At 41.5% G+C, this 56793-nt stretch carries 62 protein-coding genes (1 of these 62 cut by a window edge); 23 read left to right on the top strand and 39 right to left on the bottom strand.

The genetic code is table 11. The features are described from left to right. Nucleotides 1-559: the 3' portion of an ATP-dependent 6-phosphofructokinase gene (locus H6G86_RS00860; protein ID WP_190932698.1), read on the top strand. Its footprint begins 524 nt before the window's first position; 559 of the gene's 1083 nt are visible here — the last part of the coding sequence; its start codon lies off the left edge, out of view; its stop codon occupies nt 557-559. A 174-nt stretch (nt 560-733) separates the two neighbouring features. On the opposite strand, the gene H6G86_RS00855 is transcribed toward H6G86_RS00860, so the two are convergent. From H6G86_RS00855 to H6G86_RS00825, 7 genes are all read right to left on the bottom strand, one after another. After that, nucleotides 734-1861 carry a succinylglutamate desuccinylase/aspartoacylase family protein gene (locus tag H6G86_RS00855; protein WP_190932697.1) on the bottom strand — a complete coding sequence of 376 codons (1128 nt, stop codon included), beginning with the start codon at nt 1859-1861 and terminating at the stop codon, nt 734-736. A 280-nt stretch (nt 1862-2141) separates the two neighbouring features. Beyond that, nucleotides 2142-2780, bottom strand: coding sequence for a histidine phosphatase family protein (locus tag H6G86_RS00850; protein WP_190932696.1), 639 nt, complete (start codon nt 2778-2780; stop codon nt 2142-2144). Nucleotides 2781-3065: 285 nt separating this feature from the next. Next, nucleotides 3066-3380, bottom strand: coding sequence for a PEP-CTERM sorting domain-containing protein (locus H6G86_RS00845; protein ID WP_190932695.1), 315 nt, complete (start codon nt 3378-3380; stop codon nt 3066-3068). 42 nt (nt 3381-3422) lie between these two features. Next, the gene (locus H6G86_RS00840) at nt 3423-3944 is read right to left on the bottom strand and encodes a hypothetical protein (protein WP_190932694.1); all 522 of its coding nucleotides are present in this window, start codon (nt 3942-3944) and stop codon (nt 3423-3425) included. Between the two features lie 110 nt (nt 3945-4054). Beyond that, entirely contained in the window at nt 4055-4495 is a 441-nt protein-coding gene (locus H6G86_RS00835; RefSeq protein WP_190932693.1) for a hypothetical protein, read from the bottom strand. A gap of 332 nt (nt 4496-4827) precedes the next feature. Next, nucleotides 4828-5010 (bottom strand): CsbD family protein, encoded by a 183-nt coding sequence (locus tag H6G86_RS00830; protein ID WP_069070399.1) that lies wholly within the window; start codon nt 5008-5010, stop codon nt 4828-4830. A 349-nt stretch (nt 5011-5359) separates the two neighbouring features. After that, the gene (locus H6G86_RS00825; RefSeq protein ID WP_190932692.1) at nt 5360-5824 is read right to left on the bottom strand and encodes a hypothetical protein; all 465 of its coding nucleotides are present in this window, start codon (nt 5822-5824) and stop codon (nt 5360-5362) included. 254 nt (nt 5825-6078) lie between these two features. Between H6G86_RS00825 and uvrB the strand changes: the two genes are divergently transcribed. After that, a complete protein-coding gene (uvrB, locus tag H6G86_RS00820) occupies nt 6079-8076 on the top strand; it encodes an excinuclease ABC subunit UvrB (protein WP_190932691.1) in 1998 nt (665 codons plus the stop codon). Nucleotides 8077-8115: 39 nt separating this feature from the next. Here uvrB and H6G86_RS00815 read toward each other — a convergent pair whose 3' ends face one another. Beyond that, nucleotides 8116-8268: a hypothetical protein gene (locus H6G86_RS00815; RefSeq protein ID WP_190932690.1), complete on the bottom strand. Its 153-nt coding sequence runs from the start codon at nt 8266-8268 to the stop codon at nt 8116-8118. A 159-nt stretch (nt 8269-8427) separates the two neighbouring features. Between H6G86_RS00815 and H6G86_RS00810 the strand changes: the two genes are divergently transcribed. The 5 genes from H6G86_RS00810 (at nt 8428) to H6G86_RS00790 (ending at nt 11410) form a co-directional block, all read left to right on the top strand. Then, nucleotides 8428-8685, top strand: a complete 258-nt coding sequence (locus H6G86_RS00810; RefSeq protein WP_190932689.1) for a ParE family toxin-like protein — start codon at nt 8428-8430, stop codon at nt 8683-8685. Nucleotides 8686-8782: 97 nt separating this feature from the next. Next, entirely contained in the window at nt 8783-9343 is a 561-nt protein-coding gene (locus tag H6G86_RS00805) for a Uma2 family endonuclease (protein ID WP_190932688.1), read from the top strand. Between the two features lie 278 nt (nt 9344-9621). Continuing rightward, entirely contained in the window at nt 9622-9948 is a 327-nt protein-coding gene (locus tag H6G86_RS00800) for a DUF1330 domain-containing protein (protein ID WP_190932687.1), read from the top strand. Nucleotides 9949-10117: 169 nt separating this feature from the next. Then, nucleotides 10118-11191, top strand: a complete 1074-nt coding sequence (locus H6G86_RS00795; RefSeq protein ID WP_190932686.1) for a WD40 repeat domain-containing protein — start codon at nt 10118-10120, stop codon at nt 11189-11191. A gap of 72 nt (nt 11192-11263) precedes the next feature. Then, nucleotides 11264-11410 carry a hypothetical protein gene (locus H6G86_RS00790; protein ID WP_206758419.1) on the top strand — a complete coding sequence of 49 codons (147 nt, stop codon included), beginning with the start codon at nt 11264-11266 and terminating at the stop codon, nt 11408-11410. A gap of 76 nt (nt 11411-11486) precedes the next feature. Here the strand turns inward: H6G86_RS00790 and H6G86_RS00785 are convergent, their stop codons facing one another. Further along, nucleotides 11487-12101 (bottom strand): tetratricopeptide repeat protein, encoded by a 615-nt coding sequence (locus tag H6G86_RS00785; protein ID WP_190932684.1) that lies wholly within the window; start codon nt 12099-12101, stop codon nt 11487-11489. A gap of 157 nt (nt 12102-12258) precedes the next feature. Here H6G86_RS00785 and H6G86_RS00780 point away from each other — a divergent pair, with 157 nt between their 5' ends. The 3 genes from H6G86_RS00780 (at nt 12259) to H6G86_RS00770 (ending at nt 14380) form a co-directional block, all read left to right on the top strand. Then, nucleotides 12259-12738 carry an MEKHLA domain-containing protein gene (locus tag H6G86_RS00780; protein ID WP_190932683.1) on the top strand — a complete coding sequence of 160 codons (480 nt, stop codon included), beginning with the start codon at nt 12259-12261 and terminating at the stop codon, nt 12736-12738. A gap of 132 nt (nt 12739-12870) precedes the next feature. Continuing rightward, nucleotides 12871-13590, top strand: a complete 720-nt coding sequence (locus tag H6G86_RS00775; RefSeq protein ID WP_190932682.1) for a rhomboid family intramembrane serine protease — start codon at nt 12871-12873, stop codon at nt 13588-13590. Nucleotides 13591-13708: 118 nt separating this feature from the next. Beyond that, complete coding sequence (locus H6G86_RS00770; protein ID WP_190932904.1) at nt 13709-14380, top strand: rhomboid family intramembrane serine protease; 672 nt, start codon at nt 13709-13711, stop codon at nt 14378-14380. A gap of 172 nt (nt 14381-14552) precedes the next feature. On the opposite strand, the gene H6G86_RS00765 is transcribed toward H6G86_RS00770, so the two are convergent. The 5 genes from H6G86_RS00765 to H6G86_RS00745 form a co-directional block, all read right to left on the bottom strand. Then, nucleotides 14553-16727: a GumC family protein gene (locus tag H6G86_RS00765; RefSeq protein WP_190932681.1), complete on the bottom strand. Its 2175-nt coding sequence runs from the start codon at nt 16725-16727 to the stop codon at nt 14553-14555. Between the two features lie 211 nt (nt 16728-16938). Beyond that, entirely contained in the window at nt 16939-18303 is a 1365-nt protein-coding gene (locus H6G86_RS00760; RefSeq protein ID WP_179071858.1) for a polysaccharide biosynthesis/export family protein, read from the bottom strand. A 360-nt stretch (nt 18304-18663) separates the two neighbouring features. After that, complete coding sequence (locus H6G86_RS00755) at nt 18664-19389, bottom strand: cyanoexosortase B system-associated protein (RefSeq protein WP_190932680.1); 726 nt, start codon at nt 19387-19389, stop codon at nt 18664-18666. Between the two features lie 190 nt (nt 19390-19579). Further along, nucleotides 19580-20473: a cyanoexosortase B gene (gene crtB, locus H6G86_RS00750; protein WP_190932679.1), complete on the bottom strand. Its 894-nt coding sequence runs from the start codon at nt 20471-20473 to the stop codon at nt 19580-19582. A gap of 91 nt (nt 20474-20564) precedes the next feature. After that, nucleotides 20565-21749, bottom strand: coding sequence for an aminotransferase class I/II-fold pyridoxal phosphate-dependent enzyme (locus H6G86_RS00745; protein WP_520449527.1), 1185 nt, complete (start codon nt 21747-21749; stop codon nt 20565-20567). A 561-nt stretch (nt 21750-22310) separates the two neighbouring features. Here H6G86_RS00745 and H6G86_RS00740 point away from each other — a divergent pair. After that, nucleotides 22311-23864, top strand: a complete 1554-nt coding sequence (locus H6G86_RS00740) for a GAF domain-containing sensor histidine kinase (RefSeq protein ID WP_190932903.1) — start codon at nt 22311-22313, stop codon at nt 23862-23864. A 195-nt stretch (nt 23865-24059) separates the two neighbouring features. Further along, a complete protein-coding gene (locus tag H6G86_RS00735) occupies nt 24060-25478 on the top strand; it encodes an IctB family putative bicarbonate transporter (protein ID WP_190932677.1) in 1419 nt (472 codons plus the stop codon). Between the two features lie 63 nt (nt 25479-25541). Here the strand turns inward: H6G86_RS00735 and H6G86_RS00730 are convergent, their stop codons facing one another. Both H6G86_RS00730 and smpB read right to left on the bottom strand, forming a co-directional pair. Continuing rightward, nucleotides 25542-25820 carry a WGxxGxxG family protein gene (locus tag H6G86_RS00730; protein WP_190932676.1) on the bottom strand — a complete coding sequence of 93 codons (279 nt, stop codon included), beginning with the start codon at nt 25818-25820 and terminating at the stop codon, nt 25542-25544. 182 nt (nt 25821-26002) lie between these two features. After that, on the bottom strand, nt 26003-26470 hold the full coding sequence (smpB, locus tag H6G86_RS00725) for an SsrA-binding protein SmpB (RefSeq protein WP_012407256.1): 468 nt from the start codon (nt 26468-26470) through the stop codon (nt 26003-26005). A 691-nt stretch (nt 26471-27161) separates the two neighbouring features. On the opposite strand from smpB, the gene H6G86_RS00720 reads away from it, so the two are divergent. Continuing rightward, nucleotides 27162-27845, top strand: coding sequence for a response regulator transcription factor (locus H6G86_RS00720; RefSeq protein WP_190932675.1), 684 nt, complete (start codon nt 27162-27164; stop codon nt 27843-27845). A 26-nt stretch (nt 27846-27871) separates the two neighbouring features. Here H6G86_RS00720 and H6G86_RS00715 read toward each other — a convergent pair whose 3' ends face one another. From H6G86_RS00715 to murC, 4 genes are all read right to left on the bottom strand, one after another. After that, entirely contained in the window at nt 27872-28351 is a 480-nt protein-coding gene (locus H6G86_RS00715) for a low molecular weight protein-tyrosine-phosphatase (RefSeq protein WP_190932902.1), read from the bottom strand. A gap of 175 nt (nt 28352-28526) precedes the next feature. Then, nucleotides 28527-28874, bottom strand: a complete 348-nt coding sequence (locus tag H6G86_RS00710; protein WP_012407253.1) for a YbaB/EbfC family nucleoid-associated protein — start codon at nt 28872-28874, stop codon at nt 28527-28529. Between the two features lie 179 nt (nt 28875-29053). Beyond that, nucleotides 29054-30052: a UDP-N-acetylmuramate dehydrogenase gene (murB, locus tag H6G86_RS00705; RefSeq protein ID WP_114083710.1), complete on the bottom strand. Its 999-nt coding sequence runs from the start codon at nt 30050-30052 to the stop codon at nt 29054-29056. A gap of 124 nt (nt 30053-30176) precedes the next feature. Beyond that, nucleotides 30177-31622 (bottom strand): UDP-N-acetylmuramate--L-alanine ligase, encoded by a 1446-nt coding sequence (gene murC, locus H6G86_RS00700; RefSeq protein WP_190932674.1) that lies wholly within the window; start codon nt 31620-31622, stop codon nt 30177-30179. Nucleotides 31623-32025: 403 nt separating this feature from the next. Between murC and nadD the strand changes: the two genes are divergently transcribed. Both nadD and H6G86_RS00690 read left to right on the top strand, forming a co-directional pair. Beyond that, nucleotides 32026-32652, top strand: a complete 627-nt coding sequence (gene nadD, locus H6G86_RS00695) for a nicotinate (nicotinamide) nucleotide adenylyltransferase (protein WP_190932673.1) — start codon at nt 32026-32028, stop codon at nt 32650-32652. A gap of 116 nt (nt 32653-32768) precedes the next feature. After that, nucleotides 32769-33782: a type I glyceraldehyde-3-phosphate dehydrogenase gene (locus H6G86_RS00690; RefSeq protein WP_163926992.1), complete on the top strand. Its 1014-nt coding sequence runs from the start codon at nt 32769-32771 to the stop codon at nt 33780-33782. A gap of 39 nt (nt 33783-33821) precedes the next feature. Here the strand turns inward: H6G86_RS00690 and thiL are convergent, their stop codons facing one another. Further along, on the bottom strand, nt 33822-34844 hold the full coding sequence (thiL, locus tag H6G86_RS00685; RefSeq protein WP_190932672.1) for a thiamine-phosphate kinase: 1023 nt from the start codon (nt 34842-34844) through the stop codon (nt 33822-33824). Between the two features lie 90 nt (nt 34845-34934). Here thiL and H6G86_RS00680 point away from each other — a divergent pair, with 90 nt between their 5' ends. Continuing rightward, nucleotides 34935-35516, top strand: coding sequence for a Uma2 family endonuclease (locus H6G86_RS00680; protein ID WP_190932671.1), 582 nt, complete (start codon nt 34935-34937; stop codon nt 35514-35516). Nucleotides 35517-35583: 67 nt separating this feature from the next. On the opposite strand, the gene H6G86_RS00675 is transcribed toward H6G86_RS00680, so the two are convergent. Beyond that, nucleotides 35584-36690 carry a peptidylprolyl isomerase gene (locus tag H6G86_RS00675; RefSeq protein ID WP_163926989.1) on the bottom strand — a complete coding sequence of 369 codons (1107 nt, stop codon included), beginning with the start codon at nt 36688-36690 and terminating at the stop codon, nt 35584-35586. Nucleotides 36691-36933: 243 nt separating this feature from the next. On the opposite strand from H6G86_RS00675, the gene efp reads away from it, so the two are divergent. The 3 genes from efp (at nt 36934) to H6G86_RS00660 (ending at nt 38580) form a co-directional block, all read left to right on the top strand. Beyond that, nucleotides 36934-37491: an elongation factor P gene (gene efp, locus H6G86_RS00670; RefSeq protein WP_114083704.1), complete on the top strand. Its 558-nt coding sequence runs from the start codon at nt 36934-36936 to the stop codon at nt 37489-37491. Nucleotides 37492-37599: 108 nt separating this feature from the next. Then, nucleotides 37600-38157: an acetyl-CoA carboxylase biotin carboxyl carrier protein gene (gene accB / locus H6G86_RS00665; protein ID WP_114083703.1), complete on the top strand. Its 558-nt coding sequence runs from the start codon at nt 37600-37602 to the stop codon at nt 38155-38157. Nucleotides 38158-38232: 75 nt separating this feature from the next. Then, a complete protein-coding gene (locus H6G86_RS00660; RefSeq protein ID WP_012407243.1) occupies nt 38233-38580 on the top strand; it encodes an ArsR/SmtB family transcription factor in 348 nt (115 codons plus the stop codon). An 85-nt stretch (nt 38581-38665) separates the two neighbouring features. On the opposite strand, the gene H6G86_RS00655 is transcribed toward H6G86_RS00660, so the two are convergent. Continuing rightward, nucleotides 38666-39277 carry a GerMN domain-containing protein gene (locus H6G86_RS00655; RefSeq protein ID WP_190932670.1) on the bottom strand — a complete coding sequence of 204 codons (612 nt, stop codon included), beginning with the start codon at nt 39275-39277 and terminating at the stop codon, nt 38666-38668. A 355-nt stretch (nt 39278-39632) separates the two neighbouring features. Further along, nucleotides 39633-41447: a proline--tRNA ligase gene (locus H6G86_RS00650; protein ID WP_190932669.1), complete on the bottom strand. Its 1815-nt coding sequence runs from the start codon at nt 41445-41447 to the stop codon at nt 39633-39635. 150 nt (nt 41448-41597) lie between these two features. Here H6G86_RS00650 and H6G86_RS00645 point away from each other — a divergent pair, with 150 nt between their 5' ends. From H6G86_RS00645 to H6G86_RS00635, 3 genes are read left to right on the top strand one after another with little or no spacing between them, the layout of a single operon-like run. Beyond that, nucleotides 41598-42980, top strand: coding sequence for a lysophospholipid acyltransferase family protein (locus H6G86_RS00645; RefSeq protein WP_190932668.1), 1383 nt, complete (start codon nt 41598-41600; stop codon nt 42978-42980). Between the two features lie 22 nt (nt 42981-43002). Then, nucleotides 43003-43251 carry a FitA-like ribbon-helix-helix domain-containing protein gene (locus H6G86_RS00640; protein ID WP_190932667.1) on the top strand — a complete coding sequence of 83 codons (249 nt, stop codon included), beginning with the start codon at nt 43003-43005 and terminating at the stop codon, nt 43249-43251. Further along, complete coding sequence (locus H6G86_RS00635) at nt 43248-43676, top strand: type II toxin-antitoxin system VapC family toxin (protein WP_190932666.1); 429 nt, start codon at nt 43248-43250, stop codon at nt 43674-43676. The genes H6G86_RS00640 and H6G86_RS00635 overlap by 4 nt, the downstream gene beginning before the upstream one ends. Before the next feature lie 54 nt (nt 43677-43730). Here H6G86_RS00635 and H6G86_RS00630 read toward each other — a convergent pair whose 3' ends face one another. The 4 genes from H6G86_RS00630 to H6G86_RS00615 all read right to left on the bottom strand — a co-directional run bounded on the left by H6G86_RS00630 (nt 43731) and on the right by H6G86_RS00615 (nt 46311). After that, nucleotides 43731-44306 (bottom strand): Uma2 family endonuclease, encoded by a 576-nt coding sequence (locus H6G86_RS00630; protein WP_190932665.1) that lies wholly within the window; start codon nt 44304-44306, stop codon nt 43731-43733. 51 nt (nt 44307-44357) lie between these two features. Beyond that, complete coding sequence (locus H6G86_RS00625) at nt 44358-44597, bottom strand: hypothetical protein (protein ID WP_190932664.1); 240 nt, start codon at nt 44595-44597, stop codon at nt 44358-44360. A 12-nt stretch (nt 44598-44609) separates the two neighbouring features. Further along, the gene (locus H6G86_RS00620; RefSeq protein ID WP_190932663.1) at nt 44610-45515 is read right to left on the bottom strand and encodes a PD-(D/E)XK nuclease family protein; all 906 of its coding nucleotides are present in this window, start codon (nt 45513-45515) and stop codon (nt 44610-44612) included. A 253-nt stretch (nt 45516-45768) separates the two neighbouring features. Next, nucleotides 45769-46311, bottom strand: coding sequence for a (2Fe-2S) ferredoxin domain-containing protein (locus tag H6G86_RS00615; RefSeq protein WP_190932662.1), 543 nt, complete (start codon nt 46309-46311; stop codon nt 45769-45771). On the opposite strand from H6G86_RS00615, the gene H6G86_RS00610 reads away from it, so the two are divergent. Then, the gene (locus tag H6G86_RS00610; protein ID WP_190932918.1) at nt 46310-46480 is read left to right on the top strand and encodes a hypothetical protein; all 171 of its coding nucleotides are present in this window, start codon (nt 46310-46312) and stop codon (nt 46478-46480) included. The genes H6G86_RS00615 and H6G86_RS00610 overlap by 2 nt on opposite strands. Here H6G86_RS00610 and nifT read toward each other — a convergent pair. The 11 genes from nifT to H6G86_RS00555 form a co-directional block, all read right to left on the bottom strand. Next, nucleotides 46464-46667, bottom strand: coding sequence for a putative nitrogen fixation protein NifT (gene nifT, locus H6G86_RS00605; protein WP_114083693.1), 204 nt, complete (start codon nt 46665-46667; stop codon nt 46464-46466). The genes H6G86_RS00610 and nifT overlap by 17 nt on opposite strands. Beyond that, nucleotides 46642-46929 carry a nitrogen fixation protein NifZ gene (locus H6G86_RS00600; RefSeq protein ID WP_069070441.1) on the bottom strand — a complete coding sequence of 96 codons (288 nt, stop codon included), beginning with the start codon at nt 46927-46929 and terminating at the stop codon, nt 46642-46644. Before H6G86_RS00600 ends, nifT begins: the two co-directional genes overlap by 26 nt. Then, on the bottom strand, nt 46916-48049 hold the full coding sequence (gene nifV, locus H6G86_RS00595) for a homocitrate synthase (RefSeq protein WP_114083692.1): 1134 nt from the start codon (nt 48047-48049) through the stop codon (nt 46916-46918). The genes H6G86_RS00600 and nifV overlap by 14 nt, the downstream gene beginning before the upstream one ends. A 371-nt stretch (nt 48050-48420) precedes the next feature. Then, nucleotides 48421-48618, bottom strand: a complete 198-nt coding sequence (locus H6G86_RS00590) for a DUF2949 domain-containing protein (protein WP_041565135.1) — start codon at nt 48616-48618, stop codon at nt 48421-48423. A gap of 285 nt (nt 48619-48903) precedes the next feature. After that, nucleotides 48904-49134 carry an Asr1405/Asl0597 family protein gene (locus H6G86_RS00585; protein WP_190932661.1) on the bottom strand — a complete coding sequence of 77 codons (231 nt, stop codon included), beginning with the start codon at nt 49132-49134 and terminating at the stop codon, nt 48904-48906. 73 nt (nt 49135-49207) lie between these two features. Further along, nucleotides 49208-49948, bottom strand: coding sequence for a serine O-acetyltransferase (gene cysE / locus H6G86_RS00580; RefSeq protein WP_190932660.1), 741 nt, complete (start codon nt 49946-49948; stop codon nt 49208-49210). A gap of 569 nt (nt 49949-50517) precedes the next feature. Beyond that, entirely contained in the window at nt 50518-51033 is a 516-nt protein-coding gene (locus tag H6G86_RS00575; RefSeq protein ID WP_190932659.1) for a hypothetical protein, read from the bottom strand. A gap of 326 nt (nt 51034-51359) precedes the next feature. Then, complete coding sequence (locus tag H6G86_RS00570; protein WP_190932658.1) at nt 51360-51836, bottom strand: hypothetical protein; 477 nt, start codon at nt 51834-51836, stop codon at nt 51360-51362. 90 nt (nt 51837-51926) lie between these two features. Then, complete coding sequence (locus H6G86_RS00565; RefSeq protein WP_190932657.1) at nt 51927-52367, bottom strand: HNH endonuclease; 441 nt, start codon at nt 52365-52367, stop codon at nt 51927-51929. Between the two features lie 9 nt (nt 52368-52376). Beyond that, on the bottom strand, nt 52377-52631 hold the full coding sequence (locus H6G86_RS00560) for a hypothetical protein (RefSeq protein ID WP_190932656.1): 255 nt from the start codon (nt 52629-52631) through the stop codon (nt 52377-52379). 138 nt (nt 52632-52769) lie between these two features. Then, the gene (locus H6G86_RS00555) at nt 52770-56501 is read right to left on the bottom strand and encodes a HEAT repeat domain-containing protein (protein ID WP_190932655.1); all 3732 of its coding nucleotides are present in this window, start codon (nt 56499-56501) and stop codon (nt 52770-52772) included. Nucleotides 56502-56793: the final 292 nt, after the last annotated feature.

The raw sequence follows: 56793 nt of genomic DNA, 5'->3' as shown, positions 1-56793 counted from the left end.
TAGCCGAGTCATGATTTTGGAAGTGATGGGGCGTGATGCCGGACACATAGCAATAGCTGCGGGAATTGCGGGGGGAGCAAATGTAATTTTGATTCCCGAAATTCCTTACACAGTTGAGCATATTTGCCACAAAATCAAAGAACGCCAAGAGAAAGGCAAAAACTATTGTTTGATAATTGTTTCCGAAGCGGTTCGTACCCACGATGGGGAAAATGTGACGATTACAAATCGCTTAGGTCAATCTCGATACGGTGGAATTGGTGAATATTTGGCAGATAAAATTATTGAACACATCGGTGTAGAAACACGAGTTACAGTTTTAGGACACATTCAACGGGGTGGAACTGCTTCACCACTAGATAGATTAGTTGCAACAGCCTTTGGCGTAGCGGCAGTTAATCTCATTGCAGAGGGTAAATATGATCGCATGGTGACATGGCAAAATCGCCAAGTATTAAGTGTACCAATTACAGAAGCGATCGCTCAATATAGCGCCGTCGATCCCAATGGTACTTTAGTTAAAACCGCTCGTGGTATGGGTATTTATTTAGGAGACTAAACTCAATACTCTTCGGTTAAGGCAAGAGACGCGATGAATCGCCGTCTCTACAATAATTAGTCTTTTTGTAGAGACGGTGATTTATCACGTCTTTGTGATGATTTAGGGAAAGAAATTTTCATGTTTAGTATGTGATGAAAATTACATGAATATCTATGCCCAATGCCCCATGTCCTAACTAATAATCCCCAATACAAACTCGCCTTCATTTACAGCTTGATTAGTTGCGACATCATAAACTAATCCGTCATGTTGAGCGCAGACATCAATGATAGTAGGTAGTTGACCTTCTTTATTAAAACTAAGAATTTGATACAGCTTTTCTCCAGTTTTGACTTTGCTACCTAATGCTATTCTCGATTGAATCATACCACCTGCGATCGCATAATATTTTTCCCGGTTGCTGCTAGATGCAAAAGTCATCTCATGGGTTTTTATATCATCTGATAAATCAGGAATTTGCAGTACACCTTTTTGAGCTAAATAGTTTTTTACACCTCGTATACCTTTGGATACTGAATCAGGATTCATTTGCATTCCTGAGCCTAATTCCAGTGTCCAAGCTTCCACATCAAACTTGATTTCTCTACCAAACTCTTTAAAACAAGCTTCCAGCGCTAACCAAGGTTTGATAAAAGCTTCATCAAAAGCGTCACCATCATATTTATTAAGTAAGATTCCGAAATCGAGTAGAAAGTATTTTGCACTGTCTTCTCGATTTTGGAAGTAATAAATATAGTCTAATGCTTGATTTGTAGAAATGTGTAAATCAATTAAGTAGTCTGCATCTAAACTCAGGTTTTGTAGCTTGTAGGCAAAAAGCTCAGTGTAGGGAACACCATTAGAAGAATTAATTTTTTCTAAAATTTTCGCAAAGTTTTGCTTAATTATAGTTAGATAATTTTGTCGGACGACCTCTAGATCACTATGAAGTTGAGATTTAGTAAAAGCTACTAAATCATCAGCTTCTTTCTCGTAATCCCAAAATATCCGATTCCAGTCTTTGGCTTCATAAATGCAGTATCGCCCAGGAGAGAAATGATGAGCGCGTTCATTTGTCCCCATTGGATTACATACGGGAACCAGCCAAATTTCTCCAGTTAAATCTGTATCATTTATTGTTAATAAAAACTCAATTAGCTGGTGAATAACAGCATTCCCAGCAATTTCTGCACCGTGCAGATTAGATTGAATGTATACCTTTTTACCAGGTTTAGCACCGATGAATTTATATAGTTGTAAGTAGAGGCGATCGCCCGAAGCCATTTGACGTAATACAATGCTTTCAATAACTGGCAGCATGAAACAACTCGGTGATGATTTGAGTAAATTATTGTTGTATCTGTACTGAATTAAAATAGGTCTTACGCAAATTATCTCTCAAACTATGATTTCTCCGTGCCCTCTGTGCCTCTGTGGTAGCCTGCGGCAAGCTACTTCTCTACGAGACGCTCCGCGAACGTGTCTACGTTATTCAGTTCGTGCGTAAGTCCGATAAAACTCTAACCCAATAGTGAGGCAGAGTAAGTTAAAAATAATATTATTGTACAGACGCGATTAATCGCCTCTCTCCTAACTCCTCTCATGAACCCGGTAAATTACGCAATTGCTCATCTAAATGACTATGGTCTGCCAAAACCTTTAAAAGCGGCCCATGTGAGCTAAATTCTACAATACTGACCGAAGCAACAGGGCATCCCAAACGAAAACGGAAGCGTCCCACATCAATCCCCAGTAAACTACACAGAAGAATTCTGATAGTTGCTTTGTGTGAAACAACTAAAACATTGCCACTACTGTAATTTTGTTTAATTTCTTCAATTACCTGCAAGGCGCGAGAAGCAATTGTAACCGCCATTTCTCCACCAGTTGGAGCATTCCAAGCGGGATCTGCTGACCAGCGAATATAATCATCGTGATATTCACGACTAATTACTTCTGGCGTTTTTCCCTCCCACTTACCATAGTTTATTTCCTTTAAACCATCTCTGAGTTGTGGTTCTATATTTATTGCTTCACATAAGGGTTTTGCTGTCAATACAGTTCGTTGCATTGGACTACAAAATATTGCTGTCCAATTCATAGAACTATATGCGTCAGCAAAAGCCTTTGCCATCTCCAGACCTTCAGGAGTAAGTTCTGAGTTTATTGAACCGCAAAAGGAATTATTGCGGCTGCATTCTGTTTGTCCGTGACGGAGAAAATAAAGAGTTAGGCTCATCGTATAGTCTCATCGATTGTAAATTTAAGAGCGCTAACAATCAGATGTAGCTGAAGATAGTTAATGCCTGTGGTATATTACTACAATTTTTTGAGATTTGAAATAGTTTTCAGGACAGAGTTGCAGCAGCTACACCCGTCTTAGAGATTGCTAAATCCATTAAACATAATGATAAAAATGGGGTTAAAATTTCATAACTCCACACTTAATACACTCTTTTTATCTGAATGCAATTATCTATTGGTTGAGTTTGTTAGCCTAAACTTTGCTAGTGGCTTTTTGGTGCTACTTTTGTTTTCGGCTCAAAGCTATACCAAAACTGGTGACTGTCAATAAACCCAAGATAGTTGTAGGTTCGGGAACGGTCTTAGAATTATAGGTGAAGTTATCTAAAACAATTTGTGTGCCACTACCTTCATATCCTGCATCAATGCCACCAGAGGAGGTAAATTTTAAACTGTCAATGTCAAGGAAGTCAAAGTTAAACTGGGTAGGGGATGTAGTATCTACAGTTACTGTCGTTGCATACTTAGTTATTCCATCTAAAAAGCCCTCTACTAGTTTTTTTGTTGAGAAGAGGCAAAAAATAAAGGTGAGCATAGCTCACCTGACTTTGTTACATATACACTCAAAATTCAGAAGTTACTTGCGACTACCCAACCACTTAGCCGCTGCAATGCCAAGAATACCTGCTACTACAGGATTACTGAGAAACTTGATAATCCCTGGTTGCTCTGCCAGCACTTCGCGGAAAATATCGGGGTGGTTATGATATGCGAAAGACGAGAGTTTGCTAACATCATCAGCAGTCATGCGGCTGGCCTGGTGTGTAGAAAGCCCCAACTGTTGCTCTAGATGCTTCTCGTCAAGCTTTCTTTCCTTCAAGTGTTTGAAAAAGGCTCTTGCTACATCATCCCGTTCATTGGGTTTAATTTGTGCGATCGCACTCTGTAATTCTGGCTCCATTTGGCTGGTTGGAATCCGATCTGGATGTAAAGACTTAGCAAATAAATGCCGACGTTGATCTGGTGTTGTCCGTTGAGCAAAATCATCAAAGTTTTGATATTCTGCCGTTGACTCGGCTCTAGTATCATCGAGAGATTCAACATCACCCTGAGCCAAATCTTTCATTATTTGACGCTTGTATTCTTCACTAGTTGCCACTTTACTTATCTCCTTTCTTCCATCAAATTCTTTTGATGGCTGTATTTCCAAGCCATAACTCTAATTAAATTACTCAAACTTTCTTCAAGTTTTTATTGCAAATACAGCAATTATGTATACTTAACTTGATTAGTTTGAGTGTCATATTCAGTAGTCAAAATCAATTTCTTATCAGGCGCATAAACCAAAACCTTTAAGTCTTGATTGGGAAAGTTCTTATGAAAACCTTGAACTAAGGATTTTGCTAATGGTCGCACTTCGTTCGTACGAACTTTAGGGGAAATAACAACACCTAGTTTATTGTTATCACGAACAAAAGCGTCCTGAACTAATCCTTGAGACGTTTGCACAACCCAGTTACCAAAGGTTTGTCCGCCTGGGGTATTGCCTCGCTCTAACTCTGCATAAGTTACGTCTCGGCCAATTGCTGACGGAGTTGTTGTGCGGTCAAGTTGTGATACACTAGCACCACCACAGGCGGTAGTTATCAACAGTACTCCGATTAAAAAGAAAGTCGCCAATATTTTGCGACTTTGCTGAAACAGAATCATCTTTTTACCTCCTGAAAAAAAACTTTAAACAACAGATAGAATAAGTTGTACGTTCAAACTAATTGCTTACATTTAGCTGACATTTATAAAATTAGAATTTATAGAGGTTATTCCTCTGAATTAATAAAATTACTTTGTAATGCAGAGGAGTAATAAATTACCCCTCTGCAAAATTTATGCAAATCAAGCTAGTCCTTTATCTTTCCATGCTTGCTAAGATGAAAAGAAAGGTACATAGTATTGAATGAATCTTGAACACTTCACTTTTTCTTGCAAAAATGGAATCCACCCCATCGATATCCCTAGAGTTTCTGCAAAAAAATTATGAATTGTTAGTCAATATTTTTCTTCACATTATCTTTTACGTCTTCAATCCCGTGACGGACTTCGCTTTCAGCTTGTTTTGCTTTACCTTTGGCTTTATCTTCTGGATCTCCAGTGATATTTCCTAATGCTTCTTGCGCCTTACCTTCAACATTTTTAGCAGCAGCTTTAGCGCGATCTTCAATACTCATTTTGTACTCCTGATTTTGTAAAAAATTTTTTTCAAAGCTATAACTAACTTTGAAATCTTTTGTGATTACTTTTACACAGTAGCTTAAAGTTTTTGCTAAAGCCTTCCACCACAAGACATATTAAAAAAATCGTAATTCCTAATGCTTATTTCGTAATTAAGAAAGGTAGTCGTAGTAAGCATTCTAGCCATTGACTGAATGTAAATTAAAGCAATAACAGTTTAGTTACCTATGCTAAAAGACATAGAACAAGGGCGAATATCGTAACTTTTGCTTTTGACTATTTAAATAAAAAACCCAGATTCGTATAGAAACTGGGTTAATAAAGTTATGGGGATATTTCTTTTGTCTAATCTAGAAAACCCATCAGGCTTTCAGAATTGTCAATCTCATTTGATGCTATTGGACGATTACCAAAGGTGGAATAGCTTTCATCAATTACCAATAAACTTGAGCCAATTGGACGAATCCCAGAGAGATTGATACTTTCAACAACTTGGAATGTATTAGCGCCAATTGGACGAATACCCATTGAGTTGTAGGTTTCAACTACTTCTAATGTACTGGTGCTAATAGGACGCACCCCAGCAATTGAAAGTTTTTCAGCAACTTCTAAGTCGCTAGGGCCTATGGGACGAATTCCAGAAATTGCAAGTGTTCCAGAAGCTCCCACTGGCAGTTCATTAACTTCCTCGACTTTATCTGCATTCAAGCTCTGGTCTGGTTGATTTTCAACTTCCTCTGTTGTTTCCCCTGGAGACTTAGCATTGTTTTGCCGAGAACTGATTGCTTTGCCAGCGTTGCTAATAGCCATAAACGAAGACCTCTGGTTTGTTAATTGAATTTTACAATAATTAAGGAAAGATGAAATTTTTTCCCATATACTTTAGAGTTTAACCTTAAAAAACCTCACATAGATATAAGAATCTTTAAAACTGATACATAAGTAAATTTTAATTAATAAGTTTTGTAAAAAAATATTACCATTTATTTTAGTATGATAAGCCAGCTACAATGGATACAGGGCGAAATCGTCACCATGAGATAGGGTATTTTCAGCAAAACTGTATGACAGAATTTTGTCTTCAAGCTCCCTTTAGTCCCACAGGCGATCAACCACAAGCGATCGCACAACTTACTGCTAGTATCCAATCAGGTAATCGCTACCAAACTTTACTAGGAGCCACTGGAACTGGTAAGACATTTTCGGTAGCAGCAGTTATTGAGAAAATTGGCAAGCCAACCTTAGTTTTGGCGCATAACAAAACCCTGGCTGCACAGCTTTGTAACGAGTTGCGGGATTTCTTCCCCAACAACGCAGTCGAGTACTTTGTCAGCTACTACGATTATTATCAGCCAGAAGCGTATATTCCCGTTACCGACACTTATATTGAAAAAACGGCAGCGATTAATGATGAAATAGATATGTTGCGGCATTCAGCGACGCGATCGCTGTTTGAACGTCGTGATGTCATTGTCGTTGCTTCTATCAGCTGCATCTACGGTTTAGGAATGCCAGCAGAATATCTCAAAGCTGCCATCCCTCTCCAAATAGGTATGGAAGTAAATCAGCGCCAAATTTTACGGGATTTGGCAAATGTTCAATATAGCCGCAACGACATAGAAATGGGCCGGGGAAAATTTCGTGTCCGTGGTGATGTCTTAGAAATTGGCCCAGCTTATGAAGACCGAATTATTCGCGTCGAATTTTTTGGTGATGAAATAGACGCGATTCGCTATATTGACCCGGTGACAGGTGAAATTCTCAAAAGTTTGGAAGCGGTGAATATCTACCCAGCACGTCACTTTGTCACCCCAGAAGAACGGTTAGAAGTAGCTTGTCATGATATTGCAGCAGAATTAAAACAGCAAAAACTAGACTTAGAACAAGCTGGCAAATTATTAGAAGCACAACGCATAGATCAACGTACACGCTATGACCTAGAAATGCTGGGCGAAGTTGGTTATTGCAACGGCGTTGAGAACTATTCCCGTCACTTAGCAGGAAGACAAGCTGGAGATCCACCAGAATGTTTAATTGATTATTTTCCCAAAGATTGGCTATTAATTATCGATGAATCTCACGTTACAGTGCCCCAAATTCGCGGTATGTATAACGGCGATCAAGCGAGAAAAAAAGTTTTAATCGAACATGGATTTCGGCTTCCTAGTGCTGCTGATAACCGTCCTTTGAAAGCAGAAGAATTCTGGCAAAAAGTAAATCAGTGTATTTTTGTTTCAGCAACTCCCGGAACTTGGGAAATAGAAGTTTCTGAAGACCATGTAGTTGAGCAAGTAATTCGACCAACTGGAGTGGTTGATCCAGAAATTTATGTGCGTCCTACAGAAGGACAAATTGATGATTTGTTAGGCGAAATTAAAGATAGAGCTGACCGCCATGAACGAGTGTTAATTACCACATTAACCAAGCGGATGGCGGAAGATTTAACCGAATATTTGCAAGACCGCAGTATAAGGGTAAGGTATTTACATTCTGAGATTACTTCTATTGAGCGCATTGAGATTTTGCAAAACTTGCGCGAGGGGAAATTTGATGTATTAGTTGGTGTGAATTTGCTGCGGGAAGGCTTGGATTTACCCGAAGTTTCCTTAGTAGCAATTATGGATGCAGATAAAGAAGGTTTCTTACGAACCGAGCGTTCCTTAATTCAAACTATTGGTAGAGCCGCGCGTCACGTCCAGGGACAGGCGATTTTGTATGCTGATAATATGACAGGTAGCATGATTAAAGCTATTGATGAAACAGATAGACGGCGTGGTATTCAAACGGCACATAATCGACTGCATGGAATTACACCACAACCAATTGTCAAAAAATCAAGTAATGCGATTTTGGCTTTTTTGGATGTATCTCGGCGGTTAAATGCAACTGACTTAAAAGTTGTAGATGAACATATAGATGAACTGCCATTAGAACAGATTCCAGGGTTGATTACTCTGTTAGAAGCACAGATGAAAGAGGCGGCAAAAAAACTGGAATTTGAAGAGGCAGGTAAATTGCGCGATCGCATTAAACATCTGCGGGATAAAATGCTAGGACGTTAACGTGAATTTTATACTTATGAATATTCACCTTATTAGCGTTTAACTTCCTAGCAAGAAGCGATAATGGATAACATGCCATTTACGTTTTAAGAGTGTGGTAGCCATGACTGAGTTACTTGAGCGTGCGATCGCGCAACTAAAAACTCTACCTGTTGCTGAACAGGATGCGTAGGCGTAGCCCGCCGCAGGCATCGCTACTCGTCTCCTTGCTGAGATAGAGGATGAGCAAAGATGGAAGACTCAGTTTGAATCTACAACAGATGCTCAGTGGGATCGTCTAGCTGATATGGTAAGGCAGGAAATTACTGCTGGCGACATCACTCCTCTAGCTGACGTTTTTCCTTCTGAGCAATGAAGTCAAGTGTTACGAAGGTATTTCGCAAGAAACTTGATGAGCTTCCTGCATCAGTTCAAGAACAAGCGGCTCTTTGGCGTTCAGATCCTTATCACAATAGTCTTCAGTTCAAACGAGTTAGCCAGCGCCAACCAATATATTCGGCTCGTGTTAGTTTAGACTACCGCGTTCTTGGCTTGTTGCAGGATGATCACATTTTCTGGTTCTGGATTGGCGCACATGCAGAGTATGACGAGTTGCTTCAGAGGTTGTAGCGCCAGCAGCCTAACCTTTAGCGCGTAGGCGTAGCCCGTCGTAGACATCGCATTAAACATCTACGGGATAAAATGTTAGGACGTTAACGTAAATCTTATGCTTACCAATATTCGCCTAATTAGTGTTCGAGAATATCACCAAATGGCGGAAATGGGTATTTTTCATCCTGAAGAACGCTTAGAATTAATCGCGGGACAAATCATCAGAATGTCAGCAAAAGGAACTGCTCACGAATCAGCGATTACCCGCACAGAAAGGTTATTACGTCAACGTTTGGGTGACAAAGTTTTATTAAGAATTCAGTCACCAGTGCAACTTGATGATTATTCGGAACCAGAACCAGATATTTCAGTGGTGAAGGTGAATCCATTAGATTATGAGGATCACCATCCCAATGCTTCCGAAGTATTTTTACTGATTGAAATAGCTGATTCCAGTCTCAAATATGATCGAGAAGTAAAAGCGAACGAATACTCTAAGTCAGGTATTATTGAGTACTGGATTTTAGATGTCAATGGACGCAAGTTGTATATGTATCGTCTTCCCAGTCCAGACGGATACCACAGTGAGAGCATACTTGCAGAGGATGTGACAATTTCACCTTTAGCTTTTGGTGATTGTGCGATCGCTATTCGGGAATTATTGCGAAAAATCTAGGAAGCGATCGCCAGAAAGCATCTGCGGGATAAAATGCTAGGACGTTAACGTGAATCTCATCCTGACTAAATATTAACCTAAATTGAAATAGCTGATTCCAGTCTCAAGTATGATCGAGAAGTAAAAGCGATGGCTTCTCTACGAGAGGCTTGTCTGCGACACGCTCCGCGAACGCCAACGCCAAGGGCGAACGCATACTCTAAATACTTTTGTTGCTAGAGTTCTTTTCTTGAATTCTCAGCAAATATAGTTATCTAACTAACTAAAGGAGAACCATCATGGCTGTATATTTAATTGCAGACGTTAAAGTTACCGATGATGCCTGGATTTCGGACTACGCAACAAATGTCCACGATATCGTACATAAACATGGAGGGAAATACCTTTCCCGCAGTGGCAATATTACGACTATTGAAGGCGAGGAATTAGGAACAACATTGCTTGCTTTGCTGGAATTCCCTTCTATGGAAGCAGTGCAAGCGTTTGTTAACGATCCAACCTATGCAAAATATCGTCAAGCTCGCCAGGCTGGTAGTATCAGCAGGTTGCATATAATCGACGACACCGATGCTGCCGGAACCATACCGTATTTACCAAAAGGTTAATATCGTCGATTGCCCGATTTGATCCAAAATATACATCTAGATAAATATACATTATGTTTACTTTGGATCGCCTTTTAGATACTCATATATCTGGCTACGCTATCCTAAATAAACTTTATTTATTTGCTATGAAAAGCTTAGAGATTACTTAGTTTGTAGTATTTGCAAGATGATTTCTGAAAAACCTACAGATAACAATGACAGTATCAGAGAAAACGACTTAATTTCTTCTTATAGTTCAGCACGAGAGGGATTAGAAGGGATTAGATATCGTTTGCGCGGTGGTTCTACAAAACAAAAAATCGATGCTCTTTTAGAAGCATTTCAATATGGGCATAAAGGAATTGATTTAGTAATCCAGGCATTGGGAGATGGCATCAGAGAAGTGCGGGAATCAGCTTTGCTCTTATTGTCCTACAGCAGTGAAGTTACTGCTGAACAAGCCTTTTTGAATTATCTGCCCTTTGCAAAAATGCAATGCCTGCATACCTTGACAGAATTTAATCTCGATTGCTACAACCCTGAACAACATCATCCATATTATTTTGCGATCGCAGACTACAATAACACCCTTATTTGCTATTGGGATCTGTCTTATAAGCAATCTTTTGTTAATATTTGGGATTTGGAAACAGGTGAAAGCAAGAAAGGCTTTGATCTGGCAATGGCTCACGAATTTGGTTTAGGCAAAAGCGGCAAAGTATGTATCATTAGCTTTCAGCACTTTCTCTGGCCATTAGATACAGAAACACAAGAGCCAATTGGCACTTATCCCGATTACCTTATGAATACTGTTCAAACCGCTCCCCATTGCTTGGCTGTCTGCTCAACTAGGCAGCCATTGCTTGCCACTGGCTATACTGTGGGTAAAACAGGAGAGCTAGAGATTTGGGATTATGAAACCTATACTCGTCGCTTCCATCATCGATTTCAGGATTGGGCTTTAGTACCTCTTGGAAATTTGCCTTTGGGTAACTATATATCACCCCTTCTCTTCACTCCTGATGGAAAACTATTGGTTGCATATTTCAAGCAGAGATTACAGAATAAGCTATACCTCTGGAATACCGAAACAGGAGAACTTATTCAAACATTGGATAATCTACCTACTATGACAGTGAATGGACTTGCAAATCGCTTTGATGGGCAAATTTTGGCTTGCGGAATCCGGGAAAAGAATGTGTGTGTGTGGGAATTGATGAGCGATCGCATTCTCTATACAACTTTGGATGTTGCTCCCTGACTTATGAGTTCAGATGGTAAAGTCTTAATCTACTGTACAGACAATTACGAAATAGTTGTTTGGGATTTAGCGATGAACAGAAAATTATGTACATTGCAAGGACATATATCGCCAATTGCTTATGTTGCCATGAGTAGCGATCGTAACTTCATTGCTAGTTATAGCATTGATAGAACAATTAAAATTTGGGGAGTACCAGATTCCCTTAAATACCAATAGCAACCTGTAAATAACGTCCGAAGTGAGAACATATTCTTTGCAAATAACTAGTAGCTTATCTAATAAAAACCTTAGCTCATCCTCGCAACTTCTTATGTACCTGTGCTAAATACCACATATAATCATCAATCTTGTAATTATCAGCAGCTTTAACTATATATTCCTGAGCTAAACCAATATTATTCTCGACTTCGTAATATAATCCCAAGTAAAGATGACTGTAAAAATTTCCCTTTATCCCTTCTGATTGACCAACAGTTAAAACATCATCTGGTGTACAATCTCCCGCATATAAATCATATACGCACTGCATGATGGGTCGAGGGTCATTTTTCACAGTTAGTAAAGATTTACGTGCCTCTTTAACACCTAACGAACGAGCTATGCAGAGATATCGCCATACTGTTTCTTCTACATCTTGAGCATTCACAGTCAAATCTATTTCAAATTGTTCAGCACCCTCAGCAAATCTTTCTGCATAATAATAGGATAAACCACGTTGCCAGAGGTAGGGTTTAATACGGGTATCAAGTTCCTCTGCTATATCAAAATCTTGAATAGATTCATCAATTTTCGCCAGTTGAAAGTTAACCATACCCCGGCGAATGTAAGCGTTAGGATTTTCTGGCTGATTACGAATGGTTTCGTTCCAGCGCTGGAGTTGATTTTCCAGAGAATTTGAAAAAAACATGAGTTGCCAAGCCTATATAGAGAATTAACTTACATATTTTCAGCTTCAAGGAGAGTATGTCAATCTTCCAAATATTACGCGTTGCTGATTTCCTGAAGCGTTAACTTTAAAAAAACTGTTTCATGTCATAATTTTGATACCATGTATTAATTTTCTCATGACCAGCATTATCGAATTTCCCTGGCAGCAAGAGGCAATTATTCACCATAGTCAGTGCCTAATGAAGAGTTTTCATCATTGGACGGGAAATTTTTTGTTGGATGTAAATGGTGTACCCCAGGAAATAGCACAACTATTATTTGAAGCACCTTTTGTATTAGTTTCTCACGGCACTGAGTCAGACCCAATTTTCAACTATGGTAATCGCAAAGCCTTGGAACTATGGGAGCTTTCTTGGGAAGAATTTACCAGAATGCCTTCCCGCCAATCGGCTGAAGAGGTAGTACAGGAAGAACGTGATCGCTTATTATCAGAAGCAGCAACTAAAGGCTTCATCAAGAATTATTCCAGTACCCGTACTTCTAGCAGTGGTAAACGTTTTTACATAGAAGATACTATCCTATGGAACGTTTTAGATGAACACAATCAGCAGTGTGGTCAAGCTGCTTTCTTCTCTAACTGGAAATTTATCGTATGAAGCCTACTGCTTCAGGGTAACTCCTACTATAAATCTCAAATATCGAAGCGATATCCATCCACGAGGTAGAAGAAACTACTTACAAAATTCCGTATTGTAGGGTTTGTATCTTAAAATCAGGAAAAAACGCTCGTGGTTCCAATTAGCGATAATAATCCCACAAAAATTACACCTTATGTAACTTATGGGTTGATTGCTGCCAACGTCCTCGCTTTTCTTTATGAAGCAAGTCTTCCCCCGCAAGCATTAAATGGCTTTTTACACCTTGCAGCTGTAGTTCCACGAGAACTCAGTCTCAGTTTTGGTGGTATCTCTGTACATCAACCAGTACCAGAATGGGCAACTTTGATTACCTCGCAATTCTTGCATGGTGGTTTCTTGCACTTAGCAGGTAATATGCTGTTTCTTTGGATTTTTGGTAACAATGTTGAAGATAAATTAGGTCATGCCAAATATTTACTATTTTATTTATCTTGCGGTGTTTTGGCAGCATTAACACAGTGGTTCTTCGCTCAAGATTCTAGCATTCCATCTTTGGGTGCGAGTGGTGCGATCGCAGGTATTCTAGGAGCATACATTCTCCGCTTTCCCAATGCTGAAGTTCTCGGCATAGTACCTTTAGGAATTTTCTTCCCAACTTTCCGTGTCCCGGCATATTTCTTTTTGGGATTCTGGTTTCTCGAACAAGCTTTCTACGGGCTTGCTAGTCTAGAAACACGTACTAACATCGGTATGGAAGGCGGCGGTATTGCGTACTGGGCCCATGCAGGTGGCTTTATCTTTGGGGCAATTCTCGGCCCTCTGTTGGGTTTGTTTAACGATAAATCACAAGAAGAATCTTGGTATAAATGATTTGTTATTGGAACTATCAATCAGACTGATTGATTTAATAGGTGACATTGCCTAAGCTTCGCAACTATTAGCCTTACAAGCTATATTGCAATTAGCCAATAATTTAGGAAAAACACCTGTGTTTCCCCTCTACGACGAAAATCCGACGCGAATCACCCCGTATTTCACCTACGGGTTAATTGGCATGAATATTGTAGTTTTTCTCCACGAGGTGAGCCTGTCAAATGCACAATTGAGTCAGTTTTTAAGTCAATATGCGGTAGTACCTCAAGAGTTAACCACCAATTTGAGTGGAGAGTGGATAACATTATTTACGTCACAATTCTTACACGGTGGTTGGTGGCACTTAATTTCAAATATGTTGTTCCTCTGGGTTTTTGGCAACAATATTGAAGATCGATTAGGTCATGCCAAATATCTAATTTTTTATTTGGCGTGTGGTGCTTTAGCTGCCTTATGCCAATGGTTTATTGGTATGAATTCTGAGATTCCTTCCTTGGGGGCAAGTGGTGCAATTTCTGGGGTTTTGGGTGCGTACATCATCCGCTTTCCCCACGCTAAAGTCATGACCTTAGTTTTTTTGGGGATTTTCATCACCACAATCAGAATTCCAGCACTAGTGATAATTGGACTTTTCTTTGTGCAGAATGTTATATCTGGTCTTGCTACCTTACAAACAGCCGCTCACATGACTGTACAAACCGGTGGAGTTGCTTACTGGGCGCATATCGGGGGTTTTGTTTTTGGGGTAATTCTCGCTCCCGTGTTTGGGTTGTTTAGGCAAGACTAAATACAGCATTTTCTGTCTAAATTCATAGCGAAAAAATTGCTAGCTATCAAACCTCTGCGTTAACCTTTGCTTACTTACCCAGTGAGAATGCGTACCACTTCGTGGAAGCAAGCTACGCGTAGCGTCTCGTAGAGAAGCGCCCATACAACATTGAAATTTCCCTATTGGGATATTAGTTTTTGCTAGCAGCTGCTGAAACTTCTTCTGATTCTTCTACCTCAGATGTAAATGTTGATGATTGTGCAACTTCTTCAGGTAGAGAAACAATGATATCAGCACCATTAATAATTGCTCCTAACAACCCCAGTTCCGCTTCTACCAATTGATCAACAGCTTCACCTAACATATTCTCTTGTGTGTAGTGTGGCCGTGTCACTAATACGATCCCATCACTGTAAGGTTGGATTAACAGAGGATCGTTGGATATACTAAGTGGGCTAGTATCTAAAATAACTAAATCAAAGCGTTCGCGGACATCCTCAATCAGCCGCCGCATTTCACTAGATTCCAGAATAGCAGCAGATTGGCGCACAGGGCCAGGACTTGGAAGAATGTATAAATTTTCTACATCAGGAACTAAACGGATACATTCACTTAAGTTAGCGTAATAACGAAGGGGTTCAATTGTAGCATCGGGATCAGGAATTACTTTCAGGGATGTTGAGCGAGAAGGCGATCGCAAATCTGTTTCGATAATCAAGGTTCTTTTACCAGCACGGGCAGAAGCTATACCCAAGTTATAAGCACTTGCAGTCTTACCCTCTAAGCTACTGGTGCTAGTAATCAACACCACTTTTAAGTTTTTACCACCTATCCGGCGCAGATTACTGCGGAATTTCTCATAAAATTCTAAATAAGGAGAATCAGCAGAAATGACCACCGGTACTGCCTCTTTATCCAAATCATCCACTGGCATTAAAGGCAATTCTCCCAACACTGCCACTTCCCGTTGCTTGAGGCTCTCACGAATATCCTCTCTGGTTTTGAAAGTCCCTTCCAGCGCTCCCAACAAAAATATTACCCCACCACCAATCACCACACCTAAGAAACCGCCCACAGCAAGGGTAATAGGTACACTCTTCGGGGGTTTGATGTCGGCAGCAGCCGTAGGCCGTCTGGCAATGCTGAGGCTGCTAGTAGTTTCTGCCTCTGCGGTTTTAGCATCGGTTAGCTTCACCTGCATTTGGTCGTAGATGGATTTTTTGAGGGCAACCTCCTGTTCTAAACGCGATCGCTCTAATTGCTTATTGGGTATCAGAGAATACTCTTGCCGTAGTCGCGCTTCTTGTTGGATCTCTTGAACTAATTGTTGTTGCAGCGTCTCCCGTTGGGTTTGCAAAGACACCATTTGGTTTGCCAATTGCTGGCGGGCTGGATCTAAGCTGCTTTGGGTGCGAATACCTGCAACGCTACCCTGAAGCGGAGCCGCCGTCCCATCACCACCTAATACCTCAGATGCACGTTGTTGCAGCAATTCTTCAGCAGCTTGTTTCTGACGCATTAGCTGAACCATCGTTGGGTGTTCTGGTCGCAAATCCTTTTTGAGTACGGCGATTTGCGACTCACTTTGATAAATTTGCGCTCGTAAGTTCCCAATAATTGGATCGGCACTCAAAGCAGAAGAAACATAAGCCTGTCCGACTGTTAAGCCTAACTTATTTTGTAAACTGCGAATTTGACCATCAACCCCAGAAATAGTTAATTGCATCTGCCGTTGGAGATTTTGGCTAGCAGTAACAGCGCTTAACAAGCTGCCATTCTCGGCTGCTAATATTGCCGTTCGTTCGATGCGATCATACTGTTCTAACTTCTTTTCAGCAACTTGCAACTCTCGTTTAGCTTGTGGTACGCGATCGTTAATCTTTTCAATAATTGCTTGTAATCGCCCAGTATTGATATCACTGCTCAACTTGATCATTGCTTGCATCAATTCCGCCAAGACCTGTATACCTCGTTTGGGATCGGTATCTACATATTTCAATTCCAAAATACTAGATTCCAATTCTCCAGTCCTGGGGTTTTTTTTAGGAACAGAAAGGACGACACTGTTACCCAGCTTTGCCGGTTTGACACCGACTTTTTCTGCCACTGCTGCAATTATCTGGTTAGAGAGTAAAACTTCCTGATTCAGTTCCTTTCCTTGCTGTTGGATTTCAGTACCAGTTGCAGAGAAAGAAACTGGTGGACCACTATAGGTAAGTGCGGCAGATGCTATATAGCTAGTAGGTGGCTCTGGTTGCATAGCTACCAAAGTCGACCCTACTATAACTAGACCAAAACTAGCTAGTCCAATCCACTTGTACTTATCAAAAGCAATAAGATAGCGCTTAACAATTGGTGGGGTCATGGTCGCTTCGCTCCAATTCAAAATTCAAAATTTAAAATTTAGGAAGCACCAAACTAAAGATAGTGGTTTTGATAAAAGAACGCTATCAACTTCATACTATATATTGGTTGATATGTTTAATATTTTTACATTCACGAATTCAAAGACCAGTTGGAGATGTGGCTTCCTACACTCCCAACTATTTCCAGATTGTATCCTTCTTTTAGAGTTACTAATTTGACCCGCCACCGAAGTTGTCAAAAAACCGGAGAAAGGATTGAACGTTGAAGAAAGGTTGGGTAATGGTAGTTAGGAAATTAGTAATTCTACCTATGAGGTTACGACCAACAACAATAACATCATTATCTTGAAGCGCCACATTTTGAGACGCATCGCCTCCTAGAGCTTTTTTAGCATCAAGTTTCTGGGTAACAGCTTTACCTTGTTCAGGATCAAAGCGAACCAGAGCGATATCTCGGAGATTAGCAGTATCAAGATTTACTCCTCCCAAAGCATCTACAAACGTACTGCCATTAGGCAGTGCTTGAATAGAGAGACCTCCCGCAGCGTAGTTTAAAACCCGGACTCTAATCTGTGGTGTGGCTAAGGATGAACGTGCTACTAAATTGCGGTCATAACCGTCATCATTACCAACTTCACGACGGGGGATGAGTATCGCATCTCCGTCTTGTAAGCGTAAATTAGGGATTGAACCGCCATTTTGCAGTGCTGCATATAAGTCAATAGTTTGTGAAATCACAGAACCATCAATTAACTTGCGGCGTACTTGTATTTGTCGCAGGTCTGCATTTAACGTTGAACCCCCAGATATTAGCAAGGCATCAGCAACGCGGGGTGTTGCTGAATTAATCGGATAAATTCCTGGTCTGAATATTTCTCCGCTAACGGTAACTTGAACTGGTCGCGCCCCTGCCAAAGATACTACTATGATTGGATCTGGGAAAAAGCGACTTAAACCCAAGCGAATTTTTTCTTGAGCTTCTTCTAAAGTTAAACCTTGTAATGACACCGTTCCCACTTGCGGTACTACGATGGTGCCTTCGGGACTAATTACAGCTTGAAAACTTAAGTCTTGACGCTGCGCTGCTAAGGCTAAAACTATTACTGGATCGACAACATAACGATTTAAACCCAAGCGAATTTTTTCTTGAGCTTCTTCTAAAGTTAAACCTTGTAAAGAAACTGTTCCCAGTAGTGGGACTACAATGTTACCTTCTGGGTTGATTAAAGCTTGAAAACTCAAATCTGGAAAGCGCTGAACCGAAACGCTAATTCCATCTCCTATGCCTAAGCGGTATGGGCCAGGAGGACGCTGAAGTACAACGCCAATTATATCTCCTGGCCCCAAGAGGTAGCGGCTGAGTTGGCTGGAAGTTTCGTCATTTGCACCTGTAGGTATAACCTCAGTTTCAGTACCTGGCACAGGCGATGGGGGTTGCCTTGGTGATTGTCCTTGAGATGGAAAAGGTTGGGCAACAACAAGTTGGATAGGTGTTATTAAAAAAACTCCTACTTGAAGACTAACAAAACAAAGGGCGCTGAATGCACGCATATAAGAAGTGGGATCTATGAACATCGGTGCAGAAAAAATGATATGAAAATTATTCGCGCCGAGTCGTTATTTTACTCTATAAATGTCCCCAATGTCTCTGGAGTCTGCAAGTATTTACCAAGAAAAAGAGAAGAACTTTACTAAATTTAAATACTAACTTCATATTATTAACATCTTTTATCTAAGTTTTAGGCTGAATGCAATTTATAAAGACAAGTAGGTTGGCGCAATTAAAGCTAACTAGCAAGGGCTGTCATTTGTCCTTTGTCATTGGTCATTAATAAGGACTTTAAGACTATTTACGTTTCATAACATAATTTGGTTTATTTCTACCAACTTACTTACTTCTGATGAATCTCTGCACAAAGGCATTCATCAGATACTTTACAAAGGGCCTGCCATCAATGTACTTTGCACTGTTTCCCCCATAGACTTGGCTAAAGACCAAGATGTTTCTACCTGCCCTAAAGGTTCCATCGGGATCAGAATGCTCACGCTTACCCAGGGAATACGTTGCTTGCGCCACTGGGCTAATTGATCCGCCAAGAACCAATGGAAAGGTGATGAATTTCCGCCGTCTGGCATGGCGTACCATTGCAAGACAGCGAAGGTTTGCTGTGGTGTGGCGGCACGAAAGAACCTAGCTTCTACTTTAGTTTCAACAACATTAGAAGCCAACTTTTCAGACTGTTTCACAGTAAATTCGGCAGAACGAGATTGCGCTATATCCCACTTTCCCCAGCGCGATCTTCCCCAGCCGTTAACATCTGTCCACTCTACCTCTGGTTGATCCATAGGCCCATTTTGCGGTAGCAAAAGCAGGATTGCCTGGGATTGCGAACCTTCTTTTTTCATTACCTGCAAAGACCATTTATGTTCACCAATTTGCTGTTCTGATTGTTCAATAGTTTGCCAACCAGGAAGGGCTAACCCAGTGTTGCGGATCTGTTTTAACTCGTGGAGATTAGTAACAGGTAGCGGCTGTTTCCATTGCCAATGTCCTGTTAGATATCCGGGAATCCCTCCTATTGCTAGCAGTAGTAGCAATAACAAAAGTGCTGCTACCTGATTGAACTGGTTTTCTTTGAAAAACTTGGAGAATGAAATCATCAGTAAAATTTGTGATACTTAGGCAAAATTTTACTTTATAAAATCACACCGTGAGTTCAGTAATATTTATGAGTAGATTAAGAGGGAGGAGAGCAGGGAGCAGGGGACAAGGGGTGAGAACTTGAAACAAGTCTTTCCCCTTGTCACCAATTCTCCTTGTCCCCAAGTCCTCTTCCCAATGCCCATAGTTCTAACTTTCTGCTTCTTGCTCAGTTTCTAGAGATGTTGAGAAATAGCGATTAATCCAATTGAGTAGGGGTACTAATGACACCAGCATACAAGCAGAGTATAAGTCACCACCCCAACCTTCATGTAGCCATTTAAAAGCTGCTTCTTGACCTGTGCCGTGAAAGAAAGTCAGTAAAGTGTTACGAATGATATTGGCAGTAGTACTAACGATCGCAGCAAGAGATAAAAACGATATGGTTGTGCGCCGTGAAGATAAACCATCTGTCCAATAAAGCAGCATCAAGCCAACGTAGAGAGTCGTGAACAACATTTTCAACCCTGCACAGTAGGGGGCAACTTCTACAATACGTCCTCCCACGTAGAGATTGATTTCATTTACTGTTACGTCCATACCAAATTGATTCAATATGAAACCTGCCGTACCAGCGATGAAGCTTTGCAGAGGCAAGGTATAGGGCGCAATGAGATAGGGTGCTGCTGTCGGGGTGGCTAAAAATACCAGTAGCAGGGGGAATCCTTGCGATCGCAAACCTGCTATCCCTTTAAACCACAAACATAATCCTGCCAGGATAACGGGCAAGGAAAGGTTAACCCACTCTGTAACACCACTAAGATAAAACACTGCCCCTAGTAACAATAAAACAGCACTAAAAGGATGTGTGGTATCTGGTAAACGTTTCCACTTTTTTCGGTTTATCCAGGCCAGATAAGCCGCAAATGGTAAACCAATAATTCCGTGGCTAAAATATTCGTGTTCTGTACTGATATTTTTGTTCAGCCAACCATCCAACCAGTGTAGCAATATAGGCGCATAAAGCAGCAGTAAAACGCCTATAATCGCTAGATTCAATAAGTCTGAGGCGTTTCTTTTTTTAATCTGTTGCTGGAGTGCCATGATTTTTATTGGTCATTGGTCATTTGCAAAAAACAACTGACAAAGAACAAATGTCTAATTGTTGGATGCACATATTAAGTATGAATTAACTTTAGGCTACCACCCTGTCAAGGTCAGCATTGGAGGTTTCATCTACCTGAGAAGTTGTTGAGACTGCATGAGCGATCGCAGCTACAACTTCTTTAACTTGGCTACTGCTCAAACCAGGATACATCGGTAATGATAATATTTGCTGTGACAGTTTTTCTGCTTGGGGAAAATCTCCCGGCTGATAGCCTAAATTGCTGAATGCTGGCTGGAGATGACAAGGAATTGGGTAGTGAATGCCAGTTTGAATTCCCACGTCCGTGAGTTTTTCTTGGAGTTGCTGGCGTTCTATTGGGCAAGAATCATCAACTTTAATGACATAAAGATGATAAACGTGTCCTGTATCACTTTGGTTTTCCATAGGAATAATGCCAGTAGTTGCCAAAGGTGCTAGTTCAAGATCATACTGCTGGGCAATAGTCAAGCGATCGCGATTCCACTGTGGCAAATATGGTAATTTTTGGTGCAAAATAGCTGCTTGTAAAGTATCCAAGCGGCTATTTGTACCGGGTTCAGTATGAAAATACTTTTGCGATGCACCATAATTTCGCAAACGCCCCATCTTCTGGGCGACATCTGAATCTCGTGTCAGCAGCATTCCCCCATCCCCAAATGCTCCCAAATTTTTGCTGGGATAGAAACTAAAAGCTGCTGCTATGCCTACTGAACCAGCGTGATATCCATCTCTTTGGGCAAGGTGTGCTTGGGCGGCATCTTCAAAAATTAGTAGTTTGTAGGTATCAGCAAATTTGATGAGTTCACGTGGCGATACCATTTGTCCATAGAGATGTACAGGAATAATTGCTTTAGTCTGAGGCGTAACTGCCTTTGCTGCGGCCTCTAAATCAATTAAAGCTGTTTGGCGATCGCAATCTACCAGAATTGGCTTCGCGCCAGCGCGGATAACTCCAATCAAGGTTGCGATAAAAGTGTTGGCTGGTAAAATTACCTCATCGCCAGCACCAATATTACAAGCTTGCAATCCGAGAGCGATCGCATCTGTTCCTGATGCAACACCAACACCATAAGCTGCCCCCGATACTGCCGCAAATGCTGCTTCAAAATCTGAGAGTGCTTGCCCTAAAATAAAATCTCCCTGTTCCAATACAGATTGGATTGCATATTGCAATTGCATTTGAATTGGTTCATGTTGCAATTTCAGGTCTACAAAAGGAACTCTAACAGCCATTTTATTCATTAGTAGTTGTCCTCAAAAAATATTTCCTCAAATGGAAAAAATAAAAAAGCCCACACAATTTTCAGCATGAAATTGTAATAGGTTCAATCTATTCGATCGAGACTTATATAAACTATCTAGAATTGTCAGCCATAAGTGCTAGCTGTTATAAGTAATAATTGCTATAAAAGTTACTCAAATATAATTCTTGTAAGTTAATTTACTTAGATTTTGCCAGTAAGAATTTTTCCTTCTGTACATAAATAATGACAGCTCCTTTGTATTGTATCCTTAGGGTTAGCTTACCCTGGTTGAATCCAAATCTAACGCAATCTGACTGTAAAATCCCAAGCAATAAAGACTACACCAGTACTAAATAAAGAATATCTAGCACCAGTAATTAGTAACTTGTGCATACCGCATCGCCGAGTTAATGGAAGGGAGAAAAAAATTTTGCCCTAAATTTGTTTGTCAGAGGCAAAATTAGGGAATGCTTAAAAATAGCAATTGATAACCTAGAAATAGGACTTGGATCAATTACACGATAGAGAAATTATTAAGGTAGCAGTGGCAATGATAGAGCCTGAAAACAAATTATTTGCCCTAAAGGATGGTTGGGATTCTCATGAATCAAGAGAACAGCAACGCCTAAAAGCTTTGTCGGATTTAGGTTTGCGGCAACCAGAAACGATTCCGGTTTTTGAAGAAGCCACACAGACTGCTGCCCACTTTTTGGAAGCACCAATTTCCATATTGGGATTTGTGGATCAAGAACGTCACTGGTTTAAGTCAGCAGTGGGCTTATCTAGGCTAGGGCTAATGAATCATTTGGCACAAAGCCGCCAACTGTCACGCAGGGAATCGTTCTGCACTCAGGTTGTAGAGAGTCTTCAAATATTTGTAATTAATGATACACATAAACTTACAGACCCAGTACTTGTTAGCAGCAAGCTGGTACAAGATTATGGTATTCGTGCTTACTTAGGAGCGCCACTCATTGATGCTGAGGGACATTGTTTAGGTGCGTTGGCAGTGATGGATTTAGTGCCACGCAATTTTACAACCCGAGACATTGAGTTTTTACAAATCATAGCTCGTTGGAGCATGAGTGAATTTGAGCGTAACCGACTTTTGCAAGGCAAACTCGAATCAACCACTCTTAAGACCGCTCCTATATTTTCACTTAATGACGAACGTAACACTGAAATTAAAATCACCCCACCCACTCAAGATAACGACTCTGTTTCTACCAAGCAACTGAAATTGGAACTTTTGGGTCAGTTAACTCAGGAGTTACGCACGCCTTTAACATCTGTACTTGGTATGGCTAGTGTTTTAGGACGTGAAATTTATGGGCCTTTGACGACTAAGCAAAGAGAATATTTAGAAATTATCCAACATAGTGGTCGGTACTTACTTTCTCTAGTAAACGAAATTACCGAACTAGGAGCTATGGATGACAACTCAACTGTACTGAATTTAGCTCCTGTGGATATTGAAATGCTATGTCAACAAGCTATCAATACCCTTGAAGAAGTGGCTAATCGCCGCGAGCAAGACATTCGCCTCTCTATAGAACCGGGACGTAATCGCATTTGGCCTTTAGATAAAGACAAGGTGCGGCAAATGTTATATCACCTGGTTTTCAGTGTGATTCAACTTTCGGCTACAGGTAGCATTGTTCGCATCCATGTTTCTTACAAGGAAGATACGCTCAACATTACTATTTGGGTTTCTCATCCCTGGTTAGGGGATGGCATTACTGAGGTTGACCCCTACTTCCGTCTCAATTCTTTGTCGTTGCTAGAGTTAACCGGTGAAGTCGCAACTTACAATACTCATATAGAAGGACAACAGCAACTAGAGACTTCATCAGTAGCAGTGGACAATTCAAAAAGCCTGAGTGATTCCCACTCCAATTTTCTTGCTGCGAGTTCCGGTCTAAATTTAGCTAAATTACATGGAAGCCTTTCTCGTGAAAGCTTGGGTCTATTGCTAAGTTGTCAACTGGCAGAGTTGCACGCTGGACAAATTTTGATTCAAGGTTCACCAGAATCAGGATATCGTTATGTGCTTTCTTTGCCACTGCAACTGGCAACTCCCTCGCAAGCAATTAGTGATGTGTAATCACAGCCGATAGAGAACAGATTCGAGGTGATAGGGAATAGGGAAAGACAAATTCATACTTTGTTATGTAGTAAGTACATGAATTAAAAGCGTCATTACTAATTTACAAATTACGTTATTACCTTTTTATAGCCATAGGCATTATGATCAAATCCAAGTTCTGCGTCGGCAGGCTAATTGATCGCAATGTTTTTTATGAATTTAGTCTGGCAACTATTTACTTTATCATCTTTACCGCTCAAAGAATATCTTGCTACCAGTTACGTACACCGTTCTCTGGTGGGACTGTTAAGGTCTTGGCGGCAAACCAGCGTCTTGATTCAGTGGGGAGATGCAATCGCAGCTGTATTACTCAGCTCAATATATGCCCTTGCACCTTTTGCTTCGAGTACGTTGGTAGGTTTGTTATTGGTGGCTTGTGTGGGATTTTGGCTGTTGTTGACTTTATCTGATGAAGTCACACCAGCAAATGTCTCGTCAGTCACTCCCATTCACCTACTCGTATTGCTCTACTGGGGAGTTGCCGTAATCGCAACAGCATTATCACCAGTCAAAAAAGCGGCACTTAACGACTTGGGAACGTTGACCTTGTATTTGCTACTATTTGCCCTTTGTGCCAGGGTATTAAGGTCGCCTCGCCTCCGGTCTTGGATTCTCACCCTTTATCTGCACGTATCCTTAATTGTCAGTGTCTATGGATTGCGGCAATGGTTTTTTGGAGCCACAGCACTGGCAACTTGGGTTGATCCTGAATCTCCTCTATCTAAGACTACAAGGGTCTACAGTTATTTAGGAAATCCCAACTTATTGGCTGGATACCTCTTACCAGCAGTAATTTTTAGCTTGGTGGCAATTTTTGCATGGCAAAGCTGGCTCAAAAAAGCTTTAGCATTAACAATGTTGATTGTCAATACTGCCTGCCTGATCCTGACTTTTAGTCGTGGCGGTTGGATTGGACTAGTGGTGGCAGTTTTGGCTGTGATGGCATTGCTAGTTTTTTGGAAGAGTGTGGAAATGCCTCCTTTTTGGCGTACTTGGTCGCTGCCCATTGTCTTAGGAGGTTTAATTGGGATATTACTCTTAGCAGTGATATTTGTAGAGCCAGTTCGCCTGCGGGTGTTCAGCATTTTTGCTGACCGTAAAGATAGCAGTAATAATTTTCGTAGAAATGTGTGGGATGCTGTCTTTGAGATGATTCGCGATCGCCCAATTTTCGGCATTGGCCCAGGTCACAACTCTTTTAATAAAGTTTATCCGCTCTACCAACACCCTCGTTACACTGCTTTGAGTGCTTATTCGATTTTGTTTGAAGTGACTGTAGAAACTGGGTTTGTTGGTTTAGCCTGCTTTCTCTGGCTAATAATCGTTACATTTAATACGGCGCTTTTGCAAGTGCGACGATTGCGACGATTGAGAAGTGTAGAGGGATTTTGGTTAATTGGAGCGATCGCTATTTTGTTGGGTATGCTAGCTCACGGTACTGTAGATACTGTCTGGTATCGTCCTGAAGTCAATACCCTCTGGTGGCTCATCGTTGCTTTAATTGCCAGTTACTGGACACCTTTAACTCAAAACCAAACAAATTTATCTAACCCAGAACCAGCAGTAAACTAAAACGAGCAAATTGTCAGTTGTTTTTCTACTGAACAACTGACAAATGAATAAATTTTGAATTGTCTAGTCTCTGTAAGTAGTGGCACCTGGGGCATTAGGGTCGCGATAAGCAGTCTGTTCGTTATCACGCTTTTTACCAGCCAAACCAGCTAGACCGAATAAACCAAGTAATCCTAGCCAACCCCAATCAAAATCGTTGCGATCGTAAGTGGTCGTTCTGGGAGCAGTATTGGCTCCGGGATCAGTTGTCGTCTGAGCTTGTGCGGATAGAGTCAAGGGTAAAATTCCCATACTCAAGGTGAGAATGCCTGCGCCAACAGCTGTAATGAAATTACTTTTCATAAGTTGTGACAATTCCTTATGCCATCCGAAGTTACTCACCACTGTATCGATTCCCAAACTTAATAAAATCAATCTGTGGCTATAAACTAGGGCTTTTTATAAGTCACGCTGTGGACATACAACATGGTTTTCACAGCAATCTGTTTCTCACTCTGGTGTGGTAGTTTGAACCACAATGACCCCTAATAGCTTTTCATTGCGCGTTGAATGTCACGCTGATCTTGCCGTCGTTTCAGGTCTTCTCGCTTATCGTGGAGCTTTTTACCTTTGCCAAGGGCTATACTCACTTTTACCCAGCCCCGTTTGAGATACATTTTCAAAGGGATTAAAGTTAGACCCTGCTGTTCTACTTTGCCAATTAGCTTGCGGAGTTCTTGACGATGCAACAGCAGCTTTCGTGTCCGCCGTGGTTCATGATTAAAATATTGTCCACTGGCGTTGTAGGGTGAGATATGAATATTGATCAACCATGCTTCGCCATTGCGAAGCAAAGCATAGCCATCTTGGAGATTTACTTTACCCGCACGAATTGACTTAACCTCGGTTCCTGTCAACTCAATTCCGGCTTCGTAAGTTTCCAGAATTTCATACAAATAACGGGCTTGACGGTTGTCAGCAATAACTTTGTAACCTTCGTTCTTGTCGCTCATTGATAATTTTGTGCGTTTTAAATGTACCTAAAAAAATATTTGGATTGCCTGGCGAGTTATAGGGTATTCATTATAACCGCTATAAATATTGAACTGTATATCACTAATTTAGCTTTTCTAAGTTCACAATTAAGAGTTTTCAGGTAACTTTAAGTTACCTGATATTGATTACATCTGAGGTTTATCCAGAACTTGGGGATTACACCTCAAGTTTCACCAAGCTCGATTTTGTGCAGTTTCACAAAGACTTATAAGTAAATCGGCGTAAATAATTAAAGTTTGTAGTATGGCTTGTTGGGTATCTTGCTACAAGACGCTACTCCAAAAGAGGGCTGAAGCCTTCTCTACAAACTTATTTCAATCATGCTTAATCAACTTATATTTTGGTAAATTACTGATAAAATTAATAATAATTTATACTATAATGGAAATTTGCTCTGCCTTATTAATGAGTTGTTACAAATTAAAAAGCTCTCTATGCTTCCCGATCTGAGGGAGTTAAAGGTGAGTTGCACTTCGTTAAGCTTACAAGAGATTTAAGATTTTCTTTATAAATCAGCCCTGAAGGCAGTCATTACCTGGTAATCCTGTCATAGTATGAAACATAAGAACACTATTCTTGCCAGTGTTCACCTATGAAGCGCGTAGAAGCAAATTTCTGAGTAAAAAAAATGCTAGGGGTGTATTGTCCATGCCCTTGACGATCCTTGTAGTGGATGATGATTTGGGCACTCGTCTGTCTGTTAGCGACTATCTTGAACTGTCTGGCTACTGTGTGATCACGGCTAATGACGGTCAAGAGGCTTTGTTTATGGTGGATGAGTATAATCCTGATTTGATTGTCACGGATATCATCATGCCACAGATGAATGGCTACGAACTGGTGCGTAGGGTGCGTCAACAACCAATGTTTCGCTTATTACCTGTAATCTTATTAACAGCCCGAACTAAGACCCAGGAAAGAATTCTGGGCTATCAGTCAGGGTGCGATTTATACTTACCCAAACCATTTGAATTGGAAGAGTTAGCAGCAGCAATCCGCAATCTTTTGGAGCGATCGCAAATTATTCAATCGGAGTATCGCTTTTCTCATAAAGAAAGTTTGGGCATTTCCGGCTCTACAAAACCGGGGGATGCCCATAATTCTGTGTCTACTAAAATTCAGACATCCCACTTAGACTCATCGCTAACTCATAGAGAACAAGAAGTCTTAGAGTTATTGACTCATGGTTTGTCTAATGCCGATATGGGTCATCAGCTACACCTGAGTCCTCGCACAGTGGAAAAGTACGTTAGCAGTTTATTGAGAAAAACTTCAACCAGCAACCGAGCAGAATTAGTGCGTTTTGCTATGAAGCATGGTTTAGTCGAATAAAAAAGTGAGGAGTTAGGAATTAAAACTCAGAACTCTTCACTTTTAACTTTTGTGAGCAGACCTTCACAAGCATCAATCAGTAAATCAATAACCTGATTAAATCCGTCTTGACCACCGTAGTAAGGATCTGGAACTTCCTTTAAGGTGTGTCGAGAGCAAAACTCACACATCAAACGCACTTTATGCTGATATTGCTCAGTGCGATCGAGAGTGAGGATATTCTCATAATTTTCTTGATCCATCGCCAAAATTAAATCAAAGTATTGAAAGTCTGACTTTTGAAACTGGCGTGCTTGACCACGTAGTTTAATTCCCAACTTTGTAGCAGCCGCAGCACTCATGCGTCTGTCAGGTGGGCTACCCACGTGATAACTAGATGTACCAGCTGAATCACAGATGATGGCATCGCTCAAGCCTGCCTGCTCAATTAGATGATTCATTATGTTTTCTGCCGATGGCGATCGGCAGATGTTACCTAAGCAGACAAATAGCAACTTGTAAGGCATAGATATTTTTTGTCCTCTGTCAATAGTCATTTGTCCTTTGTCTTTTGACTAATGACCCTTCGGGTGACGCTCCTGCGTCGCTAACACCAGTTGCTCATGGGGGAAACCCCTTTGGCGCTAGCCTCTTCCTTTGGGAGAAGACCGCACTGGCTCACCAATGACTAATGACCAATGACTAAAATCCAGGTAACTCCAACCCACTGGTTAATTCTTCCATGCGTTCCCGCATTGTTGCTGTGGACTTGTTGTAGGCTTCTTTCATTGCCACCGTCACGAGATCGGAAAGTACTTCTGCACCTTCTGCAAGAGCATCTGGAGAAATTTCTACCCTCTTGGGTTCTTGGTTCCCACTGACAATCACCTTCACCAGACCACCGCCAGATTCTCCTAGAATCTCCATTTGCTCCAATTCTTCTTGGAGTCGCTTTGCACCTTCTTGAACTTGCTGTGCTTTCTTAAAAGCATCGGCTAGTTCCTTCATTTTTCCTAAGCCAAAGCCAAATCCCTGTCCTTTTCCTGTCATAATTATTTGTACGCTTGTGCGTTGAATAACAAATCAAATTCAATTATAGATGCGGTAAGTAATTTGCCTCTTTTTTTACCAATAATTAATGCATCTGGGAATTGGGCACTGGGCATTAGTTATGACACATCTTTACTGATATGCCTAGTTCCCAATCCCCATCCCCGGAATTGAAAGTTTCAGCAAGCACCTTGAAACTCTCCGAGCATTTTGACTTCTGGCTCTAAATTAATAGACCAACGTTCTTGCACCTGATGTTGGATGTGGCGAATGAGACAGAAGATGTCACTAGCTTTGGCTCCACCACGGTTAACGATGAAATTAGCATGGAGTAGTGCTACTTGCGCTCCACCAATTTGGTAGCCTTTGAGGCCAGTTTGTTCAATTAACCAGCCAGCACTGTAAGGTTTGGGATTGCGAAACACACTCCCACAACTGGGGAAGTTGTATGGTTGGGTGCTTAAGCGATGCTTTTTGTGTTCTTTGGTGATTGCTACAACTTTTGCTGGATCTGCACCTGGCGCGAGTTGTAAGGTGGCTTGGGTGACTATGCGATCGCCACCTTGCAATAAGGAAGTCCGATAGCTATAACCTAACTGTTCCGGGGTAAGAGTTTCCAGCGTCCCATTGGGTGAAAGTACCTCGGCACTAACTAACATATCTGCGATACAGCTATTATGTGCCCCTGCATTCATCACCACAGCACCTCCGGCTGTTCCAGGGATGCCAACAGCCCACTCCAATCCTTGCCATCCTAATTCTGCTGCGGCCCATGCCAAACTGGGAATTGATTCTCCAGCAGCAACGGTTAATTGACCAGTTTGGGGGTCAAAGTTGCTGAAGCGGAGGTGACGAGTCGCGATGACTAAGCCTGATATACCGCCATCGCTCACCAGGAGGTTAGAACCGGCTCCCAGTGTTGTCACCTTTAAATCACGTTCTTTTGCGTATTTAAGACTGGCTTGCAGTGCTTCTAAGTTTCGGGGGGCAACATACAAATCAGCTGCTCCTCCAACCCTATAGGAAGTAAAGGCTGACAAGCAAGCCTGGGGCTTGATTGCACAATCAGTATTTGGTAAGTAAATTACTTCACTATCCACCGAATTAGTTGTTTGATGTTTCTTTGTATTCAAAGCAGAAACTGTGCAGACGTTTCCAGCTGCCTGGGAAATGGTCATTTTTACTTTATATTGGTAAAATTTTTACATTAATTTACCGCAAAGATACGGTAATAGAGTTCATAGATGGAACCGTTGCTAGACGGGCGCTTTGCTCAGAAACGAAACTTTGCAAAGTCTCCACTTAAGATGTGGCTTTAGCAGGTTCGCAAAGTGCAGTAATTACTTCAGGAATCACCTGATTCAAGTTCCCAGCTCCTAAAAACAGCGCCAAGTCTCCTGGGCGTAATGTTTTTAACAAGTACTCACGCACTGAGGGTAAAGTTGGTTGATAAACTACCTGCGAATGCTGTTTAGCAATTTCCGCTGCTAGCTGTTCACCAGTAATTTGCCCTAAGTTGGGTTCGCCTGCACTGTAAATATCAGTCAGCACAACCAAATCAGCATGGGTAAAGGACTCGGCAAATTCTTCTAAAAAGGTCAGTGTTCGGCTATAGCGATGGGGTTGGAAGATAGCAACCACTCTTTGTCCTGGTCTTGCCTGTAAACGTGCGGCGGCGAGAGTAACGCGAATCTCGCTAGGATGATGAGCATAGTCATCAATGAAGGTAATACCATCAACTTCACCCCGCAGCTCAAAGCGTCGTCTTGCTCCTTCGAAGGTTGCAATACCTTTGGCAATCGCTCCAAATTCTAAGCCCAAGGCGCGACCAACAGCTACTGCTGCTAGAGCATTGCTGAGATTGTGCCGACTGAGCAGCCGCAACTTCAACACGCCCAAGGCTTTGCCTTTTTCCCAAACTAGAGCCGTGGTGCCATCAGCACGATAATCAATATTAGTAACGGTGTAGTCAGCGTTGGTATCTGAGTGTAAGCTGTAGCTGATTGTGGGTTGTAAGCGATCGCGCACTGTCGCACAGTCAATACTACCTATTAAAGTTTTACAACCCTTAGCAAATGTCTGGAAGATGTCAATTACTTCTTCTAATGTATCATAATGGTCAGGATGATCAAGTTCAATATTGGTGATGATGCCAATTTCTGGAGCGTGTTTTACCAAAGAACCATCAGATTCGTCTGCTTCGGCTACCAAATATTGGCTTTGTCCCAATCGAGCATTACCAGACCATGCATTGACTTCGCCACCTACTAAAATCGTTGGGTCTAGGCCAGCTTCTAGAAGCATATAACCAATCATGCTACTGGTTGTAGTTTTGCCGTGTGTTCCTGCCACTGCAATACTGTAGTAATCGGAAATTAAGGCGGCTAGTACATCTGAACGATGCAAAACTGGACAACCTAATTCCAACGCTGCTTTGTATTCTAAATTATTAGTGTTAATTGCTGTTGAACAAATGACTTGAGGTAATTTTGACTTAGTATCAACAGGTAATTGTTCTTGTGAATTTAATACTTGAGGACGAAAGAATTCGAGATTACTTGCCTCTTGTCTACCAAAAATATGGGCACCGATAGATTCCAATTTGTGCGTCATGTGGTTGGGACGAAGATCCGAACCTGATACTGGAAATTGACGCTTGGCGAGAACGTATGCCAGAGCAGACATACCTATGCCGCCGATGCCAATAAAATGAAATGGTCTACCACTAAAATCTACAGAATTAGTCATTTATTGCTCCTCTTACACCACACCACACCATAATCACAAATGACACGCGTATCATAACAGGAATTTGATTTTTACCGTAACTACTCCTATATCGTATTTATGTTTAATGCCCAGATGTTGTTTCTGGTCTGGTTTTGCGTGTTCAGAATGATTTTACCTTGGTTGGAGGTTTTTACTATTTCTGAACTGTTGTTAAGATTATTCTGAAAATTTTGGCTACATCGGGAAAGAAATTCTTGTAATGTCAAATACATATTTTTGTCTACCTTACTGGAATTGGCTACATAATACATTGTTTAGTGAAAGTGATTTGAAATTGCATCAAGTTTAGCCGTGAATTGACTACAATAGTACATTGGTAATGAAACTATTTTTCAATTGCATAAAACCCAGGCATAACTGGATGCAGCAACTAGCAATTTTTGGTGGCACATTTGATCCAATTCACTGGGGACACCTGCTCGTAGCCGAGACAGCAATGCAAGAAGTATCTCTTGAAAAGGTAATTTGGGTGCCATCCCTAAATCCTCCTCATAAAGAAGCAGCTTTGTTTGAGCATCGCGTGGAAATGCTGCAATTAGCCATAAAAGATAACCCAGCGTTTACTGTCTCCCTAGTGGAGGCAAATCGCTCTGGGACTTCATACGCCATTAACACTCTGATTGACTTATCTGCTTGTTACCCAAATACTCACTGGTACTGGATTGTGGGCTTGGATACTTTCCAAACCTTACCTCGTTGGTACCGTGGACACGAACTAGCACAAATGTGTGATTGGTTAATCGCACCCCGACTGCTAGGTGGTGAGACTATAACTCAAAGCAAATTAATCTGCAAGCAAGTGGAGCAACAACTAAGGGAGCAGTCACATACCATTTACTGGCAACTCCTGAATATACCTTTAGTAGGAGTTTCGTCAAGTCTAATTCGCAAATTGTGTCGCGAACGCCAGTCAATTCGTTATTTAGTCCCGGAAGCGGTCAGATCATATATCACTAACAACAGTTTGTACTCGAACAAATCTGAATAAATTATGTGTTTTTTTATTGATCTAGCACTTTATCGTTATAAGTGCCCCCCCCCTTTGCGATATGATTGGGGTCAACGATATCAACATATAAGCATAAATACAGAGGGCAAGACACTGTGATTAGAGTTGCAATCAACGGTTTCGGGCGGATTGGACGTAACTTTGCGCGTTGCTGGGTGGGTAGAGAGAATAGCAAAATTGATCTTGTCGCTATTAATGACACGTCAGACCCTAGAACCAATGCTCACCTGCTGAAGTATGACTCGATGCTAGGTAAGATCAAAGGTGCTGAGATTAGTGCCGATGATAACTCTATCATCGTTAACGGTAAGACCATTAAGTGCGTATCCGATCGCAACCCAGAAAAGTTGCCCTGGAGAGATTGGGGAATTGACCTAATTATCGAAGCAACAGGCGTATTTACTAGCAAAGAAGGAGCGCTAAAGCATGTGAATGCTGGAGCCAAGAAAGTTCTGATTACCGCTCCTGGTAAAAACGAGGATGGCACTTTTGTGGTTGGTGTGAATCATCATGATTATGACCACAACATACACAACATTATCAGTAACGCTAGTTGTACTACCAACTGTTTGGCACCAATTGCCAAGGTGTTGAACGATAAGTTCGGCATCATCAAAGGTACGATGACCACCACCCACAGCTATACAGGCGACCAGCGTTTGCTAGACGCTTCTCACCGGGATTTGCGACGGGCGAGGGCCGCAGCGATAAACATTGTACCCACCTCCACTGGTGCAGCAAAAGCAGTGGCGCTGGTTATCCCAGACCTGAAAGGCAAGCTAAATGGCGTTGCCTTGCGCGTACCAACCCCGAACGTCTCAATGGTAGATTTCGTAGTTCAGGTTGAGAAGCGTACTATTACTGAAGAAGTTAACCAAGCTCTCAAAGATGCTGCTGAAGGCCCACTTAAAGGCATTTTGGACTATAGCGAACTAGAACTGGTATCTTCCGATTATCAAGGTAGTGATGCTTCTTCGATTGTTGATTCTAGCTTGACTTTGGTTATGGGCAATGACTTAGTAAAAGTTATGGCGTGGTATGACAACGAGTGGGGTTACAGCCAACGAGTTTTGGATTTGGCAGAATTGGTCGCTGAGAAGTGGCAATAATTTGTCATTGGTCATTAGTTTTTCACAAATGACAAAGGACTATTGACTAAAATGCTGAAATCCCTGGCTAAGGCTCAGAACTTGGTCAGGGAATTTTTTTTGTTCGTCGTGCAATAGTACTGTTGATCCGGGTGTAATCTTGCCTACGATCGCAGCACCTTGACCAAGATGTTGTACTAAGGCTAATGCTGACTCTTGTGGCAAGCAAAGCACTAATTCAAAGTCTTCGCCACCGTATAGAGCATAAGCTAGCGCTTGCTCTTCTGTTAGCCAATGGTCAAAAGCTGCTGGCATGGAAATTTGTCTATGTTCTAGGACAGCGCCAACACCACTGGCGCGACAGATTTGGATAATTGCATCTGCCAAACCATCGCTGCTATCCATACCAGTTATGGGCATGGGGCATTGGGATGCTAAAATTTTCCAAAGGATTGGTAAGACATCTAATCGTGGTTGTGGACGTTGATGTGCGTGGATTAGAGCCGTGCGTTCTACATCTTTGAGGTTTTGTCCTAATTCGGGGTGTAAGAGCAGTTCTAAGCCAGCGTGGGAGGCTCCATGAACCCCTGTAACAACGATCGCATCTCCCACTACAGCAGCAGAACGACGGATAATTTGATTAGGGTTAACTTGACCAAAAGCGGTAATTGCCAAAGTCGTCACAGGCGATCGCACTACATCACCGCCAACAATTGGGGTATTGTATTTTTGCAAGCATTCTGTCATTCCTTGGTACAGTCGTTCTACCCAACTCACCCTAAGTTCACCGGGGAGTCCCAACCCAACGGTAATTCCCAATGGAGAAGCACCCATTGCTGCTAAATCTGATAAATTGGCAGCAGCAGCCCGCCAACCAGCATCTTCAGAGGAAGTGGTGAGGTTGCTAAAATGTACGCCATCAACCAGTACATCTGTAGTCACTACCAAAGATTTGCCTGGTGCAGTTTCAAGTACTGCGGCATCATCACCGATAATTTCTGGAGGACAGAAGCGCTGTAATCTTTCTAAAAGACCTTGTTCGCCAATATCTTTGACTTGTTGAGAAGATAAATCACTGTTCACAATCGGTTTTCCGTGTTGCAAAATTACTAAAGAAAACTGATGATTTGCTTTACTGTTTAATATAAAAATATCGTCTAGGGGTCACTTGGGATGGTAACAACACCAGTAACCAGCATCACGTTTGAGGAGTACTTAACTTATGATGATGGCAACGGTTTTCATTACGAATTGGTGGATGGCAAGCTAGGGCTAATGAACCCACCTACTATTGAACATTTCCTGATTGCCAAATTTATTGAGCAATTACTAGATGCAGAAATCAAACGTTGTAGCTCACCTTGGCTGTGTTTTCGAGAAAGTGGAGTGAGAACGGGGAGAAATAAATCTAGGTTGACTGATTTGTGTGTGGTGACGCTTGAGCAAGCCAGGGAATTGTTGAATGCCTCAGCAGTATTTCAGTCAGCGCCGTTACTAATTGTCGAGGTGGTCAGTCCAGAGTCAGTGAAACGGGATTATCGTCATAAGCGTTCTGAATATGCGGCTTTAGAGGTTCCTGAATATTGGATTGTAGACCCACTGGAAGTCAAAGTTTCAGTGTTACTACTGGAAGATGGATTTTACGAAGAAACAGTTTTTACTGGTACTCAGGAAATTGTATCACGGACTTTTCCAGAATTAGCAATTACAGTTGATCAAGTATTCACCGCCGGGAATCTAAATCAGGGGAGTTAGGAGAGACGCGATTAATCGCGTCTGTACAGGAGTTAGGAATTATTACCCCCTGTTCCCTACTTCCTTCTTATGCTGCTTGCGGTTCAACCAGATTTTCTATTCCTTGAACGACTTTTGCCGATTCAATTTTGTCACCCGCCTTCAGTTTATCCAAAACTTCTTTGCCTTCGGTGAGATAGCCAAAAACGGCATAACGACCATCTAATAGGTTGCGTCCGGCAGGGGTAAGTTCTGGTTCAAACAAAAAGAAGAAAAATTGTGATGAACCACCATTTACTTCACTTTCAGGGCGAGCCATCACCACTGCACCAAAAGCAGAAAAAGGTAGAACTGGCATATCAACATAACGACCAGCTTCTTCTAACGTAATACCATAAGTAGGTGCTTTATCACCCTGAACTAAAACTTCTAAGGGAATAGCGCGATATTCGCCCGTCTTGGGATCAATGAAACCTACATCTTTACCTGCGGGATCTCCAGTTTGCAGAAAGTAAGATTCTTCAGAACGGGTAAATTCTAAGCCATTGTAAAAACCCCTCTGCACTAAATCTACAAAATTACCAGCAGTAATAGGGGCGCTATAACCATCTACCACAACGGTCAAATCGCCTTTGTTAGTTTTAAATTCTACAGTAGCGCGACCTTTAAGTTGTGGCAGATTACTGTATTGGGCAGGCACTTCAAAGGGGAATTCTTTCACCATTGACTCTTCTATCTGAGTCACAAGATTTAGAAGTTTGCCTCTCTCTTGCAGAATTTGTTCTTTATCTTTGTTCTTCGCCAATTCTTCTAATTTACCCACCCCAGATTTCAACTCGGTAATCCAAGCTTCTGCTTGGGGTTGGCGTTCTGTGGGAACGCTTGTTAAGATTTGGGAGGGTTTATCGAGAATTCGGGATGCTTTGCTGATGTCTTTGGAAATAGCACCCCATCGCCGATTAGCCCGCAGTTGGGCAGAGATGTCCTCTAAACTGGCTTGTAGTTGCCGTACAGGTTTGTTATCTATCGGGAGTGCATACCGCAACAAAGCCTTGCCGTCGGTGATTGCGTTGCCGGCTGGCAGCGCGGCGCTACTGGAGGGAGTCCACCCAGCTGTAGTTATGCCTAAAAATATTGTTACCAGCAGTATTGCCATTAGGCTGTTCTTCAGCCAGGATTTTAATAAGTTAAGCATGGGATAACTCAAATGCAGCATTAAATTGTTGACTGGACGTAACCCATCAATAATCTTCCCACGTTAAGGGCGGAGGATAAATGACAAATACTTCGACAACTCTTGGAGACGCTATGCGTTAAGCGAAGCTTTTGCTTTAGCGATACGCTTAGTACAAATGACAAATGATAAATGACAAATGCCCAATGACGACTCTAGAAGGGTACAATAAATGCCGATTGTCTTCCAAAATTTGAAAGTTTCATGATCTCCAGTAACGACTTTCGACCCGGTGTTTCGATTGTATTAGATGGGTCTGTATGGCGAGTGCTTGAATTCCTGCACGTTAAGCCAGGCAAAGGTTCCGCCTTTGTCCGAACTAAGTTAAAAAATGTCCAAAGTGGGAGCGTGATGGAAAAAACGTTCCGAGCTGGGGAAACTGTGCCCCAAGCTACTCTAGAAAAAAGCACGATGCAGCATACCTATAAAGAGGGCGATGAGTTCGTCTTTATGGATATGGAAACCTACGAAGAAGGCAGATTGACCCGCGCACAAATTGGCGATCGCGTCAAATACCTGAAGGAAGGTATGGAAGCTGAAGTTATTAAGTGGGGCGACCAGGTGCTGGGAGTAGAATTGCCTAAATCTGTGGTTCTGGAAATTGTACAAACAGATCCAGGCTTAAAAGGTGACACTGCTACCGGTGGCTCAAAACCAGCAACTTTGGAAACCGGTGCAATTGTGATGGTTCCTTTGTTTATTTCCCAAGGAGAACGCATCAAAGTTGATACCCAGGAAGATAAGTATATCAGCAGGGAATAACTTTCATCTCTATGGAGATGCAAGTCCCGCTTGAAATCCCTACATAGGGATTTAATCCCTGCCACACTTAAGATGCTAATTTACGGATAGGTCGAGGTAATAAAAACTGTGCCATTGGACTTTAATGAAATCCGCCAACTATTGGCAACTATCGCACAAACAGATATTGCAGAAGTCACGCTCAAAAGCGATGATTTTGAACTAACAGTCCGTAAGGCTGTGAGCGTCAGCAATCAGATGTTGTCGGTAGGTCAAGCGACCTTCGGCGGTGTGGTAGGTTCTGGCCTGACATCGGGTTCATCTGGGGGAAACCAGGTGAACGCCAGTCAGGTAACGGAGGTGTCCACATCTCGCGTGTTTGAGAATACTGGTACTAGCACACAATTGCAGTTGTCAGTAAATGCTCCCTCAATCATTGATCAGAGATTAGTAGAAGTGCCTTCCCCAATGGTAGGAACGTTTTATCGCGCTCCTGCACCTGGGGAAGCGGCATTTGTGGAAGTTGGCGATCGCGTCCGCAAGGGCCAAACAGTCTGTATCATTGAAGCCATGAAGCTGATGAATGAAATCGAAGCCGAAGTCTCTGGACAGGTGATGGAAATTCTTCTCCAAAATGGTGACGCTGTAGAATATGGTCAACCTTTGATGCGAATTAACCCCGATTAAGTATTAATCTATATATCAAATGAGTCATCTGAAATGAGTCATCGTTAAAACTTCAGTCCTTGCGGGTTAATCCTGATGAAACAAACGTTGCCTTTACCGCCAGAAGTGGTGCAACAAGTAGCTGAATACTTCAGCCTGTTAAGTGAGCCGATGCGCTTGCGGCTGCTCCACTTATTACGGGATGAAGAAAAATGCGTGCAAGAGTTGGTAGAGGCAACACAGACTTCTCAGGCAAATGTGTCAAAACACCTGAAGGTAATGTGGCAAGCAGGTATCCTTAGCCGCCGCAGTGAAGGAACTTGCGCCTATTACCGGGTGGAAGATGAAATGATTTTTGATTTGTGTAATCGGGTTTGCGATCGCCTGGCCACAAGGTTAGAGGAGCAAGCCCGTAATTTTCGTGTGTTAAATAGCAAACGTTAGGTCAGTTGTCATTTGTCCTTTGTCATTTGTCCTTTGTCATTTGTCCTTTGCTAATGACCAATGACCAATAACCAATGACCAAGAACTAAAGCTGATAATTTTTCTCAAAGCTTTCACGAGTTAGTGGCTGTTGTAACTCTACGCCTTCACCACCTAAAACATCCAATGGTTTGCCGTTCACGTCAATGTAAACCTTGGCTTTAGGATTTAAACTTGTCGCAGTATAAACAACTTGTCCGACGCGACCCATCATTGATGTGCTACCACCACCACTGGTAAAATCTTCAGATAAATTAACGTGAACTTCGTCATTTTCTGATTTCAGTCCCAACAGCTTAGTTCCTTTGGGGATAGTTGTGGAATCTGTTCCTTCTGTCGGCCCTGCCAATAAACTTTGGAAAGCTGCTTCTAAAGGCTGGTTGGCTCGTATAGAAGCGACTTTAACTGGTTGGGGAACCAAAGCAACACTTTTGTCTTTTGGTCTGAGCCAATAAACATTAGGGGTTTGCTCGTTAGCTGGCTGCCTAGTTGATGGCTGTGCTGGTTGAGCGATGCGCCCAGAGGGATTTGACGGTGTGGGAGGATTGCTGGAGTGTGTAGTAAACCAAGCCACACCGCCACCCACCGCTACAACCACTGCTGAAACGGCTGCAATTGCGCCTGAAGAAATGCGATTAGATCCTTGTTGGTCTTTCATGTTCAAAACCTTCCTAACTGAGGGCTGATATGGTAGTTATGTGAGGAGCAGCCTGGTTAAAGACGATACTTACAAGTAGAGAGTTTCCCGAAACCTGGAGGAGACTTTATGCCTCAAAAGGCGATTATTTTTAATTCTGTAAGTCCCTTTTTCAATTTTAGAATTTATATTTCTAATCCGTCACCTACCAAATTATGTAAATCTCATTCTTTTTGGAGATGATTGAAGATTAAATTTACAAAGCAGAGGAACGCAAAGTCAAGTATTTATTCCTCTGCGTCCCTACCCTGCGGCAAGGCGTACCACTTCGTGGAAGCAAGCTACGCGTAGCGTCTCGTAGAGAAGCGCCTATAGTTTAATTTTTTACCTCAATTGCGGCGGTAATCCATTGTTGGAGTGTAGTGGTAACTTCATCAATGACAATTTCTTGAGATTTACGGGTGGCTCTTTCTACGACTTCGACTTTGCCATTAGCGATCGCGCGTCCGGTTACAATTCTGTAAGGTATGCCAATCAAGTCCGCATCTTTAAATTTCACTCCCGCCCTTTCGTCGCGGTCATCTAGTAAGGTTTCAATTCCCGCTTGATTGAGTTCTGTGTAAAGTTTTTGGGCGATTTCGACTTGTTGAGCATCTTTAATGTTTGGAATTGTGATGATCGCGTGGTAGGGTGCGATCGCAACTGGCCAAATAATCCCATCTTTATCATAAGATTGCTCTACGGCAGCTTGGGCTAACCGCGACACGCCCACACCAAAACAACCCATAAATAGCGGCTTTTCTTCACCCTGTTCACTGGTATAAGTTGCTCCCATCGCTTGGGAATATTTAGTGCCTAATTGGAAAATGTGACCTGCTTCGATTCCACGGGCGCTTTGTAAGGTTTGTTCTGGGTTATGGATGGCGCGATCGCCTGGTCTGGATTTACGAATATCTACTATTCGCTCTGGTAACTTAAATTGCTCACCCCAATTAGCACCAACTACGTGATAACCAGCTTCATTCGCACCTGTAACAAAGTTTTTTAAATCAACGGCTGTTTGATCCACCAAGCGCAAAAACTTGGGATGGATCTGTTTATTAGCAGCAATATACTCATCTGTGATATCAGGCGCAATGTAGCCTAAAGGCAGAGATTTAGCTGTCCATGTTTGCTGGGCTTCTACATTTGGTACATTCAAACTAATAATAGTTTTAGCGCCATATTCAGAAGCTAATTTAGTCAATTCATTTTGCAATTTGACTTCATTAACTTCCTGATCGCCTCGAATGTTCACCAGAACTAACACTGTTGTGCCATTATCATAAACTGTCTGATAAAGGACATTTTTCACCAATTGAGTAGGAGAACAGTTGAGGAGTTGACACACCTTTTCAATCGTTTCTGTTCCAGGTGTATCGCGTTTCTCATAAGTTGTAAACCGTGAGGTTTCGGCTTCAATTGGTAAAGAAACAGCCTTTTCTACGTTAGCGGCGTATTTACCATCCTCAGTGTAGAGAACTTCGTCTTCACCAGCTTCCGCCAAAATCATAAATTCTGTGGAACCAGAACCGCCAATTGCACCAGAATCAGCTTCCACTGCCCGAAAAGCTAAACCAGAACGCCGTAGGATATTGCTGTACGCTTTATACATATCCTGGTACGTTTCCTTGAGGCTGGCTTCATCGGTATGGAAGGAGTAGCCGTCCTTCATGATAAATTCCCGTCCGCGCATCAAACCAAAGCGGGGACGAATTTCATCGCGGAATTTGGTTTGAATTTGGTAGAGGTGTAGGGGTAACTGGCGATAAGAACGAATCATATCACGAGCGATCGCTGTGATTACTTCCTCATGAGTGGGGCCTAATCCTAATTGTTGCTCGCGGCGGTCAATTAGGGAAAACATGATTCCCTCAGCTTTGGTGTAAGTGTCCCAGCGTCCCGATTCTTTCCATAAATCAGCAGGTTGTAATTGCGGTAGGAGACATTCTTGTGCGCCTGTAGCGTTCATTTCTTCTCGCACAATCTGGGAAACTTTTTGCAGTACCCGCCACATTAACGGCAAATAAGCATAAAGACCACTACCGATGCGACGAATGTAGCCTGCACGGAGTAATAATTTATGGCTAGGAATCTCAGCATCAGCTGGATCGTCCCGGAGTGTAACGAATAACATTTGTGACAGTCGCATCGTTTATAGCCTTTCTTTGATCGCTAATTTCTATGTCAACTAAAGTATGAAGTATTAAGGATGAAGTACAAAGTACACAGCGTTATTTATTTTTCATTTTTACTTATAGCCTTCCGCCTTTTTTGATCGCAACTTTAGGAGAAAACTACTTTGGCAGATGTAATTTATCAAGCACAGCCACCCTTAGAATTTATTCCTCCGGCGTTTAACCCCTTATTTCTACGATTTGTCCATCTGTTGCTACCCAGTTGGATAAACTGGCAAACACCTATTACCCAAATTGAAGCAGACAACGTAGAGGTGCTGGTGGATCTCTATCGCCAGTTTCAGGAGGGTAAGATCCGTTTTATGCTGGCATTTCGCCATCCGAAAACAGACGATCCGTTTTGTTTGGCTTACTTGTTATCTCAACTTGTACCAAAGATAGCGCGATCGCAAGGTACAACACTACAACATCCCATTCACGCTCATTTTATCTACGATCGCGGCATTCCTCTATGGGCAGGTTCCCACGTCGGTTGGATTGCTTCTCGTTTAGGTGGGACTCCGATTCAGCGAGGTAAAGCTGACTGGACGGGGTTACGTTCGGCGCGTGACTTGTTTGCCAATGGGAAATTCCCAATGGCGGCTGCGCCAGAGGGTGCAACCAATGGCTTATCGGAGAATATCAGCCCGCTAGAACCTGGTATTGCCCAATTAGGCTTTTGGTGTGCTGAAGACTTGCACAAAGCTGAACGCCCCGAACAGGTTCTAATTGTACCAGTTGGGATTAAATATAGTTACGTTGATGCTCCTTGGGGTGCGATCGCTAATCTTTTAAGTGAAATGGAAGCGGCTAGTGGTTTACCTGTGAATTCAGCAGAAAATGCTTCTATAGAGTCGCTTTATCCCCGGTTGTTGGCTTTGGCAGAACATTTACTTTTGCTCATGGAAGAATTTTACACCCGGTTTTATCATCAGAAACTGCCAGATCCCAAGATTGTCAACGGGCAAATTCCAGATAGAAATGAAGCATTAGCAGTTCGTTTACAAGCGTTGTTAAATGCAGCCCTGTTAATCTCAGAACAGTATTTTAATTTGCAGTCAAAAGGTAGTTTGAGCGATCGTTGTCGGCGAGTAGAACAAGCAGGTTGGAATTATATATTTAGAGAAGAATTTAAGGATGTCAAAGGAGTATCTGCTGTTGAAAGAGCTTTAGGCGATCGCGTTGCTGAAGAAGCGAATGCACGGATGTGGCACATGCGTTTAGTAGAAAGTTTTGTGGCAGTTTCTGGTAATTATATTCGGGAAAATCCAACAGTAGAAAGGTTCGCTGAGACGACTTTAATTTTATGGCAGATGACTGCTAAAATAAAAGGTAATAAAACTGTGCAGCGTCCGCAATTGGGTAAGCAAAAAGTAAAAATTACCGTGGGTAAACCTATATCTATTTCTGAGCATTACCCAGCGTATAAGGAAAATCGGTTGGGTGCTAGACAAGCGGTTGCTGATGTGACAAATGATTTGCAACACGAATTAGAAGGATTAATTTGAAAAATAAGATGAGGAATTAATTATGAACAATATAACCATATCTAACCTTGATGATGACATCAATTATCGTCTACAAAAACGAGCCGAAAAACATGGCCGTTCTCTCGAAGAAGAAGCCAGAGAAATTCTTCGTATGGCTCTAATAGAAAATCACGAACACTCCTTAAACTTAGCTAATATGATTGAGCAGCGTTTTGCGAATTTGGGAGACTTTGAATTACCAGAAATTCCTAGAGAACCTATTCGCACTGTATCAACATTTGAAGAATGATTATTATTGATACAAACGTTTTGTCCGAATTAATGAAGCCTAAAAAATCTGAAATAGTTCGTAGTTGGGCTGCTCAACAATCGTTAATGAGTCTGTTTACCACAACAATCACTCAAGCAGAAATTCTCTACGGTATCGCCTTACTCTCTGCGGGAAAACGGCGGGAAGAACTTAGTCAAGCAGCACATCTGATGTTCTCAGAAGATTTTGCTGGGCGTGTTCTTCCTTTTGATCAAGCTGCTGCTGTAGCTTTTGCTAATATTGCGTCTCAAAGAAAACACAATGGTACTCCTATTTCCCAAGCCGATGCTCAGATTGCAGCTATTTGTTACACTCATGCAGCAACCATAGCAACACGCAATTTCTCTGACTTTGAAGGGTGTGGTATTTCTATTATTAATCCTTGGGAAGTCTCCAGCAGATAGAAGCTATACCCGTATACCCACGGTGGCTTGTCATTAGACACCACCTCTCATATATTAACCTGGAAATACTTTAGATAAATCGAGAACTAAATCAGGAAAATATGGCAGACTAACTGATTCATTTTGTAGAAAAATTAACTTGCGGCGATAACCATATTTACCTTGTAAATCTTTATAAGGTTCGCTGTAAGATTCTAGGTAGTTATCTACTAAATTAAATATCCAATAGTCGGAAATACCAGCTTCTGCATAAACAGATAATTTTACATCTTGGTCATATTTCAAAGTGGAATTAGAAATTTCAATTACCAACAATACATCAGGTGGGCTAGGATGAGCTTCTAAATAGTCATCAGGACGATTTCGCACAATGACTAGATCGGGTTCTGGTTCGCTGTCATCAGGTATAATAATTGGTTCTTGTCCTCGAAGAACCGCCTCTTCTAGAACCAGCTTGAACAACTCCCGATATAAGCGGGTGCTGCAAACAGAGTGCGGTGTACCTTTTGCTGCCATCTGGATTATTTCACCCTTAATTAGCTCAACTCGGTCATTCTCCTCAAAGAAGCCGAGTTCAGCTAGACGGTGATATTCAGCTATAGTAAAGCGTTTAGCAGTGGTAAGGCTCATAACAACTACGAGAATGCAGAGTTATTTTTATCTTAATATAGCTGTAGCTGATTAAACTTCTACGATAGAGGATGATGAGGTGTTTGGGTCTTCTTCTTTATCAGCTTCTGTAACTGTTTCTATACTTACACCCTTCCAGGGAAAGTCAAAATATTGTTCTTGAACCGTTTTTAACTCCTTAATTGACTCTTGGAAAAATAATTTAATAGCAGATATCTGGTCTTTTTCAGATAAAAATTCTTGTAGACTTTTTCGATAAAATATAGCTGAACATGCTGGCAAAATTGTCAAATCAGCAGGAGTCTATATATTGGGTTTATCGTTAATTATTTTCTGCATAGATTCAATAATTTTTGGGCGTTCTCCAAACCTAGCAGAAACCTCCAAAAATATACCTAAATATGGATATTCTGTTAAAGTATCTGAATTGAAATTAAAGTATCCAAGACCACACCAAAGATTATCGCCTGAAAATTTAGTATAGATAATATATCTACTGTACGATCTCCATTGAGTCATACTTGCTGCACCGTTGATAACACCTCCAAAAGCTAGCTTGAATTCGCGTTGTACTTCTTCACCGAGAGTTGATTCCATGAGATTGAGAGTTTTGTTGTAATTCACCATTGTCAATAAGTCAACCGGTGAAAATTGATTAGTGTGAGACATGCCATTTTTCCTCATGAAAATTAATATTTCTTGGGCTAAGATATCAGTCGAGTATTGTTGTAAGCGGGCATAAAATTGATGCCACCTCAATTGATAAAAATTTACTTTTGGCTCTAAGTTAAATGCTGGAGTTTTGATTTCATCTTTTGGATCATAATCACGGGTGATGTAAATTAAAATTCGATGTCTGACATTTGGTAAATTACTCAAAATCTCAGCATATTTTTTTAAAGCATTATTTCCATCCTTCGCGCCAATTTTTGATTCAATAAATATTACATCTGTGCTTAAATCATTTGACAGTTCAACCACAATATCAAGCCTGCTATCCTCTGTATGGCTTTCAAGTCCTTTGTGTTCTTGTTGGGTTGAAATCTTGATGCTGGAATAATTATTATCACTAATGATTGAGTAATGCTTTAGCCAACCAAGCAAGATATCATTATTCAGTGACAAAAAATAAGCAATAATCTCAGTAAAAAAATCTTCAAGCGGCTTTCTTCCTGAATGTAGGTTCAGTAAATTGCTAAACAAAGACATTGATTTTTAGCTATTTAAGATATTTGTGGAAAATGTATACACAATAACTAGAGTTGTAGTCCAGCTTGAACAAGACTACTGAAAATTTTTATAAGTTATGTTTGTATTCAGTATTGCTAAGGTTGCAGCAGTTATAACTTAGCCGATCGCAGTTTGCCAAGGGTGCTACACAAACGATACTTACAACAAATAGAGGTAAAATTTTTACCCCTACAAAGTTATGTATTATTTTAAGAATAGCTAGAGAAGATTATTACTCTGTTAAGTGACTTTCTAGCAAAGATGCGATCGCTTCAGGGTGAATATTCTTGTATTTCTTTTTACCAAGGTGTAAAACACAGTTGGGAGCGCTGCTACAGCATTTTTGGCAACTAGTATGTTCAATGGTAACTTTGTCTAACAAACCGCGATCGCACAAAGTTTTTTCTAATTCTGATAATAACCCTTTACCACCACGTTTCAGGCAACCGCCCTTTTGACATACCATAATCCTCGCTTTGCTTTGAGGTGGTAAATCTTGCTTTGGACATCCATCAATTGGTGTCACCCGATAAGCTTTAATTTTAATTTTACTTGTGCGCGAGTCTATCTTACTATGGCCACAAACGCGAAGTTGCTGACCAGGAACTAAAGATGAACTTAGTAATCGGCGCAACTCTTTAGGCAGTTTAATTTCCACATTTCCAGATGGAACTGCCAATTGCATATATTTATATTTTCCTGGTTCACCACCAACAAAACCTAGTAACTGTCCCTCAAGGTTTAATTCTGATAACGTCAAATACTTGTCACCCATGATTGATAAAAAGTTATTGGGGATTGGGGATTGGGGATTGGGAATTGGGAATTGGGAATTGGGAATTGAGAATTGGGAATTAGGAATTGGGAATTGGGAAAATATTCCTAAATATTTATTTCCCAGTACCCAGTCCCCAATCCCCAGAACCCTTACGCGAGGCGTTTAGCTTCTACTGTTTGAGGTAAATTTGCTGTATCTGGCAAATCACGAAATTCTAATTCCCAACCATTTGCTAGGGTGAGAATCTTGCCATCATTTCCATCGGTTTGTTTGACGACTTCTTCTTCAAGGTCTTTTTTAGCAACGTAAACTACTAAAGTGCCGGCATCATTCATCCGTAGCATTACTTTCATGAGATTCCTCAACCGATTCTAGTTCTTTTTTCTTGCAGCCGACGACAAACCCTGTTTCTAAGAAATGCACAGCATATATATAGGAAGTCTGCAAATATGTGCCTATACTCGCTATGTAACCGATATCTCCCTTGTTAACTAAAACTTGGCCGACTTCCTTACCGGGAAAGGTACCATCGTTTTTTAGCAGTTTACGAACTCTGACTTTTTCACCAATTTCAAAAGCAGGTGGCAAGTTTAGTTCTAATTCATCGCGTTGCATGAGAGTACCTCTGTTCTCTGACCAAATTCAACAATTCTTCTGTCGTCAAACTGCGTTTTTTCTGTACCGATTGATGGCGCACTGCATCTAAAACAGATTGGGTTTCTTGAGAGTTCAAGAAAATTCCATGCTGTTCTAGCAAGTTAGCAACTAAATGCCGTCCAGAATGTTTGCCTAATACTAAACGCCGCTCCCAGCCCACCTCTTCAGGAGCAAATGGTTCGTAGGTAATGGGGTTTTGCAATACCCCGTGAGCATGGATGCCAGATTCGTGAGCAAAGGTGTTTTCGCCAACGATCGCTTTCCAAGGTGGTACGCTAGCTCCTGATGCGGCTGCAACTAGTTGAGACAGTTCCAGCAAACTGGGTGTGTCGATGCCTAAATCAACGCCGTAGATGCGTTTAATTGCCATAACAACTTCTTCTAAAGCTGCATTTCCCGCCCTTTCACCTAATCCGTTGACTGTGGTATTCACAGATAAGGCTCCGGCTTTGATACCCGCTAGGGCGTTGGCTGTTGCCAGACCAAAATCATTGTGGGTGTGGATTTCTAGGGGAATCATCAAAGCTGAAACCAGCCGTTTAACCTTGGTGTAGGTGGTGAAAGGGTCGAGAACTCCTACGGTGTCGCAGAAGCGGAACCGGGATGCACCCCATTCTTGGGCATAAAGCGCTACATCTAAAAGGAAGTTTTCATCAGCTCTGGAAGAATCTTCTCCGCCGACTGCTACCCAAAGACCTTGATCGACGGCGAAGCTGATACAGTCTTTGAGCTTTTGCAAACTTACTCGCCATTGACCGTGGAATTTAGCGGCGATTTGGATACCAGAGACGGGAATAGCGATATGCACCCGGTTCATACCGCAAGCAATAGAAGCCTTAATATCTGAGATGACGGCGCGGTTCCAGCCGAGGAGTTTTGCTTGTAAACCTAAATCAGAAATTGCAGCGATCGCCCGGGTTTCTTCATCACCCATTGCCGGTATACCGACTTCTAATTCGGGAATACCAATGGCATCGAGAAATTTAGCGATCGCAACCTTCTCTTCTAGGGTAAAAGCAACACCTGCCGCTTGTTCACCATCACGTAGTGTAGTGTCATTAATTATGATTTGATTCATTGCAAATATCCCTCTCTTGGAAGTATTCTTAATATCCTTTCTCTCTACAATCCCCAGCGATGGCAAATGCTAAAAATATCACAATTCATAATGTAGGATACATGATCCTTAATTATTGACCTATTAGCAGCATCACATCTGTATGACAGGGAACTAAATCAATGTATAATTTACTAATCGTTTTTACCGATGTCAGTTGAAACCTCTTCGAGTAGCAATGAACTAATATAACTATTAGCAAACCCTGAACAAAGTAAAACACAGAATCCAGCAATTAAGGATGTAATCATCTTAGTAACCTCAGATTTTCTAGAGCATTAGTGTGTACTTTAGGCAGGTAATGGGACTCAAAGCTACAAGGTACAAATTTGCTAACTATGTTCTGCTAGCCAATCAAAAATCTTTCCTAGCTGCTCCAAATCAACTAAACCATACTGCCAGAGGAGCATCGGTAGTGGCCCATTTTCTAATTCACGGTGTCGCAGAGCTACAGCAATATCGGCATTTGAAAGTTCAAGTTCGTTGTGCAAATAATTGAGGAGTTTTATATCTCTGTTCCGAGTCGCCATAAGTGATTGAACTTTCAATTTCTTAATTTGGGAAAAACTTAAAAATCAGAAATTCCAATTTTTATTTGGGAATTTCGCATTTTTAATTGTTGCTATATGTCAGGAGAACTTTAGATTTAGCAGAAGAAACAAAATCTAAATTGCATCTAATCCATCTCAGTCTGCAATAAATTCTGCAAGCATACAGTAGCTTCAAACTCTAAAGCTATTTAAGCTTTGTGCATCCATGAACAAAAAGGATAAAGTTCAGTGATTGCGTCATGAATTCAAGATTAATTAGAAGATTCATGATTCATCGCTGTAATGCCAGCAACGCTCTAGCCACTCTAATAATTCTTGGCGAGAAGCGAGAAATTGCATAACTGTACTGCGAATTAGAATTACTTCTAGCAAATTGTTCACTTGCACTCGTAAAGAACCATCGGGGGGACAAGAGCTATTTATTTTTAACTCTTGTAATCGGTAATAGATTCGCCAGCGATCGCTCAGAGGAATCTGCAAAACGTGATTTGTCATTTGTCCTTTGTCCTTTGTTCTTTGTCAGTTGTCCTTTGTCAGTTGTCCTTTGCTAATGACCAATGACCAATGACTAATGACTCTTAACGCTTAAAGTTTGCAGTTGTTTTTCGAGTTGTTCAACACGCGAGAGCAAAGAACGAATCACGGTTGCTTCCATATCGGGTAGCTTTCCGTGTTCTAAAGGAGAAAGGCTGGCGTTTTCATTTCGGGAAATAATTCGACCGGGAATTCCCACAACTGTGCAATCGCTGGGGATATCCCGCAAGACAATGGAACCTGCGCCAATACGAACGCGATCGCCAATTTGCAGATTACCCAAAACTTTCGCACCCGCCCCAATCACTGCATTTTTGCCCACAGTGGGATGACGTTTACCAGTTTCTTTACCAGTTCCGCCAAGGGTAACGCCCTGGTAAATCAGTGTGTAGTCGCCGACGATCGCAGTTTCGCCAATGACAACACCCATTCCGTGGTCGATAAACACGCCCTGACCAATCTCTGCACCTGGGTGAATTTCAATTCCTGTCAAAAATCGCCCCAAGTGAGAAATAAAACGGGGGATAAAACCGACTCCTCGACCATGTAACCAGTGAGCAAGACGATGCAAACAGAGTGCGTGCAATCCGGGATAGCAAAACACCACCTCTAGCCAATTCCGTGCTGCGGGATCGCGCTCAAAGATAATGCGAAAATCACTCAATAATGGCTCAAAAAAACCGCCAGAGAGTAAATTTTTCAGCATGGATGTATGTGTAGAATCCTGCGTTTTGGTACTGGGGGGATCGCTAATACTGTCTAAAGACTGTTGCATCGGTAATGTCTATCTGGTAAAAGATTCATCTGCTATTTTTATGCTTATATCAGGTGACATCCAACTCGATAGAAAACCCGATGCTGATTGGATTTATTGGATTGATTAAGGTTGTACTCAAACGCCGAAACCCCGACTTAACATAAAGTTAAAATTTGTCTGGGGTTAGGGGCGCTAGTATTTAACGATGGGGGTACTAGTATTTTTGGGGCGGGGGTTAAGAATTTATGTTCACGCTACAAGAAACTTTACCCGTAAGCCTTTGCTAAGATTTCGTCAAGATATTTTGCAATATATTAAGTTGTACTCAGATGCACTCAAACATCAGTTAGATAAGCCTAAAAATCGATTTTCTGTATATGCTACTACTATTAGTATCCTATTATTTAGTTGAGCGAAAGATGGGTTTCTTTATTTTCTTTTAGGATTTGCTGTCTGTATGCAGATATACGTTTCAAAATATAGTTATAGCTCGTAGCGACTGTTTTCTTATTATATAGATGTGTGGGAATAGCGATCGCAAAATCTTAGAAAAGCAGAATAAGTAAATGTTCTCATAGCGCCCCTACTCACGAAACCTGTAGAGGTGGATTCATCCGGTTCAAATACTCGGCGACGGAGATAAAAGGTGGATTCATCCAGTTCAAATACTCGTTAACGGAGATAAAAGGTGGATTCATCCAGTTCAAATACTCGTTAACGGAGATAAAAGGTGGATTCATCCAGTTCAAATACTCGTTAACGGAGATAAAAGGTGGATTCATCCAGTTCAAATACTCGTTAACGGAGATAAAAGGTGGATTCATCCAGTTCAAATACTCGTTAACGGAGATAAAAGGTGGATTCATCCAGTTCAAATACTCGTTAACGGAGATAAAAGGTGGATTCATCCGGTTCAAATACTCGACGACGGAGATAAAAGGTGGATTCATCCAGTTCAAATACTCGGCGACGGAGATAAAAGGTGGATTCATCCGGTTCAAATACTCGACGACGGAGATAAAAGGTGGATTCATCCGGTTCAAATACTCGGCGACGGAGATAAAAGGTGGATAAACAAGGTATCTTGCAAAAGTCTCTAACACCCTACTCCTTAATCTCCTCCCCTTAGTAAATACAGTGTACACACAAGTCTGAAATAGTTTATTCACCTAGTTTTTTTTTGCGGTCAGTTTTACCCCACCCTAACCCTCCCCTTGGAAAGGGGAGGGAACTAGATTCCTGTTTCCCCCCTTTCCAAGGGGGGATTAAGGGGGGTAATTTGACTTGTGTATACACCCTTTACTAAGGGGAGGAGAGACAAAACATAGCTTTGGCGGGGTGGGTTCTTCTTTGTGATTTATGCAAGAGGTCAACAGAATAGGGGCATACAAATGTACGCCCCTACAGTTAGCCGATAAGTATTAAATTATCAAGAGACGGGAGTTTTTGCAGATTTACCTTTACCAATAGCTTTAAAGCGTTCGCCCAACTGTTCAGCAACAGTCTTTAAACCTGGAGTCTTTTTCGATGCAGTCTTCACGTAATCATAAACAGTTAAACTGCTAGTCATAGCTTCACTACCGACTGCCATTAGGGTATCATCTACTTGTTCGGTGAGTTGCTGCATTGAGATTAAAAGTTCGGTAAGCGCAGCAGCTAATTGATAATCTTGAACCAGTTCCTCAACGTCAAAAGTGGCTGGAAGGATTTCGCGGTTAGACTGAGCAGCAGTAATGCTATTGTTCACAAAAGCTAGGCTTTTATCGCCCATTTTTACTAACTTCCGCCGTTCTTCAGTGCTGAGAGTAATCAGAAACGGCATCTTTTTTTGGACTGTCTGTAGCGCGGCTTTAATTTCTTGGATATCTTGTGGGGAAAGGGTGGCTGCAATATTCTGATAAGCCATTATATATTTACCTTGGGAGTTCTAATGGTGAAGTAGCAAGTGTTGCTAAGTATAGAATTCCCATTGGTGGATGCGATCGCACATCATAACCTATTTATTTATCTGTTTTAGCGCTGATGCTGAGGGATACTGACCAGATGCAATCAAAGCTTGTCGTTCTATAATCCTTTCATCGCCATTAAAATCTAGGATGCGTGCAGTCACTTCACCAATATCTGTTTGATGCTGAATTACAGCCTCATCTAGTCGAAAATGATCGCCCCAAAAGTCTCTGCGTGGGTTAAAAAACCGTACAAGTTCGCCAGTTTGCCAATTAATAGACCCCAAATCCGTGCCTTTTTGCAGGTTACAGAAAATACAGGCATAACAAAGATTATCTGCTGTTGTAGCGCCGCCGTGTTTGATGTCGATTATATGGTTAACTTGAAAGCTTAAGCCGTCTATTTCTGGATATAAACAATACTCGCATATATGGGCGGCGCGATCGCTAACTAAACGCCGCAATTCTGCATTAATATATAGACGAGACACTTTAAATACTTACTCCGCGCTGATGTACTGAGTAGCTCTTGCTTTTGCCAACCTCATAATATGCTCTAGCGTGAGGAAATGATCTAACTCTCGCTGGTCACTTCCTGTAAGACCTTCAGTTTTTGCGCGATAAACCAAATCCTCTAAACGGTCTTTGGCTGCATCGGAGAGTTTGAAATCGATAACGCTTTGGGGAGTGGTTCCAGCAGCAATAAACTCTATAATTTCATCGTAGACTTTGGCTGTATTTATAGATGTAGTCATGAGATTACCTATTTTTATTTAATTTTACTAATTTAGATGGGATAACCAGAAAGCCCTCATGTAGAGACGCGATTTATCGCGTCTGAAAAACTGGCACGTTAGACGCGATAAATCGCCGTCTCTACAAGAATATTCTCGTCAATTATTGCTTAATTGTGCCAACTTCTTCTGAGCAAATTCCCGCACTTGCTCATCGGGGTCATTTTGTGTGCGATCGCGCAACAGTGGTAAAGTCTGGGGATGCTGAGGAAATTGCTTGATAATTATCTCCAGTGCAATGCGCCGAGGATTAGAGTTATAGGGGGGATCATGGCTATCCTTAAAGGGGTCATTAACAGCGCACTGGTAGTAGATATCAAACAAATCAGCGTGATATTTGAAGTGATTCGCTAATTCTTCGACTGCTGCACCTCGCACCTCCCTCTCATCATCCTGGATAGCGCGTTCTTTGAGGATGGATTTGATGTCGAGGTCATCTTTGAAATTCTTCGCTAATTCTTTGACTGCTGCACGTCGCACCTCCCTGTCATCATCCTGGATAGCGTGTTCTTTGAGGATGGATTTGGTGTCGGGGTCATCTTTGAAATTCTTGGCTAATTCTTCGACTGCTGCACGTCGCACATCCCAGTTATCATCCTGGATAGCGCGTTCTTTGAGGATGGATTTGGTATCGGGGTCATCTTTGAAATTCTTGGCTAATTCTTCGACTGCTGCACGTCGCACATCCCTGTGATGATCCTGGGTAGCGCGTTCTTTGAGGATGGATTTGGTGTCAGGGTCATCTTTGAAGTGATTCGCTAATTCTTCGACTGCTGCGCGTCGCACATCCCAGTTATCACCCTGGGTAGCACGTTCTTTGAGGATGGATTTGGTATCGGGGTCATCTTTGAAATTCTTGGCTAATTCTTCGACTGCTGCACGTCGCACATAATTATCATCATCTTGGGTAGCGCGTTCTTTGATGATGGATTTGGTATCGGGGTCATCTTTGAAATTCTTGGCTAATTCTTCGACTGCTGCACGTCGCACATACTTATCATCATCCTGGGTAGCGCGTTCTTTGAGGATGGATTTGGTATCGGGGTCATCTTTGAAGTTCTTTGCTAATTCTTCGACTGCTGCACATCGCACATACTTATCATCATCCTGGGTAGTGCGTTCTTTAAGCCAGGTTTTGGTGTCGGAGTCATCTTTAAAGTGATTCGCTAATTCTTCGACTGCTGCACGTCGCACATACTTATCATCATCCTGGGTAGCGCGTTCTTTAAGCCAGGTTTTGGTATCGGGGTCATCTTTAAAGTTCTTCGCTAATTCTTCGACTGCTGCACATCGCACATCCCTCTCATCATCATGGGTAGCGCGTTCTTTGAGGATGGATTTGGTGTCGGGGTCATCTTTGAAGTGATTCGCTAATTCTTCGACTGCTGCACGTCGCACATACTTATCATCATCCTGGGTAGCGCGTTCTTTAAGCCAGGTTTTGGTATCGGGGTCATCTTTGAAGTGATTCGCTAATTCTTCGACTGCTGCACGTTGCACATACTTATCATTATCTTGGGTAGCGCACTCTTTGAGCCAGATTTTGGTGTCGATAGATTCTTGCCAGGTTGTTGCAATTGCTGTGACTGCTTGGGTGCGAATTTCCCGTACTAGCTTAGTTTCCTCTTCATCGTGATAGAAGTCGTAATAGTACCAGAGATCATATTTAGTTAAGTCTTTTAGCTTGCTAAGTAATTGAGTAGCTGTTGACATAATCAGCAACCGATTTCTCACCTCTACAAGACATTTAGCCGCTAATAAAATATTTACAAACTTTTCCTCTTCGCCATCTTGCGCCATTAAATACTCAAGAATCTCCCCAACAAATTTAGATTCAATCATTCCCGCAATTAGCAGCAAGACTTCATGCCAACTTTCATCTTGCCAGTGTTTGCCAAAAACTTCATTCTTAAGTTCCTCAATAGTCAGTGTTTGCGTTTCTTTAAACTGCCAGACAAACTCCCAAGCACAGAAATATTCTAAAAATGTCCGATGCACAAAAGCATAACAATCCGCACCCAGAAAACATAACATAAAGTTGCGAGTCCGCAGTTGATTAATCATCACCCGCGCAGCTTCTCTGGGTTTATCAAACTCTATGGTTTTGAGATAATCAGTCAGAACTTTGACTAAATCATTTTCATTAATCAAATTACCAGCCAACCCTTTCTCACCAGTTTGCATAAGATAAGCAACCTGACGCAGCATCGCTTGCTTATCTTTATAATCAATAGTCTTCGGGTCTAACCTCTTATCTTCTGTCAAAGCGCGTTCCACATCCCATTGATGCAGCAACACCCGCGATGCTTGATCGTAAAGTGTAGCTCTATCTCTTGGTAGCTCTTGATTACGATTAAGAATTGCCATCATCGTCAACAGCAGAGGATTTCCCGCCAATTCTGCAATAGATTTGGAAGTGTCAATTCCTCTTTGTAGCCGTTCCCGTTTTCTCACTTTATCAACTGCATCGGTAAAAGTTAACTCATGCCAACGGTAGATAAAATCCTGAATTTGTTCTGAGTCTAAATCTTGTAAGATAAAGTGGCGGAACTCAGCATTAAGCAATCGTTGCGGTTTATAGCCAATAATCCGAGAAGTGATAATTACCTGCACATCAGGATAGTCATTAGTAAAGCGATTAATATCAGTAATTACATCCTCTCGCTTACCAGGGTCAAACACCTCATCCAAACCATCAAACATCACCAAAGCATTACCAGCTTTTAATTGTTTATCTAGTTCAAGCTGATTGAGATGATGAACAGCACCACTACATTGATGGAAAAACTCTAGAAAATTATTGCACTCTTTATCTTCCCGTCGCCGCATATAAGTGCGTAACTCAATTAGCAACGGAATTGGTAATGAGATAACATTATCCAGTGGAGACTCAGCCCAATTCAAAGCCAGAAATTGCAACAAAGTAGACTTACCTGAACCAGGATCGCCCAAAATCACAATATATTTATAATCTTGCTTTTTATTGACAACATCTAAAACTGAACGGATCGGCTGTTCAAAATAAACCAGTTTGTGGCGTTCTAATTCTTCTAATTCCACTTCAGCTTCTACTTGGTCGCTTTCTCGCAGCCGTCTAAGATGTTCTTTAGGCAGTTCGTGAACTTGTGCTAAAACTTGATGAGTTTCCCGGACATTTTGAGCAGTAAAAATCCGCCATAATTTAAGTTCGTTATAGGCATAGCCGCTAGTATCTAAGCTATCTAACTTGAGATTGCCATAGCGTTCACGGATTCCTTCTTGATATTTAACTAAATTAAAATCTACAATAACACCAGCAATTTCTTTTGTATTTATTTCAATATCAGATAACTTTTGTAATTCTAGGATATGGTGTAATTCTTTTGAATCTAAAAGAAGTTCTTGGACTTGTGTTAAATACTGTTCTGTAATTGATTGCCAGTTAAACTTAGATGGCAGAGGTTTTAATTGCAGCCTGTTCCAACTATCTTCTAGAGTTTTAGCGTCTAGAGATTCACAATTAATATCAAAAGCCTCACCAAGAATTTCTGTAACCGACTTATCGCTAATAAATTTATTGATGTCTTTGGTGTACTCTTTAATCTCAGTTTCAGCAAGTTTGCAACGAACCTTTAACTGCTGCTGCATGAGTTGCAAAAATTCCTTTAAGGCTTTACCAGCAGCAATTTCTATGTCTTCCTTCTTAAGTTTCTGGAAAATCTTGCCGGGGATGCCTTTTAATAAATCTTTAGCCCAATCTTTAGCAGCATCCTTGGCTAAGTCTTCCAGAATGGGTTTAAAAATCAACCCGGCGGCCTGAGTTACACCCCAAATAGCTAACCAGTCCAGCATAATACTCGCTTCTGTTGAGATTTTGATTACGAGTATATCCACTAGCTGGAGTAATGTTTCCAGATTTCAGGGTTATTGCAGAAATATCACAGGTATCTAAGAACCTCTCTCTAAAAGGCTACGGTGTACATACAAGTTTTAAATAGTTCATTAAACAAGGTTTTACCCCACCCTAACCCTCCCCTTGTAAAGGGGAGGGAACTGGATTTCTTGTTTCCCCCCTTTCCAAGGGGGGATTAAGGGGGGTAATTAGACTTGTGTGTACACCGTAGCCTTTTAGGAGAGAAGATTT

Source organism: Nostoc sp. FACHB-133, assembly GCF_014698055.1.
Lineage (GTDB): Bacteria > Cyanobacteriota > Cyanobacteriia > Cyanobacteriales > Nostocaceae > Nostoc.
This window is presented reverse-complemented; position numbering and strand designations above follow the sequence as displayed.

Bases quoted from the DNA above. Each gene is read 5' to 3' on its own strand.
- H6G86_RS00735 (WP_190932677.1), top strand. From the start codon at position 24,060: ATGAATTTAGTCTGGCAACTATTTACTTTATCATCTTTACCGCTCAAA.
- efp (WP_114083704.1), top strand. From the start codon at position 36,934: ATGATCTCCAGTAACGACTTTCGACCCGGTGTTTCGATTGTATTAGAT.
- H6G86_RS00610 (WP_190932918.1), top strand. From the start codon at position 46,310: ATGATTGATAAAAAGTTATTGGGGATTGGGGATTGGGGATTGGGAATT.
- smpB (WP_012407256.1), bottom strand. From the start codon at position 26,470: ATGAGCGACAAGAACGAAGGTTACAAAGTTATTGCTGACAACCGTCAA.
- H6G86_RS00815 (WP_190932690.1), bottom strand. From the start codon at position 8,268: ATGCCTGCGGCGGGCTACGCCTACGCATCCTGTTCAGCAACAGGTAGA.
- H6G86_RS00780 (WP_190932683.1), top strand. From the start codon at position 12,259: ATGACCAGCATTATCGAATTTCCCTGGCAGCAAGAGGCAATTATTCAC.
- H6G86_RS00800 (WP_190932687.1), top strand. From the start codon at position 9,622: ATGGCTGTATATTTAATTGCAGACGTTAAAGTTACCGATGATGCCTGG.
- H6G86_RS00760 (WP_179071858.1), bottom strand. From the start codon at position 18,303: ATGTTCATAGATCCCACTTCTTATATGCGTGCATTCAGCGCCCTTTGT.
- H6G86_RS00615 (WP_190932662.1), bottom strand. From the start codon at position 46,311: ATGGGTGACAAGTATTTGACGTTATCAGAATTAAACCTTGAGGGACAG.
- cysE (WP_190932660.1), bottom strand. From the start codon at position 49,948: ATGCAACAGTCTTTAGACAGTATTAGCGATCCCCCCAGTACCAAAACG.
- H6G86_RS00790 (WP_206758419.1), top strand. From the start codon at position 11,264: ATGAACAGAAAATTATGTACATTGCAAGGACATATATCGCCAATTGCT.
- murB (WP_114083710.1), bottom strand. From the start codon at position 30,052: ATGACCATTTCCCAGGCAGCTGGAAACGTCTGCACAGTTTCTGCTTTG.
- H6G86_RS00635 (WP_190932666.1), top strand. From the start codon at position 43,248: ATGATTATTATTGATACAAACGTTTTGTCCGAATTAATGAAGCCTAAA.
- nadD (WP_190932673.1), top strand. From the start codon at position 32,026: ATGCAGCAACTAGCAATTTTTGGTGGCACATTTGATCCAATTCACTGG.
- H6G86_RS00715 (WP_190932902.1), bottom strand. From the start codon at position 28,351: ATGCCTTACAAGTTGCTATTTGTCTGCTTAGGTAACATCTGCCGATCG.
- H6G86_RS00640 (WP_190932667.1), top strand. From the start codon at position 43,003: ATGAACAATATAACCATATCTAACCTTGATGATGACATCAATTATCGT.
- H6G86_RS00675 (WP_163926989.1), bottom strand. From the start codon at position 36,690: ATGCTTAACTTATTAAAATCCTGGCTGAAGAACAGCCTAATGGCAATA.
- H6G86_RS00730 (WP_190932676.1), bottom strand. From the start codon at position 25,820: ATGAAAAGTAATTTCATTACAGCTGTTGGCGCAGGCATTCTCACCTTG.
- H6G86_RS00590 (WP_041565135.1), bottom strand. From the start codon at position 48,618: ATGGCGACTCGGAACAGAGATATAAAACTCCTCAATTATTTGCACAAC.
- H6G86_RS00830 (WP_069070399.1), bottom strand. From the start codon at position 5,010: ATGAGTATTGAAGATCGCGCTAAAGCTGCTGCTAAAAATGTTGAAGGT.
- H6G86_RS00710 (WP_012407253.1), bottom strand. From the start codon at position 28,874: ATGACAGGAAAAGGACAGGGATTTGGCTTTGGCTTAGGAAAAATGAAG.
- H6G86_RS00810 (WP_190932689.1), top strand. From the start codon at position 8,428: ATGAAGTCAAGTGTTACGAAGGTATTTCGCAAGAAACTTGATGAGCTT.
- H6G86_RS00650 (WP_190932669.1), bottom strand. From the start codon at position 41,447: ATGCGACTGTCACAAATGTTATTCGTTACACTCCGGGACGATCCAGCT.
- H6G86_RS00845 (WP_190932695.1), bottom strand. From the start codon at position 3,380: ATGCTCACCTTTATTTTTTGCCTCTTCTCAACAAAAAAACTAGTAGAG.
- H6G86_RS00855 (WP_190932697.1), bottom strand. From the start codon at position 1,861: ATGCTGCCAGTTATTGAAAGCATTGTATTACGTCAAATGGCTTCGGGC.
- H6G86_RS00555 (WP_190932655.1), bottom strand. From the start codon at position 56,501: ATGCTGGACTGGTTAGCTATTTGGGGTGTAACTCAGGCCGCCGGGTTG.
- H6G86_RS00850 (WP_190932696.1), bottom strand. From the start codon at position 2,780: ATGAGCCTAACTCTTTATTTTCTCCGTCACGGACAAACAGAATGCAGC.
- H6G86_RS00680 (WP_190932671.1), top strand. From the start codon at position 34,935: ATGGTAACAACACCAGTAACCAGCATCACGTTTGAGGAGTACTTAACT.
- H6G86_RS00570 (WP_190932658.1), bottom strand. From the start codon at position 51,836: ATGGCTTATCAGAATATTGCAGCCACCCTTTCCCCACAAGATATCCAA.
- H6G86_RS00795 (WP_190932686.1), top strand. From the start codon at position 10,118: ATGATTTCTGAAAAACCTACAGATAACAATGACAGTATCAGAGAAAAC.
- murC (WP_190932674.1), bottom strand. From the start codon at position 31,622: ATGACTAATTCTGTAGATTTTAGTGGTAGACCATTTCATTTTATTGGC.
- H6G86_RS00630 (WP_190932665.1), bottom strand. From the start codon at position 44,306: ATGAGCCTTACCACTGCTAAACGCTTTACTATAGCTGAATATCACCGT.
- crtB (WP_190932679.1), bottom strand. From the start codon at position 20,473: ATGGCACTCCAGCAACAGATTAAAAAAAGAAACGCCTCAGACTTATTG.
- H6G86_RS00655 (WP_190932670.1), bottom strand. From the start codon at position 39,277: ATGAAAGACCAACAAGGATCTAATCGCATTTCTTCAGGCGCAATTGCA.
- nifV (WP_114083692.1), bottom strand. From the start codon at position 48,049: ATGAATCAAATCATAATTAATGACACTACACTACGTGATGGTGAACAA.
- nifT (WP_114083693.1), bottom strand. From the start codon at position 46,667: ATGAAAGTAATGCTACGGATGAATGATGCCGGCACTTTAGTAGTTTAC.
- H6G86_RS00560 (WP_190932656.1), bottom strand. From the start codon at position 52,631: ATGACTACATCTATAAATACAGCCAAAGTCTACGATGAAATTATAGAG.
- H6G86_RS00585 (WP_190932661.1), bottom strand. From the start codon at position 49,134: ATGACAAATCACGTTTTGCAGATTCCTCTGAGCGATCGCTGGCGAATC.
- H6G86_RS00755 (WP_190932680.1), bottom strand. From the start codon at position 19,389: ATGATTTCATTCTCCAAGTTTTTCAAAGAAAACCAGTTCAATCAGGTA.
- H6G86_RS00805 (WP_190932688.1), top strand. From the start codon at position 8,783: ATGCTTACCAATATTCGCCTAATTAGTGTTCGAGAATATCACCAAATG.
- uvrB (WP_190932691.1), top strand. From the start codon at position 6,079: ATGACAGAATTTTGTCTTCAAGCTCCCTTTAGTCCCACAGGCGATCAA.
- H6G86_RS00740 (WP_190932903.1), top strand. From the start codon at position 22,311: ATGATAGAGCCTGAAAACAAATTATTTGCCCTAAAGGATGGTTGGGAT.
- H6G86_RS00660 (WP_012407243.1), top strand. From the start codon at position 38,233: ATGAAACAAACGTTGCCTTTACCGCCAGAAGTGGTGCAACAAGTAGCT.
- H6G86_RS00765 (WP_190932681.1), bottom strand. From the start codon at position 16,727: ATGACCCCACCAATTGTTAAGCGCTATCTTATTGCTTTTGATAAGTAC.
- H6G86_RS00835 (WP_190932693.1), bottom strand. From the start codon at position 4,495: ATGATTCTGTTTCAGCAAAGTCGCAAAATATTGGCGACTTTCTTTTTA.
- H6G86_RS00620 (WP_190932663.1), bottom strand. From the start codon at position 45,515: ATGTCTTTGTTTAGCAATTTACTGAACCTACATTCAGGAAGAAAGCCG.
- H6G86_RS00745 (WP_520449527.1), bottom strand. From the start codon at position 21,749: ATGGCTGTTAGAGTTCCTTTTGTAGACCTGAAATTGCAACATGAACCA.
- H6G86_RS00785 (WP_190932684.1), bottom strand. From the start codon at position 12,101: ATGTTTTTTTCAAATTCTCTGGAAAATCAACTCCAGCGCTGGAACGAA.
- H6G86_RS00720 (WP_190932675.1), top strand. From the start codon at position 27,162: ATGCCCTTGACGATCCTTGTAGTGGATGATGATTTGGGCACTCGTCTG.
- H6G86_RS00600 (WP_069070441.1), bottom strand. From the start codon at position 46,929: ATGCAACGCGATGAATTAGAACTAAACTTGCCACCTGCTTTTGAAATT.
- H6G86_RS00825 (WP_190932692.1), bottom strand. From the start codon at position 5,824: ATGGCTATTAGCAACGCTGGCAAAGCAATCAGTTCTCGGCAAAACAAT.